General features: G+C 33.0%; 71 protein-coding genes, 1 riboswitch and 1 other annotated feature (1 of these 73 only partly in view). Of the genes, 53 read left to right on the top strand and 18 right to left on the bottom strand.

Annotated features, from left to right (window positions below):
- The 3 genes from COI44_RS19050 to COI44_RS19040 form a co-directional block, all read left to right on the top strand.
- Positions 1–82, top strand: partial view of an RrF2 family transcriptional regulator gene (locus COI44_RS19050; RefSeq protein WP_084006839.1) — the final stretch only. It extends 341 nt beyond the left edge of the window; 82 of the gene's 423 nt are visible here — the last part of the coding sequence; its start codon lies beyond the left edge, outside the window; the stop codon is at positions 80–82.
- A 199-nt stretch (positions 83–281) separates the two neighbouring features.
- On the top strand, positions 282–989 hold the full coding sequence (locus COI44_RS19045) for a nitroreductase family protein (protein WP_098429338.1): 708 nt from the start codon (positions 282–284) through the stop codon (positions 987–989).
- 299 nt (positions 990–1,288) lie between these two features.
- Positions 1,289–1,882 (top strand): YdeI/OmpD-associated family protein, encoded by a 594-nt coding sequence (locus tag COI44_RS19040; RefSeq protein WP_098429337.1) that lies wholly within the window; start codon positions 1,289–1,291, stop codon positions 1,880–1,882.
- Between the two features lie 82 nt (positions 1,883–1,964).
- Here COI44_RS19040 and COI44_RS19035 read toward each other — a convergent pair whose 3' ends face one another.
- Positions 1,965–2,282, bottom strand: a complete 318-nt coding sequence (locus COI44_RS19035) for a hypothetical protein (RefSeq protein WP_098429336.1) — start codon at positions 2,280–2,282, stop codon at positions 1,965–1,967.
- Between the two features lie 201 nt (positions 2,283–2,483).
- On the opposite strand from COI44_RS19035, the gene COI44_RS19030 reads away from it, so the two are divergent.
- Positions 2,484–2,693, top strand: coding sequence for a hypothetical protein (locus COI44_RS19030; RefSeq protein ID WP_098429335.1), 210 nt, complete (start codon positions 2,484–2,486; stop codon positions 2,691–2,693).
- A 447-nt stretch (positions 2,694–3,140) separates the two neighbouring features.
- On the opposite strand, the gene pdxK is transcribed toward COI44_RS19030, so the two are convergent.
- The gene (pdxK, locus tag COI44_RS19025; RefSeq protein ID WP_098429334.1) at positions 3,141–3,956 is read right to left on the bottom strand and encodes a pyridoxine/pyridoxal/pyridoxamine kinase; all 816 of its coding nucleotides are present in this window, start codon (positions 3,954–3,956) and stop codon (positions 3,141–3,143) included.
- 201 nt (positions 3,957–4,157) lie between these two features.
- Positions 4,158–4,335, top strand: a riboswitch (Lysine riboswitch).
- Between the two features lie 200 nt (positions 4,336–4,535).
- Between pdxK and COI44_RS19020 the strand changes: the two genes are divergently transcribed.
- The 3 genes from COI44_RS19020 to COI44_RS19010 all read left to right on the top strand — a co-directional run bounded on the left by COI44_RS19020 (position 4,536) and on the right by COI44_RS19010 (position 7,557).
- Positions 4,536–6,005 (top strand): amino acid permease, encoded by a 1,470-nt coding sequence (locus COI44_RS19020; RefSeq protein WP_098429333.1) that lies wholly within the window; start codon positions 4,536–4,538, stop codon positions 6,003–6,005.
- A gap of 275 nt (positions 6,006–6,280) precedes the next feature.
- Positions 6,281–6,973, top strand: coding sequence for an MBL fold metallo-hydrolase (locus COI44_RS19015; protein WP_098429332.1), 693 nt, complete (start codon positions 6,281–6,283; stop codon positions 6,971–6,973).
- A 17-nt stretch (positions 6,974–6,990) separates the two neighbouring features.
- Positions 6,991–7,557 (top strand): TetR/AcrR family transcriptional regulator, encoded by a 567-nt coding sequence (locus COI44_RS19010; protein WP_098429331.1) that lies wholly within the window; start codon positions 6,991–6,993, stop codon positions 7,555–7,557.
- 73 nt (positions 7,558–7,630) lie between these two features.
- Here the strand turns inward: COI44_RS19010 and COI44_RS19005 are convergent, their stop codons facing one another.
- The gene (locus COI44_RS19005; RefSeq protein ID WP_098429330.1) at positions 7,631–7,930 is read right to left on the bottom strand and encodes a hypothetical protein; all 300 of its coding nucleotides are present in this window, start codon (positions 7,928–7,930) and stop codon (positions 7,631–7,633) included.
- A gap of 203 nt (positions 7,931–8,133) precedes the next feature.
- Between COI44_RS19005 and COI44_RS19000 the strand changes: the two genes are divergently transcribed.
- Positions 8,134–9,120 carry a zinc-dependent alcohol dehydrogenase family protein gene (locus COI44_RS19000; RefSeq protein WP_098429329.1) on the top strand — a complete coding sequence of 329 codons (987 nt, stop codon included), beginning with the start codon at positions 8,134–8,136 and terminating at the stop codon, positions 9,118–9,120.
- Positions 9,121–9,222: 102 nt separating this feature from the next.
- On the opposite strand, the gene COI44_RS18995 is transcribed toward COI44_RS19000, so the two are convergent.
- A complete protein-coding gene (locus COI44_RS18995) occupies positions 9,223–9,468 on the bottom strand; it encodes a hypothetical protein (protein WP_098429328.1) in 246 nt (81 codons plus the stop codon).
- Positions 9,469–10,011: 543 nt separating this feature from the next.
- Here COI44_RS18995 and COI44_RS18990 point away from each other — a divergent pair.
- The 5 genes from COI44_RS18990 (at position 10,012) to COI44_RS18970 (ending at position 15,173) form a co-directional block, all read left to right on the top strand.
- Positions 10,012–10,653: a response regulator transcription factor gene (locus COI44_RS18990; RefSeq protein WP_098429327.1), complete on the top strand. Its 642-nt coding sequence runs from the start codon at positions 10,012–10,014 to the stop codon at positions 10,651–10,653.
- Between the two features lie 16 nt (positions 10,654–10,669).
- Positions 10,670–11,770, top strand: coding sequence for a sensor histidine kinase (locus COI44_RS18985; protein WP_098429326.1), 1,101 nt, complete (start codon positions 10,670–10,672; stop codon positions 11,768–11,770).
- 159 nt (positions 11,771–11,929) lie between these two features.
- Positions 11,930–12,865: an ABC transporter ATP-binding protein gene (locus tag COI44_RS18980; RefSeq protein WP_098429325.1), complete on the top strand. Its 936-nt coding sequence runs from the start codon at positions 11,930–11,932 to the stop codon at positions 12,863–12,865.
- Between the two features lie 36 nt (positions 12,866–12,901).
- Positions 12,902–14,026, top strand: coding sequence for an ABC transporter permease (locus COI44_RS18975; protein WP_098429324.1), 1,125 nt, complete (start codon positions 12,902–12,904; stop codon positions 14,024–14,026).
- A 1-nt stretch (position 14,027) separates the two neighbouring features.
- A complete protein-coding gene (locus COI44_RS18970) occupies positions 14,028–15,173 on the top strand; it encodes an ABC transporter permease (protein WP_098429323.1) in 1,146 nt (381 codons plus the stop codon).
- A gap of 53 nt (positions 15,174–15,226) precedes the next feature.
- Here COI44_RS18970 and COI44_RS18965 read toward each other — a convergent pair whose 3' ends face one another.
- The 3 genes from COI44_RS18965 to COI44_RS18955 all read right to left on the bottom strand — a co-directional run bounded on the left by COI44_RS18965 (position 15,227) and on the right by COI44_RS18955 (position 16,734).
- The gene (locus COI44_RS18965; protein ID WP_098429322.1) at positions 15,227–15,607 is read right to left on the bottom strand and encodes a VOC family protein; all 381 of its coding nucleotides are present in this window, start codon (positions 15,605–15,607) and stop codon (positions 15,227–15,229) included.
- Between the two features lie 85 nt (positions 15,608–15,692).
- Positions 15,693–16,373, bottom strand: a complete 681-nt coding sequence (bshB2, locus tag COI44_RS18960; protein ID WP_098429321.1) for a bacillithiol biosynthesis deacetylase BshB2 — start codon at positions 16,371–16,373, stop codon at positions 15,693–15,695.
- Positions 16,374–16,389: 16 nt separating this feature from the next.
- Positions 16,390–16,734 carry a YojF family protein gene (locus COI44_RS18955; RefSeq protein ID WP_056475499.1) on the bottom strand — a complete coding sequence of 115 codons (345 nt, stop codon included), beginning with the start codon at positions 16,732–16,734 and terminating at the stop codon, positions 16,390–16,392.
- Between the two features lie 426 nt (positions 16,735–17,160).
- On the opposite strand from COI44_RS18955, the gene COI44_RS18950 reads away from it, so the two are divergent.
- Together COI44_RS18950 and COI44_RS18945 are read left to right on the top strand one after the other, a co-directional pair.
- Positions 17,161–17,550: an FtsB family cell division protein gene (locus COI44_RS18950; protein WP_098429320.1), complete on the top strand. Its 390-nt coding sequence runs from the start codon at positions 17,161–17,163 to the stop codon at positions 17,548–17,550.
- Positions 17,551–17,841: 291 nt separating this feature from the next.
- Positions 17,842–18,159, top strand: a complete 318-nt coding sequence (locus COI44_RS18945; RefSeq protein ID WP_056475504.1) for a hypothetical protein — start codon at positions 17,842–17,844, stop codon at positions 18,157–18,159.
- Between the two features lie 53 nt (positions 18,160–18,212).
- Here COI44_RS18945 and tatC read toward each other — a convergent pair whose 3' ends face one another.
- On the bottom strand, positions 18,213–18,941 hold the full coding sequence (gene tatC / locus COI44_RS18940; protein WP_098429319.1) for a twin-arginine translocase subunit TatC: 729 nt from the start codon (positions 18,939–18,941) through the stop codon (positions 18,213–18,215).
- A gap of 333 nt (positions 18,942–19,274) precedes the next feature.
- Between tatC and COI44_RS18935 the strand changes: the two genes are divergently transcribed.
- The 3 genes from COI44_RS18935 to COI44_RS18925 all read left to right on the top strand — a co-directional run bounded on the left by COI44_RS18935 (position 19,275) and on the right by COI44_RS18925 (position 20,705).
- Positions 19,275–19,877 (top strand): metal-dependent hydrolase, encoded by a 603-nt coding sequence (locus COI44_RS18935; protein WP_179887190.1) that lies wholly within the window; start codon positions 19,275–19,277, stop codon positions 19,875–19,877.
- 77 nt (positions 19,878–19,954) lie between these two features.
- Positions 19,955–20,383: a hypothetical protein gene (locus COI44_RS18930; protein ID WP_098429317.1), complete on the top strand. Its 429-nt coding sequence runs from the start codon at positions 19,955–19,957 to the stop codon at positions 20,381–20,383.
- A 22-nt stretch (positions 20,384–20,405) separates the two neighbouring features.
- Positions 20,406–20,705 carry a DUF2653 family protein gene (locus tag COI44_RS18925; protein WP_098429316.1) on the top strand — a complete coding sequence of 100 codons (300 nt, stop codon included), beginning with the start codon at positions 20,406–20,408 and terminating at the stop codon, positions 20,703–20,705.
- Positions 20,706–20,747: 42 nt separating this feature from the next.
- On the opposite strand, the gene COI44_RS18920 is transcribed toward COI44_RS18925, so the two are convergent.
- Positions 20,748–20,942: a YqzH family protein gene (locus COI44_RS18920; protein ID WP_098429315.1), complete on the bottom strand. Its 195-nt coding sequence runs from the start codon at positions 20,940–20,942 to the stop codon at positions 20,748–20,750.
- A 164-nt stretch (positions 20,943–21,106) separates the two neighbouring features.
- On the opposite strand from COI44_RS18920, the gene COI44_RS18915 reads away from it, so the two are divergent.
- The 9 genes from COI44_RS18915 (at position 21,107) to COI44_RS18880 (ending at position 27,330) form a co-directional block, all read left to right on the top strand.
- Positions 21,107–22,369 (top strand): Y-family DNA polymerase, encoded by a 1,263-nt coding sequence (locus tag COI44_RS18915; RefSeq protein WP_098429314.1) that lies wholly within the window; start codon positions 21,107–21,109, stop codon positions 22,367–22,369.
- Positions 22,370–22,454: 85 nt separating this feature from the next.
- Positions 22,455–22,787 carry a YolD-like family protein gene (locus tag COI44_RS18910; protein WP_056475525.1) on the top strand — a complete coding sequence of 111 codons (333 nt, stop codon included), beginning with the start codon at positions 22,455–22,457 and terminating at the stop codon, positions 22,785–22,787.
- 79 nt (positions 22,788–22,866) lie between these two features.
- Complete coding sequence (locus tag COI44_RS18905; protein ID WP_098234305.1) at positions 22,867–23,091, top strand: DUF1659 domain-containing protein; 225 nt, start codon at positions 22,867–22,869, stop codon at positions 23,089–23,091.
- A gap of 17 nt (positions 23,092–23,108) precedes the next feature.
- Positions 23,109–23,324, top strand: coding sequence for a DUF2922 domain-containing protein (locus COI44_RS18900; RefSeq protein WP_056475532.1), 216 nt, complete (start codon positions 23,109–23,111; stop codon positions 23,322–23,324).
- Between the two features lie 363 nt (positions 23,325–23,687).
- Positions 23,688–24,527, top strand: coding sequence for a Cof-type HAD-IIB family hydrolase (locus COI44_RS18895; RefSeq protein WP_098429313.1), 840 nt, complete (start codon positions 23,688–23,690; stop codon positions 24,525–24,527).
- A gap of 229 nt (positions 24,528–24,756) precedes the next feature.
- A complete protein-coding gene (locus tag COI44_RS24285) occupies positions 24,757–24,933 on the top strand; it encodes a hypothetical protein (protein WP_179887188.1) in 177 nt (58 codons plus the stop codon).
- Between the two features lie 204 nt (positions 24,934–25,137).
- Positions 25,138–25,584, top strand: a complete 447-nt coding sequence (locus COI44_RS18890) for a BclA C-terminal domain-containing protein (RefSeq protein ID WP_098429312.1) — start codon at positions 25,138–25,140, stop codon at positions 25,582–25,584.
- Between the two features lie 178 nt (positions 25,585–25,762).
- On the top strand, positions 25,763–26,257 hold the full coding sequence (locus tag COI44_RS18885; protein WP_098429311.1) for a DinB family protein: 495 nt from the start codon (positions 25,763–25,765) through the stop codon (positions 26,255–26,257).
- 173 nt (positions 26,258–26,430) lie between these two features.
- The gene (locus COI44_RS18880) at positions 26,431–27,330 is read left to right on the top strand and encodes an aminoglycoside phosphotransferase family protein (protein WP_179887187.1); all 900 of its coding nucleotides are present in this window, start codon (positions 26,431–26,433) and stop codon (positions 27,328–27,330) included.
- A 57-nt stretch (positions 27,331–27,387) separates the two neighbouring features.
- Here COI44_RS18880 and COI44_RS18875 read toward each other — a convergent pair whose 3' ends face one another.
- From COI44_RS18875 to COI44_RS18865, 3 genes are all read right to left on the bottom strand, one after another.
- A complete protein-coding gene (locus tag COI44_RS18875; RefSeq protein ID WP_098429309.1) occupies positions 27,388–28,008 on the bottom strand; it encodes a class D sortase in 621 nt (206 codons plus the stop codon).
- Positions 28,009–28,011: 3 nt separating this feature from the next.
- A complete protein-coding gene (locus tag COI44_RS18870) occupies positions 28,012–29,070 on the bottom strand; it encodes a processed acidic surface protein (RefSeq protein WP_098429308.1) in 1,059 nt (352 codons plus the stop codon).
- 142 nt (positions 29,071–29,212) lie between these two features.
- Positions 29,213–29,422, bottom strand: coding sequence for a CDGSH iron-sulfur domain-containing protein (locus COI44_RS18865; RefSeq protein WP_069033382.1), 210 nt, complete (start codon positions 29,420–29,422; stop codon positions 29,213–29,215).
- A 196-nt stretch (positions 29,423–29,618) separates the two neighbouring features.
- Here COI44_RS18865 and COI44_RS18860 point away from each other — a divergent pair, with 196 nt between their 5' ends.
- Complete coding sequence (locus COI44_RS18860; protein WP_098429307.1) at positions 29,619–30,206, top strand: GNAT family N-acetyltransferase; 588 nt, start codon at positions 29,619–29,621, stop codon at positions 30,204–30,206.
- 58 nt (positions 30,207–30,264) lie between these two features.
- Positions 30,265–31,428, top strand: a complete 1,164-nt coding sequence (locus tag COI44_RS18855) for an iron-containing alcohol dehydrogenase (RefSeq protein ID WP_098429306.1) — start codon at positions 30,265–30,267, stop codon at positions 31,426–31,428.
- 38 nt (positions 31,429–31,466) lie between these two features.
- Here COI44_RS18855 and COI44_RS18850 read toward each other — a convergent pair whose 3' ends face one another.
- Complete coding sequence (locus COI44_RS18850) at positions 31,467–32,387, bottom strand: alpha/beta hydrolase (RefSeq protein ID WP_098429305.1); 921 nt, start codon at positions 32,385–32,387, stop codon at positions 31,467–31,469.
- Positions 32,388–32,404: 17 nt separating this feature from the next.
- Positions 32,405–32,650: a zinc ribbon domain-containing protein gene (locus COI44_RS18845; protein WP_097974694.1), complete on the bottom strand. Its 246-nt coding sequence runs from the start codon at positions 32,648–32,650 to the stop codon at positions 32,405–32,407.
- A gap of 655 nt (positions 32,651–33,305) precedes the next feature.
- Here COI44_RS18845 and COI44_RS24705 point away from each other — a divergent pair.
- The 16 genes from COI44_RS24705 (at position 33,306) to COI44_RS24280 (ending at position 46,346) form a co-directional block, all read left to right on the top strand.
- A complete protein-coding gene (locus COI44_RS24705; protein ID WP_286163990.1) occupies positions 33,306–33,434 on the top strand; it encodes a hypothetical protein in 129 nt (42 codons plus the stop codon).
- Between the two features lie 25 nt (positions 33,435–33,459).
- Positions 33,460–33,606 carry a hypothetical protein gene (locus COI44_RS24700; RefSeq protein ID WP_286163989.1) on the top strand — a complete coding sequence of 49 codons (147 nt, stop codon included), beginning with the start codon at positions 33,460–33,462 and terminating at the stop codon, positions 33,604–33,606.
- A 383-nt stretch (positions 33,607–33,989) separates the two neighbouring features.
- Positions 33,990–34,228, top strand: a binding site (T-box leader).
- Between the two features lie 51 nt (positions 34,229–34,279).
- Positions 34,280–35,671: an asparagine--tRNA ligase gene (gene asnS / locus COI44_RS18835; RefSeq protein ID WP_098429304.1), complete on the top strand. Its 1,392-nt coding sequence runs from the start codon at positions 34,280–34,282 to the stop codon at positions 35,669–35,671.
- 180 nt (positions 35,672–35,851) lie between these two features.
- Positions 35,852–36,106, top strand: a complete 255-nt coding sequence (locus COI44_RS18830; RefSeq protein ID WP_098429303.1) for a YqkE family protein — start codon at positions 35,852–35,854, stop codon at positions 36,104–36,106.
- A gap of 267 nt (positions 36,107–36,373) precedes the next feature.
- The gene (locus COI44_RS18825; protein ID WP_098429302.1) at positions 36,374–37,873 is read left to right on the top strand and encodes a 4-hydroxyphenylacetate 3-hydroxylase family protein; all 1,500 of its coding nucleotides are present in this window, start codon (positions 36,374–36,376) and stop codon (positions 37,871–37,873) included.
- A gap of 59 nt (positions 37,874–37,932) precedes the next feature.
- On the top strand, positions 37,933–38,679 hold the full coding sequence (locus COI44_RS18820; RefSeq protein ID WP_098233825.1) for an IclR family transcriptional regulator: 747 nt from the start codon (positions 37,933–37,935) through the stop codon (positions 38,677–38,679).
- Between the two features lie 52 nt (positions 38,680–38,731).
- Positions 38,732–39,271, top strand: a complete 540-nt coding sequence (locus COI44_RS18815; RefSeq protein ID WP_056475668.1) for a 3-hydroxyanthranilate 3,4-dioxygenase — start codon at positions 38,732–38,734, stop codon at positions 39,269–39,271.
- Positions 39,256–40,293 (top strand): amidohydrolase family protein, encoded by a 1,038-nt coding sequence (locus COI44_RS18810; RefSeq protein WP_179887186.1) that lies wholly within the window; start codon positions 39,256–39,258, stop codon positions 40,291–40,293. Before COI44_RS18815 ends, COI44_RS18810 begins: the two co-directional genes overlap by 16 nt.
- Positions 40,262–40,723, top strand: a complete 462-nt coding sequence (locus COI44_RS18805; RefSeq protein WP_098429301.1) for a RidA family protein — start codon at positions 40,262–40,264, stop codon at positions 40,721–40,723. Before COI44_RS18810 ends, COI44_RS18805 begins: the two co-directional genes overlap by 32 nt.
- Positions 40,724–40,779: 56 nt before the next feature.
- Positions 40,780–42,252: an aldehyde dehydrogenase gene (locus tag COI44_RS18800; RefSeq protein WP_098429300.1), complete on the top strand. Its 1,473-nt coding sequence runs from the start codon at positions 40,780–40,782 to the stop codon at positions 42,250–42,252.
- 24 nt (positions 42,253–42,276) lie between these two features.
- Entirely contained in the window at positions 42,277–43,059 is a 783-nt protein-coding gene (locus tag COI44_RS18795; RefSeq protein ID WP_098429299.1) for a 2-keto-4-pentenoate hydratase, read from the top strand.
- Positions 43,060–43,073: 14 nt separating this feature from the next.
- Positions 43,074–43,955, top strand: a complete 882-nt coding sequence (locus COI44_RS18790; protein ID WP_098429298.1) for an acetaldehyde dehydrogenase (acetylating) — start codon at positions 43,074–43,076, stop codon at positions 43,953–43,955.
- Between the two features lie 30 nt (positions 43,956–43,985).
- Positions 43,986–45,005: a 4-hydroxy-2-oxovalerate aldolase gene (gene dmpG / locus COI44_RS18785; protein WP_098429297.1), complete on the top strand. Its 1,020-nt coding sequence runs from the start codon at positions 43,986–43,988 to the stop codon at positions 45,003–45,005.
- Between the two features lie 15 nt (positions 45,006–45,020).
- On the top strand, positions 45,021–45,791 hold the full coding sequence (locus COI44_RS18780) for a 2-keto-4-pentenoate hydratase (protein ID WP_098429296.1): 771 nt from the start codon (positions 45,021–45,023) through the stop codon (positions 45,789–45,791).
- A 6-nt stretch (positions 45,792–45,797) separates the two neighbouring features.
- Positions 45,798–45,980, top strand: coding sequence for a tautomerase family protein (locus tag COI44_RS18775; RefSeq protein ID WP_098429295.1), 183 nt, complete (start codon positions 45,798–45,800; stop codon positions 45,978–45,980).
- 189 nt (positions 45,981–46,169) lie between these two features.
- Positions 46,170–46,346, top strand: a complete 177-nt coding sequence (locus COI44_RS24280) for a hypothetical protein (protein ID WP_179887185.1) — start codon at positions 46,170–46,172, stop codon at positions 46,344–46,346.
- Positions 46,347–46,365: 19 nt separating this feature from the next.
- On the opposite strand, the gene COI44_RS18770 is transcribed toward COI44_RS24280, so the two are convergent.
- Entirely contained in the window at positions 46,366–47,883 is a 1,518-nt protein-coding gene (locus COI44_RS18770; RefSeq protein WP_098429294.1) for an MDR family MFS transporter, read from the bottom strand.
- A complete protein-coding gene (locus COI44_RS18765) occupies positions 47,883–48,359 on the bottom strand; it encodes a MarR family winged helix-turn-helix transcriptional regulator (protein WP_098429293.1) in 477 nt (158 codons plus the stop codon). Before COI44_RS18765 ends, COI44_RS18770 begins: the two co-directional genes overlap by 1 nt.
- A gap of 364 nt (positions 48,360–48,723) precedes the next feature.
- On the opposite strand from COI44_RS18765, the gene COI44_RS18760 reads away from it, so the two are divergent.
- Positions 48,724–49,221, top strand: a complete 498-nt coding sequence (locus COI44_RS18760; protein WP_098429292.1) for a GrpB family protein — start codon at positions 48,724–48,726, stop codon at positions 49,219–49,221.
- A 28-nt stretch (positions 49,222–49,249) separates the two neighbouring features.
- Here the strand turns inward: COI44_RS18760 and COI44_RS18755 are convergent, their stop codons facing one another.
- Together COI44_RS18755 and mciZ are read right to left on the bottom strand one after the other, a co-directional pair.
- A complete protein-coding gene (locus COI44_RS18755) occupies positions 49,250–50,161 on the bottom strand; it encodes an aldo/keto reductase (RefSeq protein ID WP_098429291.1) in 912 nt (303 codons plus the stop codon).
- A gap of 37 nt (positions 50,162–50,198) precedes the next feature.
- Entirely contained in the window at positions 50,199–50,348 is a 150-nt protein-coding gene (gene mciZ, locus COI44_RS23935; protein WP_129688645.1) for a Z-ring formation inhibitor MciZ, read from the bottom strand.
- 90 nt (positions 50,349–50,438) lie between these two features.
- On the opposite strand from mciZ, the gene COI44_RS18750 reads away from it, so the two are divergent.
- The 7 genes from COI44_RS18750 (at position 50,439) to xerD (ending at position 55,585) form a co-directional block, all read left to right on the top strand.
- Positions 50,439–50,984 carry an NUDIX domain-containing protein gene (locus tag COI44_RS18750; protein ID WP_098429290.1) on the top strand — a complete coding sequence of 182 codons (546 nt, stop codon included), beginning with the start codon at positions 50,439–50,441 and terminating at the stop codon, positions 50,982–50,984.
- Positions 50,985–51,062: 78 nt separating this feature from the next.
- Positions 51,063–51,752 (top strand): DUF975 family protein, encoded by a 690-nt coding sequence (locus COI44_RS18745; RefSeq protein WP_098429289.1) that lies wholly within the window; start codon positions 51,063–51,065, stop codon positions 51,750–51,752.
- A gap of 182 nt (positions 51,753–51,934) precedes the next feature.
- Entirely contained in the window at positions 51,935–52,801 is an 867-nt protein-coding gene (locus COI44_RS18740) for an alpha/beta fold hydrolase (protein ID WP_179887184.1), read from the top strand.
- 265 nt (positions 52,802–53,066) lie between these two features.
- Positions 53,067–53,714 carry a stage II sporulation protein M gene (gene spoIIM, locus COI44_RS18735; protein WP_098429287.1) on the top strand — a complete coding sequence of 216 codons (648 nt, stop codon included), beginning with the start codon at positions 53,067–53,069 and terminating at the stop codon, positions 53,712–53,714.
- A gap of 67 nt (positions 53,715–53,781) precedes the next feature.
- On the top strand, positions 53,782–54,231 hold the full coding sequence (gene fur / locus COI44_RS18730) for a ferric iron uptake transcriptional regulator (RefSeq protein ID WP_056466931.1): 450 nt from the start codon (positions 53,782–53,784) through the stop codon (positions 54,229–54,231).
- 202 nt (positions 54,232–54,433) lie between these two features.
- Positions 54,434–54,652 carry a YqzK family protein gene (locus tag COI44_RS18725; RefSeq protein WP_056466929.1) on the top strand — a complete coding sequence of 73 codons (219 nt, stop codon included), beginning with the start codon at positions 54,434–54,436 and terminating at the stop codon, positions 54,650–54,652.
- A 6-nt stretch (positions 54,653–54,658) separates the two neighbouring features.
- The gene (gene xerD, locus COI44_RS18720) at positions 54,659–55,585 is read left to right on the top strand and encodes a site-specific tyrosine recombinase XerD (protein WP_098429286.1); all 927 of its coding nucleotides are present in this window, start codon (positions 54,659–54,661) and stop codon (positions 55,583–55,585) included.
- Positions 55,586–55,722: the final 137 nt, after the last annotated feature.

Genomic DNA, 55,722 nt, shown 5'->3' with positions numbered 1-55,722 from the left:
AAAAGATGAGATGGAAAGCTGGCTTGTTGAAGGTCTTGCAAAGAAAACAATTTCAGACTTATTACCAAAGGAAAATGGGTAAAATAAAATCGAAACTAGTTTCAGACTGCCCGCCAAACGCTTGCAATCAGTCTGAAAATCAAATTATTAGTATTTTTTCTAATTTAGTCGAAACTAAAATGTTTCGATTTTATTTTTTTGTAAACTGTAGTTGACTTTTATACAGTTAAAGTCATATACTGTATTTGTAAAGAATACAGTTAATTAAGGAGAGATTAAATATGTCTAATGTTAAATCTGAAAAAGAAGAGTATTTAAATAAAGTAAATGAAATTGATTTTGGTAAAGAAGCGCCAAAAGAACTTGATAGTACGGATTTCTTCACTGTAGCAAAGGAAAGAAGATCAGTTCGTCACTACGATCCAAGCTTTCAAATGTCTGATGATGAAATTAAGGAATTACTAGAAATTGCAGTTCTAGCTCCATCTTCTTCAAATTTACAACCATGGAGATTCCTTGTTATTAAGGACCAAGATACTAAACAAAAATTATTACCAATCGCTAATAACCAACAACAAGTTGTGGATGCATCTGCAGTAATCGCTGTTTTAGGTGATACAGAAGCATATAAAAATGCCGATCGCATTTATGATGAATTAGTTGAAAAAGGTATGATGACTCAGGAAGTGAAAGACTTCTACGTAGGATCAATCGTGAAAAACTACGGTGGTTTACCAGAAGAAATTGCAACAAAAATTGCGATGGTTGATGGTGGATTAGTTTCAATGCAATTTATGCTTGCAGCAAAAGCAAAAGGTTTAGATACAGTTCCAATGGGTGGATTTGACCAAACGAAATTTGTAGAAGCTTTCAATGTACCAGCAAACTTCAAACCAGTTATGTTAATTTCAGTTGGTAAAGGAATCAAAGCAGGCTTCGAAAAAGTTCGTTTAACTTTAGATGAAGTTGTTGCTTGGGAACAGTACTAATTACTTAGAAGAGTATGTAGAGCAGGGATAAGGGAAACCTTGGACCTGTTCTTTTTTTGTATGAAGGAAATTTGCATCCGTTTAAAGAATAACGTTTTGGAGGGGACTAAATGTCCATCTAACTAGCTAAGAATAAGTGGATGAGCCAATCCGAGTGGTATTATAAAAACATGTATAGTAAAATTTAAAACGAAGATTTTTGAACTAATTATATTATTGAGATGAAAATTCTGAAGATAATTTATTTTTATTAAGGCTAATAAGGCTAAAAAAGTGGAATTAATAAGAGGTGTTTATCGATGACAAATAATAATATGCATCCTAAAGTTGAAGCATTTTTATTGAGAGCGAAAAAGTGGCAAGAAGAATTTTATAAGTTAAGAGAAATCGTCATTGACTGTGAACTGACTGAAGATTTTAAATGGATGCATCCTTGCTACACACTTGATAATAAAAATATCGTTTTAATTCATGGTTTTAAAGAATATTGTGCACTTCTGTTTCACAAAGGTGCGTTGTTAAAAGATCCCAAAGGCATTCTGATTCAACAAACAGAAAATGTACAATCAGCACGTCAGATACGGTTCACCAATATTCAGGAAATAATTGAAATGGAAAGCGTTTTGAAAGACTATATTAAAGAAGCAATTGAAGTGGAAAAAGCAGGTTTGCAAGTAGAATTAAAAAAGACTTCAGATTATGAAGTTCCTGAAGAATTACAACTTAAATTAGATGAAAACCCGGCCTTAAAAACGGCTTTTGAAGCATTAACGCCAGGGCGTCAAAGAGCTTATATTTATTATTTTTCTCAACCAAAACAATCGAAAACTCGTACATCTAGGGTTGAAAAATATATTGATCAAATTCTCGATGGTAAAGGATTAAATGATTAGTTTTATTAAAACCAATAATAAATTAAAGAGCGATTAATGATTAATATCGCTCTTTAACTTTTGGATTATATTGTTCAAAAAATTAATCCTCACCAATCATTCCGACTTTTTTGTTTGTCTCAGTATCTATATAGATAACAATCTTCCCTTCAGGATTATCTCCATTAAAAGTAACAGAATATAGTTTATCTTTATGATAGTTTTTATTTAGTATAGTCGCATGATTAGGTATGGAATCCACTTTTTTAACGACCCCATGTTTATCACTTAATGCAGCCTGTTCAGTTCTTGTTAAGCTAGCATATGCAATCCCTTGGATATTTTCGTTTTTATTTTTTTCGCAACCAATCACTGAAAGAAGCATAAATGTTATCATTAATATGGAAAAGTTTTTTCGCATAAATTCCACTTCCTTTCTATATATAATAACATGCAATACATAAAAAAATGTTAAATAATGGTAATTTGATGATCAAAATTATTGAAAGTGTAATAGTATTTAGGAAATAAAGTAGAAATTAATCGAAAAATCAATCGTGTATGCTTCAAACTATTTATAAATTATTTAAGATGCTATTAACTAAAGGAGGAGGGTGATCATATGGGACAAAACAAACATGCATTACATCTTCACACGCGCCTAAACACTTTGCATACAAAACATAATGAACGAGTTGCTGATTTTCATAAACAGCATGCGCTTCAGATTGAAAATGGTGAAAATGGAAATGGTTTATTAGCTAAATGGGAAAGATTCATTTATTTCAAAGGAAAAAATGCATTTAAGGCAATTAAGGGAATCGTTAAGTGAAAAGTGGGAACATGGGGGATAGGGAAACCTTTGCCCTTTTTTTATACTCTAAAATAAAAAATATACGTGGACTGCAAATAAAATCTGAAAATCGCAATTTAATTTGGTGAAACTGCAATTAAAATTAGGGAATCGCAAATAAATTTAGCGAAACTGCAATTAAATTCCAAGGAATCGCAAATAAAATTAAAAATTACCTATGCCAGTTAAGGTATTATGACCTCCAAATTAAAAAATAGTAGATACTTTCAAATCAAAAACTAGTAAATCTGTTCCAAATCGAATAAAAACTTGATAAAAATCTGCTAATTATCTGTAAAAAAGATCAATCATATCAGCTTTAAGCTAAAGCATTGTTGAGAAATCCTACCACCATTTTTTACAATTAAAAAAAGGCGCCTCATACGTCAGTTAATCTGACTTATGAGACAGCCCCATTATTTGATATTAGCCTTCTCCATGTAATCGATATGCCATGTGGTTTGTTGGGCCAACGTATTGATTAAGTGGGAATGAGTGACGAATTGCTTCCGTAATGAATTTCTTTGCAGTGTAGATTGCTTCTCTTGGTTCAGCACCTTTAGCAAGCTCTGCACAAATAGCTGCAGAATAAGTACAACCCGCACCGTGAGTATATGTAGTTTCGATTCTGTCAGATTCTAGATGCTCGATTTTTTCACCATCAAATAATACATCTATTGCATTTTCATGCTGAATTTTGCTTCCACCTTTAACTAGAACATATTTAGCCCCTAATTCATGGATTTTACGTGCTGCTTCTTCCATTTGTTCAACAGTGCAGATTGGAGGCATTTTAGCTAATTGAGCTGCCTCAAATAAATTTGGTGTTACAACAGTTGAAAGTGGTACTAAAATTTCTCTTAATGCATCATTTGTTTCTGGGTGAAGAGCCTCGTCATTTCCTTTACAAATCATAACTGGATCGACAACAACTCGATCAATATTATGTTTTTTTATTGTTTTTGCGGCTAACTCAATTATTTCAGTTGAACCAAGCATCCCTGTTTTCATTGCTTGAATTCCAACGCCAACAACGATTGTTTCTAATTGTGCTGCAATTGTATCTATATCAATTGGAAATACTTGATGATGCCAATGATTATGCGGATCCATCGCTACTAAAGTTGTAATTGCACTCATGCCATAAACATTACGTTCCTGAAATGTTTTAATATCAGCTTGTAATCCAGCTCCACCACTACTATCAGATCCCGCAAGTGTCAATGCTTTATAAATTGTCATGTGAAAAATTCCTCCTTTGAAGTACATAGAATTATTATACAAAAACATAAGTGCTAGGTACAAGATATGAGCATCATGAAGCGAAAATCAAGTCATTCATCTATTAGGTTGAGTCTACTTTTGTCGAAAAATTTATTGACAAACTAGATTAATAGATTGTATATTGAGTTTATAAAAATTAATTTAATATAATCTTTATCTCGTATGGATAGAGGCGCAGTTTTGATTAGTCGTTACTTTGAGGTTTATGGTACCTGTGAAAAGTAATAAAAGGTGAAACTGCCGAAGTAATAAATTTACCATTTAAATTTATTACTGGGCCTATTGCTGAATAAGCATAGGACTGTCACAAGATTTCTTGTGGAGGGCTATTGAAGAGATGTTGATGCTGTTTGACACATATAATTGAGTCTTAAACACGTGAACATTGCTTCACGTGTTTTTTTGTATTTTACCAGATTTTCCATTCTTTACATATTGACGAAAATACTGAGTAAAATACACATCATACAACACTTTTATACCGTCCCATATTCTCGCGTAAAGATAAGATTGCAAGAATCAAGAGGAGGCAATAAGATGGGACTAACAAACCCTAAAAATGATACAGTAGGATCGAATACTCACGATGGTTCTTTAAAAAGGGGCCTTAAAGCAAGACATTTAACGATGATTTCAATTGGTGGTTCAATTGGGACAGGTTTGTTTTTAGCTAGTGGAACTTCAATTAGTCAAGCTGGTCCTGGTGGAGCTGTTTTAGCTTACGGACTAATTGGTATTATGGTTTATTTCTTAATGACTAGTTTAGGTGAAATGGCGACTTATTTGCCAGTTTCTGGTTCATTTAGTACTTATGGATCTCGCTACGTTGATCCAGCATTTGGTTTTGCTATGGGTTGGAATTATTGGTATAACTGGGCAATCACTTTAGCTTTTGAATTATTAGCTTCGGCAATGCTGATGAAATATTGGTTCCCTCATTCTCCAGCAGTATTATGGAGCGGAATCTTTTTAGTGATTATATTAGGTTTAAATTTACTCTCAGTTAAAGGCTATGGTGAATCAGAGTTTTGGTTTTCGTTAATTAAAGTTGTAACTGTAGTTGTCTTTTTAGTAGTTGGTATTGCAATGATTTTTGGCATTATCAGTGGACATCATGCAGGTTTCAAAAACTTTACTGTTGGTGATGCTCCGTTTCATAATGGATTTTTAGGTGTTTTATCAATCTTTATTGTTGCAGGTTTCTCATTCCAAGGTACAGAGCTAATCGGTGTTGCAGCAGGGGAGACAGAACATCCAGAAAAAAATGTTCCAAAAGCTATCCGTCAAATTTTCTGGCGTATCCTTTTATTTTATGTTTTAGCTATTATCATAATTGGTCTATTAATTCCATATACAGATCCTGATTTAATGAGAGGCGACGTGGCAGTTAGTCCATTTACTTTAGTGTTTGAAAAATTAGGTGTTGCATTTGCGGCTTCTGTAATGAATGCAGTTATTTTAACATCTGTTTTATCGGCAGGTAATAGTGGAACATACGCATCTACTCGTATGTTATACACTCTAGCAGTCGAAGGAAAAGCTCCTAAATTCTTAACAAAAGTAAATAAAAATGGAGTTCCTACAAATGCTTTATATGTAACACTTGCAGTTGGTTCACTTGCATGTTTATCTTCATTTTTCGGTGAAGGTCAAGTGTATACTTGGTTATTAAATTTATCAGGACTATCAGGTTTCCTTGCTTGGTTAGGTATTGCGATTTCTCATTACCGTTTCCGTAAGGCTTATGTTGCTCAAGGTAAAGATTTGAATGACCTACCTTACCGCGCAAAATGGTTCCCACTTGGACCAATTTTAGCATTCTTAGCTTGTTTATTTATTGTACTAGCTCAAAACTGGCAAGCATTCACTGGTAAGGCAATTGATTGGCAAGGTGTACTTGTTTCATACATTGGAATTCCTGTGTTTTTAATTGTTTGGTTAGGTTATAAATTTAAACATAAAACGAAAGTTGTTTCTTATAAAGAGATGGACTTATCCAGAAAATAATTTCAACGTGTAGAAAAAGTACTAAAAATTTGATTTTCAGACTGATTGCGAGCGCTTGTCTTTCGAGGCGCNNACGGTAATGAGCACCGCAGACAGGCGAAGCAACGAAGAAAGCGAGCGTTTGGCGGGCAGTCTGAAACCCTTTCATCTTGGATGGAAGGGTTTTTTATTTATTTAACCATTTTTATTAAATTTGGAATTTTTGTTCACATAAACTAATACCTTTAGTATTATAAAACTAAAGGTATTAGTTTTTATTATTAGGAGGGTATAAAATGAAGATTACGAAAAATAATTATCTTTATGAGTTGAGCTTTTTACCCAATTTCTTTCCTGTAAATTGTTTTTTAGTTGAAGAAGAAAACGAACTTACGCTAATTGATACAGCGCTTTCCTTTAGTGCGACTAGAATTATTGAAGCAGCTAATCAAATAGGCAAAAAAATTACAAATATCGTTTTAACGCATGCGCATGGCGACCATGTTGGAGCGCTTGATCAATTAAAATCACTACTTCCTGATGCAGTCGTCTCCATTTCAAAAAGGGATGCAAAATTATTAAAAGGAGACACTAGTTTAGAAGCTAGTGAGCCAAATACTCCGATAAAAGGCGGCGTTCCTAAAAATATCCAAACCATACCGGATCGGTTACTACAGGAAGGAGACACTATTGGGTCTTTAATAGCAATTGAGGTTCCCGGTCATACACCAGGTTCAATGGCATTTTTAGATCAACGTACAAATGCCATTATCGCTGGTGATGCTTTTTCATTAAGAGGTGGTTTTGCGATCTCTGGTCAATTAAGAATTTTATTTCCTTTTCCATCAATGGCAACATGGAATAAAGCTGCTGCTTTAAATAGTGCTAAGAAAATTAGTGAATTAAAACCTACATTATTAGCAGTCGGTCATGGTACGATGTTAAGTCATCCACAAGAAGCAATTGACCGTGCTCTTAAAAAGCAGTAAGTGAAGGGGAATTCGTCATGTCACCAAGAATTGGATTGAATTTTAATCAATTACTGAATACTTCAATTAAAATTGTCGATACAGAAGGGTGGGAGGCTTTAACGATTAGTTATCTTGCAAAGAAGCTAACGATTCAACCACCATCGATTTATAACCATATTAAGAATTTGGATGAACTAAAAAATAGTGTTGCATTACATGGAATTACACAACTTTATGAAAAACTTCGTGAATCAGTTGAAGGTAAAAATAATGAGAAAGCAATTTTTGCATTAGCTTTTGCTTATCTTGATTATGCTAGAACCCATCCTGGTTTATATAAAGCTACCTTATCTTTGTCTAAAACGTCAGGTGATGAGTATCGGTTAACTGGGAATAAAATATTGAACTTAATCTATGCATTATTGAAACCGTATAATCTAACGGACATTGAACTTATTCATGCGGTAAGAGGTTTAAGAAGTTTGTTACATGGTTTTGTTTCGCTCGAAAAAAGTGATGGATTTGGTATAAATATTCCAATTGATGAAAGTGTACTTTTTGTATTGAAGCATTATGTAAGAAATTTGGATCGACAACAATAATTAAAAGGATAGGAAGGTTTAAATACCCTCCTATCCTTATTTATAGAGAAAATACGTTCGTTAATATTTAAAATTATGCGTTTACGCCGTCTTTAAAGTTTTTATTCCAGTTTTTATCTCCCATATGTTCAAGATCTTCAGTAGTACGTTCTAATACGTCAATTAGTAACGACTTCATATGGTGAATATTGTTATAAAATAATTTCTCTTCTTCTAAATCTGGTTTTGCATGATGAGCTGCCTTGATTGCTGTTTCTTCACGAAATCTTCTAACTTTTAAGTCTAACTCATCAAAGACGTGTTTTACATACTTTACAATATTTCTATGGTTTAACGTATTTCTCTCATTTAATTCCTCTAATTTGTTTACCATAGTCATTTTCCTCCATGAATTAAGATTAAAAGATTTATATTGATTATACTGAAACAATGTGAAAAAACAATATAAATTATAAATTTTTAACCATTATAATCAAAACCATATGATTCGATTTGAAGTTGAAATTGTATTTTTTTCGATTTGATGTATGCTAAAATGACTTAATAATATTTTCTATTTTGCATAGGAGGCCTATTATGAAAGCAATTGTCATTCATCAATATGGAGATAGCTCTGAGTTTAAAAATGTTGAACTTTCAATACCGAAGCCATCTGGTCATCAAGTTTTAGTTAAGGTTTCTGCGACTAGTATCAATCCGATTGATACAAAGATTAGAAAAGGGATTGTACCAAATGCGTTCCATCCTAATTTTCCAATGATTTTACATAGTGATTTTTCAGGTGAAGTTGTTGAAGTTGGTGAAAATGTTTCACGTTTTTCAGTTGGTGACTTTGTTTTCGGTTTGAATGTCTTTACTGGTACTCTTTCCGATTATTTTTTAATAGAAGAATCAGTAATTGCTAAAGCTCCAAAAAATTTACCAGTTCAAGAAGCGGCAAGTTTACCATTAACAGCTATTACTGCATGGGAGGCACTTTTTGAAAGAGGTAATTTAAAACAAGGTGATCATATTTTAATTCATGGCGGGACAGGTGGTGTTGGTCATCTAGCTATCCAGTTGGCGAAAGCTTTTGGAGCTACTGTTACGACAACTGTTTCATCGAAAGAAAAGGCTGATTTAGTTAAAAATCTAGGTGCAGACCATGTCATTCATTACAAGGAAGAGACCGTCCAAGAATATGTTAACCGCCTAACGGATGGGCAGGGCTTTGATCTTGTTTTTGATACTGTCGGTAAAGAAAACCTAGATAAATCATTTATTGCAGTTAAGCAAATAGGTACTGTTTTAGCAATCGCAGCACGATCGACGCATGATTTAACACTTCTACATAACAAATCTTTATCTTTACATGTAATTTTTATTCTGCTTACTCAAAAAACTGAGAAAGGGCGTAAAGAACATAGTGCTATTTTAAATAAAATTGCTACTTTAGTTGAAGAAGGAAAGCTAAAACCGTTGATCAATCCAAAAACTTTTACATTTGATCAAGTGAAGGACGCTCATGATTACTTTGAAAATAATGAAGTACAATATGGTAAAGTATTAATTGAAAATAAGTAATGTTACCTAAATCCCTTTTGCATATGCTTGGGGATTTTTTTAATATAATTTTTGAAGGATAGCAGGTCCTAGTAAAGCGACTAAGTAGTTAAGTTATTTTGTTCAATTCTCATATAGTTTTGCTATTTGAGTTCCTACTAGTTGAGTTTTATACTCATACAATGGAGTTCTTCCTTTACTTTTTTGTTGTTCCAATTGTTGTTGTTCTTCTCTATCAATTTCTTCTTGATGTACAGGTATTACAAAAGCTTCTTGATTTGTCTCATCAGTTGGAATTTCTTGTGCATTTATTGAGGTTACTGAAATTAAGATACTAAAAAAGACTAGTATACTTACTATTTTTTTCATAATCAAACTCCCTACTTTCATAATTTGTTTGTATATATGGCTTTGCATCAATCTGTTTAAAGTAATAAGTTTTTTCATTTATCATAATCTTGAATCCACTATTTTTATAAGTGATTTTTAACTAACTTAATAAGGGAAGAAGTTAACTTTTCATTTTGCCGGCGTTAATTAAGGTGTTAACCTATTTGTAACTTTTTTGAAGACATTAGAAGTATAAACAAAGAAGTTAAATGGTAAATATTTTTTAAAATTTAACAGAGCGCTCAATTAAATTTTACTAAATTTTTTGAGATATTTTACTTTAACTATTGAATAATTTGTGAAAATAATCACAAAATGATAGTTCGTTTGTATTGTTTACCTTTTTATTGAATACGTCAAGGCTTCGTAAAACAAAAAAATTATGTAATTAAGTGATTTGTTTGTGAAATCAATAAATCTTTTTCTTCTCATGGTATTTAATCAGTAGTGGTATATAATGGAAATATAATTCGTGGAATAAAGGATGTGAAAACGAGGTAGAAATTTTCTCCCTCTATTCAAATGAAAATAAAATTAATTATTGCTGATGATAATTCATTTATTAGAGAAGGGCTTAAAATCATATTGAGTTCTTATGAAGAGTTTGAAGTATTAGAAACCGTAAATGATGGGAATGAAGCGTTAGAATATTGTCAAAATAATGAAGTAGATGTTGCACTTTTAGATGTTCGAATGCCAAATATGAATGGTGTAGAAGCTACGAAGCATATTTCCGAGCAAACTAACACAAAGCCACTTATTTTAACGACTTTTGATGATGACGAGTATATTATTGATGCTGTTAAAAATGGCGCAAAGGGCTATTTATTAAAAAATAATGATCCAGAACGAATTCGAGAAGCAATCAAAAGTGTTTATCATGGAAATACAATCATGCAAGATTTAGTACTGGATAAAATTAGAACGAATTTAGCAAGCAATGCGAAGACGGCAGATACGAAAATAGATACGAGTTTGTTTACTCAAAGAGAGTTAGATGTAATGGCTTTAATCGCAAAAGGGTTTTCGAATAAGGAAATTTCTAAGCAAATTTATATTTCTGAAGGAACAGTTGCTAATTATATTACTTCAATTCTCGGAAAAACTGGGCTAGAACATCGTACACAAATTGCTATTTTCTATATTACTGGGAAAGTAGACTAACGCGAAGGAGTTACATATGGAGCGTTGGATTATTTTAAATAAGCTTTCTGTTATCTTGTATATAGCTCTAATTTATATTCAAAAAGAAATTCCTAATTTCTCTTGGGTACTTTTTGGATTACTTGTTTATTTTTGTTTAAATATTAGTCTGTATTTAATAAAAAATAGGTCGTTGATAAAATTTTTACTAATCTTATCAATTTGTTTAATTGTCTATTCCAATTTAAAGATTCAGCCATTATTTCTTTTACTACTGCCAATGTCAATCTTAGAGCTTGTTTCTTTTTTTACTTCGAAAAAATGGATTGGTTGTTTTCTTGCACTACTTCCAATTTTCTACTTATCTAATTCTTTACAGCCTATTTATGGATTAATTTCATTATTTAGTTTTATTGTTTTTTCGCTTGTTAATTTGTATAACACCAGATTACGGTTTAAAGAAGATCAAATTGACAAAATGAGGAGAACGATTCAAAAGCTGTCAAAAAAGATAAATAACCATAATGAGTTTATTGAGCAATCGGAATATACCTTTAAATTGCAGGAACGAAATCGTATTTCTCAAGAAATACATGATAAAATAGGGCATTCAATGACAGGTGCACTATATCAAATGGAAGCAGCTAAACATTTAATGAGTACTAATCACGATAAAGCATTAGAATTGCTTCAAAATGCGATTAATATTTCAAAGGACGGAATTGAAAACATAAGACTTACTTTAAAAAATATGAAGCCTCCAACTGAACAAATGGGAATTCATCATATGAAATTATTCATAGATGAATTTTTTGCTAAGCATGATTTAAAAACATTGTTTGTCTATAAAGGAAATCTCGACCTTATTACGCCAATTCAATGGAAAGTAATTCAAGAAAATGTAGTTGAGGCTTTAACAAATACGATGAAATATGCAAATGCTACAGAGGTTTCGATTGAAATACATGTCATGAATAAAATGATAAAAATAAATGTAAAAGACAATGGTAAAGGGAAAGTGAAAATTAAAAAAGGTTTAGGCATCATTGGGATGGAAGAGAGAACAGCGGCTATAAACGGGAAAATAATAGTGGATGGTCATGATGGTTTTTCAGTTACAACTTTGCTTCCAATCTAATAATTTCATCATGTGATATGAATTTCTATTAAGTCCATCATGATTTTGCCTAAATAAAAACATGAATATTCTCATGTGAAAAGGGTGAACTAATACACTGATATTAGTTCACCCTTTTGCTTATAATAGCATCATACACAAAGCTTAAGAGGTGAGAGGATGAAAGTTTTAGAGATAAAAAATTTAACTAAAAAGTTCGGGGATTTTTTAGCAGTAGATAATATGTCTTTATCAATTGAAGAAGGAGAAATTTTCGGATTTCTTGGAGCAAATGGAGCGGGAAAAAGTACGACAATTAATATTATTTCAGGGCTACTTCGAAGTAATCAAGGTACTGTAGAAATCCTAGGTAAAAACAATAAGAAGAATAGTAAGTTCGCAAAAATGAATATTGGAATGGTACCTCAGGACTTAGCTATTTATGAAGATTTAACTGCCTATGAAAATGTTAGATTTTTCGCTGGACTATATGGTTTAAGAGGTTCGGAATTAAATGAAAGAGTAGAAGAAGCCTTACAATTTGTAGGGTTAGAAGATAAATTTAAGGAATATCCAAAAAATTTCTCCGGTGGAATGAAGAGAAGGTTAAATATTGCGTGTGCAATTGCACACCGACCTAAATTGATTATTATGGATGAACCAACTGTTGGGATTGATCCACATTCACGAAACTATATTCTTAATAGTGTACGTAAGCTTAATGAAATGGGCTGTACAATCATTTATACGAGCCATTACATGGAAGAAGTTGAAGAAATATGCTCACGTATTTCGATTATTGACCATGGAAAAATCATCGCTGAAGGAACAAAGGAACAGCTTAAATCGATTATTACGAATACAAAGGATATTCGAATTGAAGTTAAAACGGCTGAAAATATTGATGTTACGGAGCTTAAAGCGATTAATGGCGTTGAGAATGTTCATATTTTAGATAATGTTATTACGATTACTTCAGATAATGGTGTGAATAATTTAAATAAAATCATTCAACATTTTATTAATAATGAAATCGAAATCAGTTCATTACAGGAAAATGCGCCTAACTTGGAAACTGTTTTCCTTACATTAACAGGTCGAAATTTACGTGATTAACTTTATGGAAAATTATTTTATAAGGAGGCAATTAGCTTGAATATTTTTAATATTGCTTTCATGGAAATTAAGCGTGACTTTCGAGATGTAAGGAACTTATTTTTTATGTTAGCATTTCCAATCATTTTAATGCTTGTCTTAGGTACTTCACTTTCAAATGCTTTTTCAACATCAGTCCCGGTTAAAGATGTGCATGTTTTATATAAAGATCAATCAACAACTGGTGAGTTTTCGCAGTATTTTAACGAATTAATTAAAAGTACGAAAAAGTCTGGAATTCATTTTAAAAAAGCTGCGAGTAATACAAATGGCGAGAATGAAGTTAAACGAAATCATTATGATGGCTATATTTCTATTCAAGATAACGGAATTAAGCTTTATATCAATGAAGGAAACAGTGTTGAGGGTAGTGTTATTCAAGGAATGTTAACTTCTTTTGTAGATAAATATAATGTTGGCGTGGAAGTTGCAAAAGTCGATCCAACTAAAGTTAAAGAAGTCTTTTTAGGTAATTCTCATGATGATTATATTAAGGACACGTCGATTGCATCAAATAAACAGCCAGGCTCGATGGATTATTACGCGATTGCAATGACGACTATGATTGTTCTTTATGCAGCTATGTCTGCAAGTAAATTGATTACAGGAGAAAGAGTTAGAAAAACTGCTGATCGATTAATTGTTTCTCCTATTTCCAAGTTTGAGATTTTTATAGGAAAAATACTTGGAAGTTTAGTTGCTAACTTTCTGTGCATTATTGTAGTTGTCTATTTCAGTAAATTCTTTTTTAAAGCCAACTGGGGTAGTCACCTATTATTAGTCTTTATTGTTTTACTAACGGAAGTTCTTCTATCAATTAGTTTAGGGTTAGTTGTAAGTTATATAACGAAATCAAATGCATCATCTAGAGCAATCATCATGATTGTTGTGCAGCTTTCTTCATTCTTTGGTGGAGCTTACTTTAAATTGGGCGATACTAGTGGGATTTTAAAATTCATTACTCAGCTTTCACCACTTACATGGGTTAATACTGCAATTACAAAAATTATTTATGCAAACGACTTGTCAGCTGCGATCCCGGCGCTTGTCTTTAATATAGGTTTTTCTTTATTATTCCTATTTCTTGCATCTATTTCTCTACAAAGAAGGGAGGGGCTGTAGGATGCAGACAGTTTTTTGGCTAATTTCGAATACTTTAAGAGCTACTTTTAAAAATAAGAAAAATATTATTATGTATATTTTAGTGCCTCTAATTGGTATTTTTATTTCCTTTCTAGCTTATGGTGGTTCCAATAAAACAATCGTTCATGTTGGGATTGTCAATGAGGATCATCAATATATTGCAAATGATACGATTAAGTTTTTAGAACACTTAGATAACGTTCGTATTGAAATAATAAACAATTCTGATGCCAATGATAAGATCGCTTCAGGATCACTTGATTGTGTTATTTCGTTTCATGATGGTTTTACAGATAGTGTACGTTCTGGTAATCCAAATCATATTCAAATATCTTCTATAAAAGGTGCCCAAATTACGAGCTTTGTAAAGTCTTATTTATACAATTATATCGACAATGTTTCAGCTATTAGTAGTGTGGCAAAAACAGACCAAACTAAATTTAATCAAATGTATTCCAACTACCAAAATGCAAGCTTCAAGGTAGCAACAAAAACATTATCAGATTCATCTCAATCTGAAAATATGACGACATATAGTTTAGGCTTTTTGATTATGATTATGTTAATGTCTGCAGGGAATCTTTCTGAAATTATTTTAAAGGAAAAAGAAAATCGAATTTACTACAGACTTTTGTCAGCACCTATTAATGCTAGAAAATATATTTTCTCAAATGTTGTAGTAAATATGATTGTAATGACGATCCAAGTAATTATTACGCTCCTCTTTATGACTAAAGTGTTTCATATCGATATTCATATTCCATTTTGGGAAGCGGCAATTGTTATGATGCTTTTTGCTTTGGTCTCAGTCGGGATCTCATTAATGATTGTGGCGTTCTCTAATAGTTCAAAATCATCTGGAGCATTGCAGAACTTAATCGTTGTTCCAACTGTTATGATCTCCGGTTGTTTCTGGCCAATCGAGATTATGCCATCATCAGTACAAAGAATTGCGGATTTTCTTCCACAAAGATGGACGTTAGAGACATTGACGAAGTTGCAACAAGGAAGTAGTTTAGGAAGCTTATATTTAAATATTTTAATCCTTCTAGTTTTTGCGGCTGCATTTTTCTTAATTGCTATCTATAAGTTTAGTCGTAACAGTTCTACTAGAAATTTTGTGTAGATATAAAAAAAATCCATCTCTTTATTTCAGAGATGGATTTTTTAGTTATTTTATTAGTCCATTGAACTACAAATTTCAATAAAATGACCGTCTGGATCTGCTACATATGCTACTGTTTGACCCCATGGTTTTGTAATTGGTTCTTTGATGATATTTACACCTTTTGTTCGTAACTCTTCTATTGTAGAATGCACATCGTCAGTTACAAATCCGATTTCAAAAGTTTGGGAGGATGCCTCAGTATTTTTATAATTTAATCCAGTAAGCTCTTGAACATTGCTACGTTCAATCATTGCAAGTACGGTATTGCCAGTATCTAATTCTACATACGTACCATGATTTCCACGAATAGGAAGGCCTAAAGACTCGGTATAGAAAGTAAGAGATTTTTCTAGATTTGAAACATATAAAATTAAATACCTCATTTTCAACATTTCATTAACCTCCAGAATAGTTTAATCTCTTTTTCTTTCTACATATATAAGGTTTTTACCTTCTTACTTTGGTTTTGGCAAGTGCTTATTCAAACTGATAGGTATAGAATGATTCCTTCGCAAAAAATGATTTTAATCGATCATCAGGTATATCTTCAAATTTTTCGATTTTTACAACGTCTTTTAGCATCGCTTCTGTTTGAGAACGGTGTGCTTTCATTGTTCTTAGTTTCTGGGTTGCAACATCCATTACATCATTCACGATATCTGGTTTCCCTAAAACTTCAAAGCGTTCTTTTGTAATCGCGATACACCATACTGTTGGACGATCTTCCTTATCCATTCGTCGAACTGCTTCAACAGCAGCTCTTGCAGTTGCATCATGGTCTGGGTGGACACCATGTTCTGGATAAAAAGTAATTAATAATGTTGGCTGAATCTCGTCGATGATTTCCTTTATTGGATGAATTACATCCTCAGGGTCTTCGAATTCAATTGTTTTATCATGGAATCCTAGCATTCTTAAATCTTGGATTCCCATTTCTCTACAAGCGTCGATTAATTCGTTTTTACGTATTGTAGGAAGTGATTCTCTTGTTGCGAAAAATGGATTTCCCATATTTCGTCCCATTTCTCCTAATGTTAAACAAGCGTATGTAACGGGAATCCCTTTATTTGTAAACTTCGAAATCGTTCCAGCAGCCCCAAAAGCTTCATCATCAGGGTGAGGGAACACAAGTAATACTTTTTCTTGTTTTTGACTCATTTTTAGTGCTCCTCTCTTAAAATGGCGTATAGCTTAAATGTATAGCGATTGCAAGCTTTCCATCCTCATTATGACCTGCTAGTAGGAGGCGACCTTGGTCATCAACTTCAAAATCAGTTAATCCTTCTGCAACAACCCAGCCTTCTTCAAGCTTTAATCCGACACGGTATGGGTATTTGCCTGTGATCGTAGCACGGCTAATGATTACTTTCGTATTTCTAATAAAGGCATTTACTGTCATTACTTTTTCATTAAAGTGATTAGCATATGCACCATTTGTAGTTTCTAAATGTAAATAGACTGTTTGATTTATATAATTTTGAAGTGCATCTTGGGCAGCACCAATTTCTAATTTTTGCATTTTCTCGTACCTCCTTTAAAAAGTATTATAATCCAACTCTCCCTAAATTGGTAATTTGTTGGCTTGTGATTTTGAACATAAAAAGATCCCTATCTAATTGGGTGATAGGGATTGGGGGGATGTGTATAACATGATTACTAAAATTTAACTGTTTAAATATTCAGTTAATTTATATTTAATATACATGATGGGAAAATATTCGTCAACCACTTTTGTTAAAAAAATTTAAAATATTCAAAAAATAAGAAAATGAGGTAATTAATGGTATCTTTTATTGATAATATATGTGACTAGAACTCGACAAAAAAGACGAGTTTTTGTGTAAAATAGTCAAATTTTTACTTGTTTTACCTTTTTTTTCTTTTCTAAAAAGCTATTAATTGTTAAACTAGAGTAGAATAATATTTTTAAAGGGAGGTTTTTAACGTGAAGGCAGAAGCGCGAAAACTATATAATCCACAAAGAGAAGAATTAAACAAGCCTTCTCGTAATCAATTTCCGCAGACTAAAAAAAGAAAAACAATACGAATCCATCGAATCATTTTGACAACATTATTTTTGTCTTTAATTGTCGCGTCTGGAATATATATGTATAGTCAAAACAAGATCGCTTCGGCAAAGCAACATGAACTTTCAACATTACATGTCGAACAAAAAAAAGTGGCTAAAACTGAAAAAGATTTACAAAGACAGATTAGATTATTAAATGATCCGGATTTCATAGCAAACTATGCTCGTGATCAATACATGTTCTCTAAAAAAGGAGAAACAATCATCATCGTGCCGAAATCGAAAGATGATATCAGCTCAAACTAACAATTAATTTAACTAAAAGATTCTCATATATGTGGGAATCTTTTTTCTATATTTATTATAGAACTAATGTTCGTTTTATGCAAGTTTAAAGTAGAACGTACGAACTTAAATAGGAAGAAGGGAATAGAATTTTTTCATATCTTTCAAATTTTTCTCTTATAAACAGACTCTTTCTCTTATCACTTTGTTGTCTTTTTAGTTCTAATTACCCATGAATTCTACAAAATTTTTACTATTCTGAAAAATACATCTTTGTTATAATTTAAATAAGCTTAAATAAGGAGGATTAACATGAAAAAGTTCATTTACGTTTTTGCTATTTTAATTGTACAAGTAATTTTGACGTTCCTTGTTAGTGTTCTCTCGGATTCATCGGCTAGTAATATTGCTATTATGGTAGGATTCGTTACGACGGTCTTCCTTTACTGGAAAACAGCTAAAAAAGTAAGTTATACTCCTCTGCAGCGGTATCAATGGTTGCGTGCTGCTGGATTAGAATTTAATGACTTACATAAAGATTTTCAAAGAAAAATTGCTATTAAAGCATCGTTAATTTATAGTTTTTCAGGTTTAGTTGTTACTTTGTATACATCACATATTTTGTTATAAGGAATAGTCAAAAAAATGGACAAGCATACTAATTGCTGTCCATTTTTTTATTTTTATTCCGATTCATGTTGTAGGCGTTTAATACGTCTTCTATATGCAATTGATGAAACAAGAATACTTAATTCGTATATAACTAACAATGGTAAGCTTGTCATCATATCAGATACAAAATCAGGCGGTGAAATTGCTGTTCCGATAATAATAAGGATAAAATATGCAAATCGTCGAGATTTTCTTAAAAATGCTGGTGATACGATTCCGATACTTGTTAAAAATAGTATAATGACTGGTAAATCAAAGAAAAACGCAAAAGGAACAACTAAATTAAATAAGAAGCTAAAATAGCGTTCAGCTGTGAATGTAACTGTTACTAAATCTTCTCCGATGTCCTGTAAAAATTTTAAAACGTTTGGAAAGATGAAATAATAGCCAAATGCTAATCCACAAACGAACAATAAGAATAAAGCTGGTATGTAAAGCATTGTGCTTTTTTGTTCTTTTACATGCAAGGCCGGCTTTACAAACGCCCATATTTGGTAAGCTATGACAGGGATACTACACGCGATCGCGAATACTCCACCAATCATTAGATAAATCCAAAGGACATCACTTGGACCAAGCGCTAGAAGCTTTCCATGCAAATCTTGAACAAGGAAATTGAATATAGCTTTCGTATAATATAATCCAATCCCTAAAAAAATAACGAATGCAACAATAACTTTTATTATTCGATTTCGAAGCTCATCTAAATGGTCAATGACACTCATTTCTTTTTCTTGCATAATTTCCCCCAAAGCAAACTGTGAAAGTATTTTATTACACTTTAAAAAGCATTAATTAGCTAGCGATGTCGATTACTCGATATAGTAGCCAATTCTAGGAATAAAGTGTAGGTGTAACTCGTCTTTAGTCTTCGCCTAAAAGGCTCGCCAATCGACTAGTTTCTATAATACCTAAGCTTCCTATATTTTGTCAGAAAAAAGAACAATCGTCAATGAATATAGAGACATTAATTATTCTTAAATTACCATCATTTGTTAATTTATTCATATGAAAACTAACCTTATCCGACTATAATAAAAGTATGAGTATGTAAGATAAGGATGGTATATGTTTTGGATGGAAAAAGTCATGTAATTGTAGGATTATTTGCAACTGGTGTCACAATGTATGCAACAAAAAATGATTCTATGACCGTTCCACTTATAGTTGGTGCAATCAGTAGTTTGGCTCCTGATTTAGATCATCATAATGGTTCATTAACAAAAAAAGTTTCAATGCCGCTAAAAGTTCTTTTCAGCTTATTATTTTTAGCAGTTACATTATTTATTGTTGTGAAGACAGGGAAGTTAATTTATTCTGGATCATGGATTTATGCAGTAGGTATTCTCATATTATTTATTGTTTGTGTTAGCTGGTTACGGAATTTAAAAACAATATTAATGTTAACAGGCATATTAATTGCAGTTATTGGTTGGTTTTTCTTTTATGGTTATTGGTCAATCTTTGCGCTTGGATTATTTATTGCTGTTTCTTCAAGATTAAAGCATCGTGGACCAACTCATTCTCTTTACTTTTTAGCTGTTTGGAGTGGAATTTGTTATTTGCTGCAAAAAGACTTAATGATAAATGGATTATGGTTAGCTGGTACAGTCGGTTATTTTTCTCACCTATTAGCGGATCAGTTGTTTACAAAACAAAGAATTAAGTGGTTATAGACCTCTTTAATTGTCACATTTTTTTATTAAAAAAGATCCATACTAAGAAAGATGTGATGATGAAAGAAGGGTCGATATTGAAAAAAATAAATTCTCTAATATCCATGTGGATTTTGTTTTTTATGCTTGCTTTGTCACTCCCGGTTGATGCAAGTAGTAATACGTATAACCATCAACGTATTAAAGTGAATACTAATTCCTTTGTTGCTAGCAAACAACTATCAACGCATCTTGCAATTAGGAGATCGTATCGTTCTAATAGAAGTTATCGACCAACAGCACCTAGGTCGAGCTATCGATCGTATAGAAGTCCAGGAAGGAATTTTTTAGGGTATGCAGGTGCATTTGGGTTAGGCTCTCTTTTTGGATCGATGCTAAACCCATTTGGTGGCTACTATGGTGGTCAGCAGTTTGGTTTTTCATTTTTTGGATTACTATTAGATTTTTTAGTAATAATAGTGATTATTTGGTTTATTAAGAAAATCTTTCGTAAAAATCGATATTAACTTTCCCCTTTTGAGGTGACTTGTGAAGATCTATTTTGATGAACAAGATGTTGCCAATGCAATTTGTGTATATGTGGCTGATTTAGAAGGAATTCGCCCAGAAAGTGTGCAAATTGAGTTTCAATTTGATGAGAATGACGGGGTAAGCTGCCAAGTCTCGGCCAATTATCGGAACGTATTGTATTATGAGCAACAAATATCTGACGCAATTGGTTTTTACTTGGAAGAGATTCATCGTTTTTCATCCTATGCAATGGAAATCATTATTGGTTTTGATGAAGAAGATGGAATTACGAGTGAAATATCATTTATCTATTCATAAAACCCGAGAGAGAACAGGACGTTTCTCGGGTTTTTTCGATTGTTAGACATAGTTCGTTATGTATTCGTAAACAATATCTTGTACTAATTCATGTAATTCACGGTCATCATTTAATTGTTCGGTAACGATTTGTTCGTATAGTTTATCTAGCATATCAGCTGTAATCCACTGTTCGTGTTCTCCTCTATATTGCATTAACGCTCGTTTAATCATCTGCTTTACAAACTGTCCATCCACTTTTAGTCTTTCCTCCCTTAAGCTAATTTAAGTATAGCTAAAATTTTGTATTGTTCCTAGCGAAAAAAATTCATTGAAATCGAACGTATATTCGTTTAATATATACTTATAATAAAAATAAGAACATTAGTTCTGCTATTTTTTGGAAAATCGGAGTGATATGTATGAGCATTTGTTATGAAGAGTTACCACATCATCGGATATTATGCATCGATATGAAGAGCTTTTATGCAAGTTGTTCTGCGGTCATGCTCGAATTAGATCCATTAGAATGTTATCTAGCAGTTGTTGGAGATGTGGAGAGGGAAGGAAGTATCGTACTTGCAGCTTCCCCGCGATTAAAAAAGGAATTTGGGATTAAAACAGGATCAAGGGTTTTTGAAATACCAAAAGATCCGCGAATCAAAATTGTAAATCCTTCAATGTCAAAATATCTAGAAATCTCAACGAACATAGTAAAGTTATTAAATGAATTTGCCCCTTTAGAGGATCTACATGTATATAGTGTTGATGAATGTTTTTTAAAGGTGGATGGAGTGAAGAGATTATGGGGAGATGCATGGGAGATTGCCGAAAAAATTCGTACTGAGATTATGGCAAGATTTCAATTACCTTGTTCGATTGGGATTGGACCGAACATGCTTTTGTCGAAGCTCTGCTTAGATTTAGAAGGAAAAAAAGATGGGATAGCGGAGTGGACTTATGAAGATGTAGAAAAAAAACTATGGCAGGTGAGTCCTCTTAGTGAAATGTGGGGAATCGGTAAAAGAACCGAACGAACTTTAAATACAATGGGGATTTTTACCGTAGGACAGTTAGCGAAATATCCTCTTCATTTGCTGGAGAAGAAATTCGGAGTGATGGGAAATCAACTATATCATCATGCGTGGGGAGTAGATCTATCTGAGCTAGGTGCGCCAATAATGAACGGACAAATTAGTTTTGGTAAAAGCCAAATATTAATGAGAGATTATACGAAAGTCGAAGAAATTAAATTTGTTATTCGTGAAATGTGTGAAGAGGTTGCACGCCGAACTCGTAATGCTAGAAAGGCAGGACGTACGATTACATTAGGAATTGGATATAGTCGGGAAGAATTCGGTGGAGGATTTTCACATGCGTTTACAATGGATGAACCTACAAATATTACTTCAGATTTGTATGAGATCTGTACAAAACTATTTGATCGATATTATGAAGGGAAGACAGTTCGGCAAATTCTCATTTCTCTTTCGAATATTGTAAGTGATGAAATCATGCAGTTAAATTTGTTTGATCAGAAAAAACCTCAAAAGCGCAATTTAGGATATGTGATGGACGCAGTGCGAAAAAAATACGGATCATCTTCGCTCCTCTGGGCTGTTTCTTATGCGGAAGGAGGAACAGCACTTGCTCGAAGCAAGCTAGTAGGTGGACATAAAGGTTGAAAATTTCCTTTTGTCCTTTTCCTCTGCAAGTGAAAACCACTAGTTCTACCTAAGGTAAAAAGAGAAGAAAAGGAGAAGGATGCCGATGATTCGTGACCGTGGCACAATTAAATGGACGTCAATGATGTTACCAGAACATGTAAAAATGCTTCGTGATTGGAAAGTATCACAAAATTATGAACAACAAAAAGATGTAGATGAACAACTATTAGAGGAAATGAACCGTCATCTTCAACAGGCAATTCACGAAGATGAAAGTGTACAAATTACTTATTATAAAGACCACTATCACCATAATGTAAAAGGAAAAATAGGGAAAATTAATTTACACCAAAATAGGTTATCTATTTATGAAGAACAAGCTGGATATATGGAGCTGTTATTAAGTGATATTGTGGATGTGAAGATTGGATCTTGAACAGTCCAAAAAAATAATTAACCTTTAACGAAAATCCCCCCTTTTTTAAGTACATATACATCGAAAGGGGGAGTTGAAAATGGCACAAATTGCTACTCAACAACTAACATTGTATGTAAATTTACATGCAGGAAAAGATGCACAAGGAAAAATCATTATCAAGAGGAAGGCATATAAAAATGTCCGAGTTGATGTTGATTTAGTGAAGCTAAGTGAAATCGGTAATGCCTTAGCATCATTGCAAGATCTACCGTTAGTAGAGCTAGAAGTATTAAGCAATGGACTACTTTTAAACAGTCTATAAAAAAGGAGGAAAGCGTTATGATTCAAACATTAGAACTCAAATTTTTAAATGAAAACGAAAAGGTTGTTACGCTAACAGTAGACAATCCAACAATTCCAGTTAATCCAACACTAATCAATCAAGTAATGGATAAAATTGTAGCAAACAACGTATTCACCTCTACAAGTGGAATTGTCGTAGCCAAACAAGGCGCACGCTTGGTTGGTAAGGAGATTATTGAGATAGAGTTATAAAGTATTATTAGGAAAAGAGTTTTGTAGGTAGTTTAAGACCTTCTGAAATGCAGAAGGTCTCAGTGGTTTGACAAAGTACAAAAAACTTGAGTTTCAGACTGATTGCAAGCGCTTGTCTTTCGAGGCGCGGAGTTACCTTTGACGGTAATGAGCACCGCAGACAGGCGAAGCAACGAAGAAAGCGAGCGTTTGGCGGGCAGTCTGAGACCTTCTGAAATGCAGAAGGTCTTTTTTTGCGTTATAATAATAAAGAATGAAATCATAAAATAGAAAATAGTTAAATTGTAATAAGAATGCTTTAGTAGAATTGGGGAATAGTTAGCATTCAAATTATAAGAGAATAGTAGAAAAGGAGAGAACGACATGGCATTAATTGCAATTGATATGGATGGTACACTGGTAAATGGTAAGAATGGAATACCAATGGAAAACATTGAAAGCATCCGGGCGGCACAAAAGGAAGGAATCCATGTTGTCATTTCTACAGGTAGAATGTATGAAAGTGCGAAGGAAGTATTAGATGAAGCTGGTCTAACCTGTCCCATTGTCTGTTTAAATGGCTCTCAAATATATGACTATGAAGCGAAAATTTTGCACAACGATTCAATGGATAAAGAAATTTTTGCGAAAGCCCTAAGCATATGTGAAGCGGAAAATAAAACATTTATTATTAGTACTAGTGAAGGATCATTTACAAAGTGTCGAGATACACTATATGATGAATTTTTCACTGATAAGCAAACTGGCAAGACACATAAAGTGACAGCTACTTTAAGAAAGGTTCGAACTTATTCTTCTATTGAAGATTTTAATGATCTTGATGTATATAAAATATTATTTCTTTCCAATAAAGAAGAGGTTATTAGTCGCATTCGTCTAAAACTAATGCAAGAAGAAGGTCTACTAATTACTTCGTCAGGCTCAAATAACGTTGAAATTAATTCAGCAAATGTAAGTAAAGGAGCGGCATTATTAAAGCTTGCACCAATCCTTGGAGTAGATTTAAATGAGAGCATGGCAATTGGAGATAGTTTTAATGATGTCTCTATGTTCAATCGAGTAGGTTTTCCAGTAGCTATGGGAAATGCGAAAGAAGAGCTAAAAGGCCACTGTTCATTTGTTACAAAAACAAATGAAGAAGCAGGCGTAGCCCATGCAATTTATCATTTTTTAGATCAAAAACAAAAATTGAAGCAAAGTTAATTAAATTCAGTTTGTCGACCGGCAAGAGAGAGCTAAAAAGTCAAAGTACTTTTGGAACTCTCTTTTTTTATGGGAAATATTGCTGATTTTCTAATATTTGATATAGTTCCTTTTTGCATTCTTTCCATACCTAGCAGAGACTTCTTATTCCTTTGACCTATTTTAGAGACATAAAGATTGGATAGGCTAACATAATCTAAATATAAACTATAAAGGATGTGGAGTTAAAATGGATGCAGCCTTAGGTATATTTCCAATCATTATTATGCTTTTTTACATTGCAATTCCTGTAGGTCTTATAGTAGTAATCTCTTACTTCTATAAACTATTTAAAATCCGAAACGAGGAATTAAAGAAGCAAAATGAACTATTAAATCGGATTGTAAATGTACTAGAGAGGTCATAGACTTTCGCAATACATATGATTTAAAAGAACTTAGTCCGATGATGACTAAGTTTTTTTAAATCTACTAAAATTGAAAAAAAAAAAAAACTAGTGGACATGCTGTAACGAAAAGAAAAAACTTACATATTAATAAAATATATAGACAAGCCTTTAATATGTTACTCCTAAGAGGAATTATGTCTAATAATAAGAAAAGGTGATAGTATGAGATATCCAAGACCGCCAAGACATCATTTTCCACCAATACCTCCTGGCGAAAGTTTTGCATTTGTTACGAATAGTGGTGGAACAGTTTCCGTTATAAAAGAAGGTACAATTGTAACTTTTCCATCATTTCAGTATTTAGGTGAAGGAATTACAATTGATCAAGCAAATGATCGATTAACAGTTGAGGTACCAGGTAATTACTTTATTACTTACACAGTGAATTTAAATGCACTATTAGACGTATCTACAAGACTATTAGTAAATGGTAGACCTATAAATGCATCAGCAATCGTAAATGAAGTGAATAGATCCATTTACGGTAGCCAAATGATCTTACCATTAGACGCTGGAGATACAATTTCACTTCAATTGTTTGACTTTGTTGGAGATGTTAAGTTGTTACAAGGCGCTGGGGCAACAATTAATCTATTCAGAGTTCATTAGTACAAGATTTAATCATTACTCCTTTAAAAAATTCCCTATTCTGTTACAAAAATGCACTGCTTTTTAAAAAGTAGTGCATTTTTTAATAAGTTAAAATCATAAAGTAATAAAGGTGAATCTAGTAATAACCACGAAAGTACATATCGTAAAGTATAAAATTAACAAGGGAGAATGATCTATGAGTAAAAAAGAGTTTCTATTAGATCAATTAGAAGTCTGCCGAAATGTTGAAAGTTGGATTCAACCTTTAAGTGTTGCATTGGAGAATTTAAGTTTAGAGGATATAAGTTGGAGACAAAATGATTTTACTCATACGATTGGTGAAATCGTATACCATTTGTATTTCTATAATGAACGATGGTTGAGAAGATTTAAAGGAGAAATACCAACTGAAGTAATTGAAAGTAATGCTTCAACTTTTCGGAAGATGGAAAAATTAACAAAAGAAGATTGGCAGGTGCTTGTTAAACAGTTAGATGGGAATTTAGCGAATTGGCAGCAAGCTATAAAAGAAGCAGATGAATCCAGGCTATATGAACAAATTCCAAATTTTCCAGTAGATGCAATTTGGTGGGGAGCATTATCTAATTTATGTACTCATAATGCTTATCATATCGGGCAAATCCTTTACATACGGAAAGCACAAGGTTCATGGGTATCAAAAGAAGAGTAGGAAGCTAATATGGGTAATAAACAGACAAATCATTAAATAAATAATATTGCCGTATAAGAAATAGTAGGCTATTTTGGAAGAAGTAGGAATTGATGGAAATAGAATTGAAAAAAAGATAAATAAGGGAAAATGGGGAAGAAAAGATGATCACACAAAATGTTAGGGGTTACATTTTGAATAAGTACAATATAAGCGAAGCGAATTTTTTAGGAAAGGGACAAGAAGCAGAAGTTTACTCTTATGATCAAAAAAGAGTTTTAAAATTATATAAACCAACTGCCTATTCAAAGCTAGAAATATTAAAGCAATTTTATGAATCAATGAATTCAAGTGATGCAAATTTTGAATTACCAAAAATTCACGAGATTATAAAAGAGAAGGACGTTGTTTTAACAATTGAAAAACGAATTGAAGGTAGAAATATTCAAAAGGATTTATCAAATTATGATGAGCAAGAATTAGATTCATTCTTTGAAAACTATCTATCTACAATATTAAGTATTCAAAGGATTGAATTAGAAAAGCAATTCAAAGGTATCAAATTATTAAGTGATTATGATGAAATTTCTTCAAAGGAATGGAACGATTTTTTAAAACAATCGTTACTAAGAAAGAATACAGAAGTAGATCAATATTTGAAAAGAGATGTATTAGTTTACGAAGTGAAATTAAAACGATTAATGGATGCATTTTCAGTTGGATATGAAGGGGAATATGCATTAGTACATGGTGATTATTATCCATCAAATCTATTAGTAAATGCAGATGGACAAATTAATGGTGTAATTGATTTCGGATTAATGACGTTATATGGAGACCCATTATTTGATGTTGCATTAAGCTGGATTTTATTTGATTTATATGATGAATTGGGTGAAACAAAGCTAGAAAAATATTTAAATGAAGTAGTTAGTCGATTAGGCGAAGAGGTTAGAAGTACAATCCATTTGTACGTTCTTTTTTATAGTATCTATTCGGCAAATTTCTTTTCGGAAACTTGCAGTGATGGACACTACCAATGGAGTGTTCGCAATTTAAATAACGAAAAGTTTTGGGCTGCACTAGAAAATTAATAAAATATGAAACTACTAATAAAAAAAATGCTCACTATTAAATAGTAAGCATTTTTTTTATTTATTTACTTCTGATTTAACTAAACCAGCTACAAGTATATAACGCTGCGGTGCATGTCCAATAAAATTAAACGGATAACAAGTGCTTACCGTTAAAGTTGGTCTTGGTTTTGGGATAATAACAGTGCGATCATCTTTATCAACGATGCGAATCTTATGAACTTTGTAAGTAAATGTACCAGCCGAAGTTTTAACAATTAACGGATCGCCAACTTTTACTTTGCCAAGCTCACGGAATACAGTATCTCGATGTCCAGCAAGAACACTATTATCTCGTTCACCTGGCATCACAGATTTAGCATAATGACCTATTCCTTTTGCAAGCTCATCCTCATCTGTCCCGTGGAAGATTGGTAAAGTTGCAGAAATTCGAGGAATCGTTAATGAACCCATTTCATCGCCAAATTTAGGATAAGTCTTGTAAAGCGGTTCGTCTCTTTTAATTTGCTTCAATTTAGTTGCTGTTTCTGTTTTGATTTCTTTTTTGAAATCATCCTTAGACTGTTTGTAAAGCACATAGGTTTTGATTAAAGAATAAGCATTTGTTGTAGCAAAAAATAATCCGACAATAAAAAGGAGTGCTGAAAAAATAAGTAGAACTTTTCGTTTACGACTCATAGCTTATCGTTTAACAATTACCTTTTTACGTAAAACAACAGCAGCTAACATCATTAACATACCTAACATTGTCCATTCAGTTGTATGAGTTGCAGTAGTTGGAAGTTTACCGCCATTTTCCGTTCTTACTGTACCAGTTGGTTTTGGATTTTTAATTGCTTTTTGAGTATCTTTAACGATATCTACTATCTGGTCATCACCTAAAAGTTCATCTGGTGAAAATACAGCGTCTAATAATAGATTACTAGCGTTGTCATAAATCTCTAAATATACTTTTACATTTTCCATGGAATCCATAGAATCATCCATTGTAAGTAATTTAGCAAAAGTTAGAGGAGTTTTAACGCCATTTTGTTCAATTGCAACTTTAATATCAATTATTAAAGTAGATTGAAGCTCTTTTACGATATTCATTAATTCTACTTTTAATTCAGCTGGTAATTCTTTTGGAGCAGCCTCAGAATCCATTGAGAAAATTTCAGGATAATTTTCTTCTAAAGCAGATGCACGTTCTCCTAATGCTTCTAATTTTGCTTCAACAGCAGGATCATCATTCACAACTTTTTCTAGGTATGCAGATAGATTATTAATTTCTGTTTGAGTAATTCCAAACTCGGAAAGAGCACTAGAAAGATCGTCCATAGAAGGGAATTGATCTTCTACACTACCTGACCCTGACTCATCTTCATCTAAATAAATTAAGTTTTCGATATCAGAAGTAAAATAATACGTATCTAGTAATGATGCATTTTTGTCCATATCATCATATTGGACTGCTAGATCGATAATTTCATCTTCACTGTAACCGTACTCAACTAGAAGAGCGTCTAAAGTTTTTTGTGTAAGTCTTTCACCTAAAGTATCCTTTAACTCATCAACTGAATCGAAATCAGAGATCGACTCACCGTAGTAAGAATTTAAATAATCCTCTAATTGCTTTTGAGTTAGGTCGATACTAACTAAATAAGTTTTTAATTCATTTGCATTTGGCGCTGCATAAGCAGTTACGCCTGGTACTACTAGTGCTGCAGATAAAACGACTGAAGCTAGTGCCTTTTTCATATTGTTTCCCCCTAATAGTTCATTCCCTAAATGTAAATGTGATTAGATCAGTTTTATGAATGATTCAAAGGTAAAAAGGTATGAGGGCATAAGAAAGCCGATTATTTAGAGTTGCCCAATAATCGGCGCCAGAAAAATAAAATTATTCTGATTCTTTAGGAGCTCGAACGACAGATTCGAATTTTCCTTTATGAGTACCATCACAATATGGTAATTTACTTGACATGCCACATCGACATAATGAGAAAGCTGCTTTTTGCGGATATGTATTCCCTTCAGCATCAACTAACTCAACCGTGCCAGTGACACGTAAAGGACCATTATCTAAAACCTTAATTTGAACATCAGACATATTAATTTTCCTCCTACACATCTTAGAATTATTATATATTACATTTATGTTAAAATAAATGATTGATTTTAACAAAGTAATAATTTTTAACATGAAATTAACATGAAATTATTGTAAAATGAAAAGGTTATTCTTTTTTATATTAAAAAAATGTTAAAGATTAAAAAGAAAAATCTAATTTAAGGAGTGACAATTCATGATTCGAATAGCAAAAAAAGAAGATGCCAAACAAATTGTCCCTCTAATTGTACAAGCGATTGAAGATATTGTATTTATGTTAACAGGGACAAAATCATACGAACAAGCAACCCCAATTTTAGAATATTACGTTCAATCTGAACAAAATCGGCTAAGTTACCATAATTGCTTAGTTAAAGAAATTGAAGGAAAAGTAGTAGGAGTGATTGTAGCCTACCATTCCATGGAACTATCAGTACTTGATCGTGAAATGCTTGACATAATAAGTCGTAATTTAAATATTCAAAATGTTAAAGTAGATAAGGAAGCAGATGATGAAGATTTTTATATTGATACATTGTCAGTGCATCCAGATTATCAAGGCAAAGGAATTGGAACTGAATTATTAGAAGGATTACTTTCTTTTGCCAAAAACAAAGGGATTTCACGAGTTTCATTAAATGTAGATCAAGAAAAACCTTCTGCTCGCCGATTATATGAAAAAGTGGGATTTAAATATGAGAAAGTTAGATTTATTATGAATCATTCATACGATTATTTAGTGTTCCCAATAAATGAAAAAATATTCGAAACAAAAGTCGTTTAAGATGCATCCTTTCGATTGTTTAAGTTAAAATTAAGTGTGAACAATAGGAGGGATACATATGAATTTTTTTACATTTGCAAATCCAACAGAATTAATATTTGGTAAAGATAGTGTACAAAAGTTAAAAGAAAAGGCTGCTAGCTTTGGAAAGAATGTTTTACTTGTATACGGTGGTGGAAGTATTAAGAGAAATGGCCTATACGATCAAATAGTAGGCATTCTTAAAGAAGCTGATAAAACAGTTTATGAACTAAGCGGAGTTGAACCAAATCCGAAATTATCAACAGTTCATAAAGGTATACAAATTTGTAAAGACGAAAATATTGACTTTGTTTTAGCTGTTGGTGGTGGTTCAGTAATCGACTGTACAAAAGCTATTGCAGTTGGTGCGAAATTTGATGGTGAGATTTGGGATGTTATTACACGTAAAGCATTCCCAACAGATGCATTAAAATTTGGAACAGTATTAACGCTTGCAGCAACGGGTTCAGAAATGAACGCTGGGTCAGTTATTACAAATTGGGAAACAAATGAAAAATTAGGTTGGGGAAGTAAATTTAGTTACCCAACGTTTTCAATTCTAGATCCTCAAAATACGTTTACAGTTCCTCGTGATCAAACAGTTTATGGATCAGTGGATATAATGTCACATGTTATTGAGTCATATTTCCACCATGGAACGAATACAAAAATTCAAGATCGTTTCTGTGAGGGGATTTTAAAAACAGTTATTGAAACTGCTCCAATCGCAGTAGAGAAATTGGATGATTATGAAGCGCGTGAAACGCTATTATATAGTGGTACGATGGCATTAAATGGAATCTTAAGTATGGGTGTCCAAGGTGATTGGGCTACACATAATATTGAGCATGCAGTTTCTGCAGTAACAGATATTCCACACGGCGGAGGATTAGCCATTATTTTCCCTCATTGGATGGAATATGTAATGAGCGAAAATGTTGATCGTTTCTGCCAATTTGCAGATAGAGTATTTGATATCAGGCAAGAATCAATGTCAAAAGAAGAATGGGCATTAGCTGGTATTAAAGCTTTACGTACATTCTGGAACCAGATAGGTGCGCCAAGTCGTTTAAGTGAGTACGGTATTACAAAAGAGCAACTACCTGAAATGGCTGCTAAAACGGTTAAATACGGTCCATTCGGTTACTTCAAAAAATTAGATCAAGAAGATGCATTGAAAATTTTAGAGGCAGCTCTTTAAGAATAAAAACTGGACAGAGAAATAGCTCTGTTCAGTTTTTATATTGAATGATGGTTAACGCCAATATTATTTAAAAAAGATGAAACAATTGAATAGTAATCATCTTTGTTTTCATTTAAACTCATAGCGTGAGCACCATTTTCAGCTATGAATAGTTCTCTCTTATTTTGATTTTTCGCTTCAAATAATTTAAGTGTATGTGTAAATGGAATATAAGGATCTGGTTTACTATGAACAAATAAAACGGGATTTTTAATATTATGTGTTGCCAGTAAAGGAGAAATATCTTTAATGAAAAATCCATTCCGAAGCTTTAACCAAATGCTAGAAACTGGAAGTATTGCCCATTTAGGAAGTTTATAATCCATTTTCAAACGATATGTAAGCTGTTCCTCAAATGTAGAGAACGCGCAGTCTGAAATATAGAAGGCTGCAGAATCCTCAACAAAACCAGCATATTGTAACATTGTGCAAGCTCCCATTGACTCCCCATGAATGCCAAGAACAATCTCACCTTTTAAATCCTTTAAATATTGAACCACAGTTTGTAAGTCATATTTCTCATAATATCCGTAGCTAGTTGTTTGTCCACCTGACTCCCCATGTCGCCTATGATCATAAGTAAGTACATTAAAACCAAGCTTTAAAAATAGCTCAGCATATTTAATAGAGTTATTCTTATTAACCGTTACACCATGTGTAATAATAACCCAATTATTTGTATCAAAGGCCTCAAACAAGTATCCCTTTAATTCATACCCATAGCGAGATTGAATAGAAAAGGGCTGTTTTTGAACAGTACGATACAATCCTTCATCAAATCGGAAATTTTCCAACTCGCGCTGATAAATAAACTCAAGTGAATTTGTTTTCATAAACAAAACTTGCTGCGTAAAATAATAGCCAACACCAATAAAATAAATGAGAAAAAGAACAGCTACAACAAGCCAAATCATCATAATAGAACCATCACTCTCTATCCAAAAAGAATATCAAGAATTGTAGTTAACTCACCACGGGTTTTACCTTCTAAAATTGAAGGATTATAAACCTCAACAAAACCACAATTTAAACAGGAAACAAATAAAAAATGATTATAATCAATATCAAGTAGCTTACTTAAACCTGAACCAGACATTGATACTTCTTTCGTTTTAGCGTGTGTATGTTTACATTTCGAACAAACAAATTTATCCTTTAACAATTCTTCTGCTCTAGCCATAAATAAAACCCTCCTTTTTAGTAAAGTGTATCATAGGAAAAAGAAAATTTAATAAAGGGATTTTGACAATTAAATCAAGAATGACAAGTTTGAAAATTGAACATTGTCGCTTAATGTTCATAAATAATCCTACTATGATATAAAAAGATTCATGAGTAATGGAGTTTGATTACCCATAAGGTGTTCATGAGGAAGTAAAAGGGGAAGAAGATGGAGTTTGGTTCCTCATGAGGCGTTCATGAGGAAGTAAAAAGGGAAAAGATGGAGTATTGGTTCCTCATGAGGTGTTCATGAGGAAGTAAAAAGGGAAAAGATAGAGTTTTGGTTCCTCATAAGGTGTTCATGAGGAAGTAAAAAGGGAAAAGATGGAGTATTGGTTCCTCATGAGATGTTCATGAGGAAGTAAAAAGGGAAAAGAAAGTAACAAACAAAAAAAACTAAACATAGAATAGTAATATACTTTGGACAATCATTCTTTTTACTAACTGTGTTTCTTTGAAAGATATAAAAATCAGCAAATTTTGTTTTTGTAATAGATATCAAATTATTACAAGGGGAATTGATATGAGCGTTGAATTTTTTTCACTATCGCCAACAGCTTTTCAAGTGTTGAAAGCAGGAGAATCGCATCCTAAAAAAGTAAAGCGAATTGTGTATGGACAAGCTACATGATACAAATGGTGTAGCAACACTTTATTTTACAGACAATGGGTTAGCCACTGGTAATCCATTGTTAACAGCGATCGACTATGCAGTGGCAAGGTGTCTATTCTACAAACGTTAATATAATTGCAAGAGCGAGAGTGCAAATGCGAGAGAAGAATGTTGTTGGAAAATATGTATCTGCTAATGTAACGAATATTAGTGGTGGAACCGTTCTAGGAATTAGTGTATTAGGTTCAGAAAATCCCGTTAGTGGGGTTCTTGTAGATTTTATGATTTTAGGTAGTTTATAGTCTCAGACTGCCCCAAAAACGCCCGCTTTCTTAGTTGCTTGACCTGCTGAGCGGTGCTCATTACCGTTTAGGGTAACTCCGCTCCTAATCAGGCTTCGCGCCTCAAAATACAAGCGCTTGCAATCAGTCTGATAACCAGTTTTTAAGGACTTTGTTTACACAGTAAAATGATGGACTAATTGGTCGATCATTTTTTAATTTGCACTTTTTAAGAATGGGTTTGTAAAGGCTCTAAGTGGAAAATGTTGTGTATTAAATAGATTCAATTAGGTTAAAGTGTTTAAAAGCAGAGATTCCAATGAATATATTTTTGGGGACAACTAGACAAGAGATTATGATTTATGATAAATTATACAAGAAAAATTCCTTTAAAAACTACATATTTTAAATCGATGAAAAGGAAAGTAGTTTTTGCTATATTCGATAGCGAGCTAGGGACGGTGGAAGCCTAGTGATGAAGCATGAATGAAGAACACCTTTGAGTTCTAACCGAACGGGATCTCTTAAGTAGGCTTAGACGTTACCAGCACGTTATTAACTGGGATAAGCAGTGTTAGCTTTAAAGTTGGTCATATTATGACAATTTGGGTGGTACCGCGGAAGTTAGTCTTTCGTCCCTTTTATAGGGATAGAAGGCTTTTTTTATTGGAAAATTAACATAAGGAGGCTAATTATGATAAAGACTGTAGTAAAAGATTTATACAGAAATCAAGAAAATTTTAAAGACAAAACCGTTCAAATTTCAGGATGGATTCGTACTCTGCGTGATTCTAAAACAATTGGTTTTATGGAGTTAAACGACGGTACATTCTTTAAGAGTGTGCAAATAGTATTTGAGGACAATCTTGATAATTTCAAAGAAATTACGAAGTTACCGATTAGCTCTACTGTATTAATAGAAGGTGAATTTATTCCAACTCCGGAAATGAAACAACCTTTTGAAATTAAAGCGACAAAAATTGTGATTGAAGGATTATCTGATACAGATTATCCATTACAAAAAAAGAGACATTCTCTTGAATATTTAAGAACAATTGCACATTTACGTCCAAGAACGAATGCATATTCAGCGGTTTTCAGAGTAAGATCACTTGCATCATATGCCATTCATAAATTCTTCCAAGAAAAAGGATATGTATATGTACATACACCGATTATTACTGGAAGTGATACAGAAGGCGCAGGAGAGATGTTCCGTGTGACTACAATGGATCTGAACCAAGTTCCAAAAGCTGAAGGCGGAAAAGTGGATGACGGCGCGGATTTCTTCGGTAAAGAAACTAACTTAACTGTAAGTGGCCAATTAAATGGTGAAGCTTATGCCCTTGCTTTCCGTAATGTGTATACATTCGGTCCGACTTTTAGAGCGGAAAATTCAAATACTGCACGACATGCCGCAGAATTTTGGATGATTGAGCCGGAAGTTGCTTTTGCAGAACTACCAGATATTATGGATCTTGGTGAAGACATGGTTAAGTTTGTAATTAATTATGTATTTGAACAGGCACCTGAAGAAATGGAATTCTTTAATAGTTTTATTGATAAAACACTCATTGAAAGATTAAAGAATGCATTAGAATCTGACTTTGGTAGAGTTACTTATACTGAAGCTGTTGAATTATTACAGAACTCTGGTAAAAAGTTTGACTACCCAGTTGAATGGGGAACAGATTTACAAACTGAACATGAACGTTACTTAAGTGAGGAAATTTACAAGCGTCCTGTATACGTAACTGACTATCCGAAAGAAATTAAAGCATTTTATATGAGAGCGAATGAGGATGGCAAGACAGTAGCTGCGACAGACTTATTAGTTCCTGGTATTGGCGAATTAATCGGAGGAAGTCAACGTGAAGAAAGAGAAGACGTCCTTGTAGAGCGAATCAAAGAACTTGGTATGAATGAAGAAGACTACTGGTGGTATTTGGAGCTTAGAAAATACGGCGGTACAAAACATTCTGGTTATGGAATTGGATTTGAACGACTTGTTATGTATTTAACAGGAATGAAAAACATCCGTGACGTAATACCATTCCCACGTACACCAGGAAATGCAGATTTTTAAATAGAAATATGAACAATAGGATGCTGCGGCATCCTATTGTTTTTATGAAGAACCAAAAGAATATGAGTTTTAGCATTTGAAAAAAGAGAAATAGTAGTTTTATAATATAAGCAAAGATGAAATACTTCTCTTTCTACTATAAATTAATGATAAAATAATGGAAATGGAAGGTGATATAAAATGAAAAAAAGAAAACCACAGCAGCCTGTAAAACCGGCGTACGAACAGAAAGAAAAAATATCATTAGGATCATTAATGAATGAAGAAATTCTTCAAAAATTAAAAAATACAAAAAAACAATTGCAAGAAAATGAAACGAAGATAAAAGAAGAAGAAGAAGCACGTATTCGTGAAGAAAAGAGATTACGTGAGAAAAATAAATCATTCGAAGAGTTATTAAACGAGAGTAATATCTCTTGGAAGGACTTTAAATAAGACGCTAATGGCGTCTTATTTTTTTGCACGTGTAAAAAATTAATTTAATCATTTTTTTATAAGGAATTTCACATTGTGAAATTTTTTGATTGTTCAAAATTTTATAATTTTTTATAGTGGAATTAAGTTAAACAAAAAAGTAGTAGGTGGTGTAAATAATTTAAGATCGTGAAATTATTCTTTTTGAAAGCGCTTTAAAAATTTTCCGAATTCGATTTAAAAAACTAATGTTAAAAAAATTACATATCGGAGTGGAGGAATTATTAAATGGGTATTCGTACAGGAGCGCAATATATTGATGGACTAAGATCTAGGAAGCCAGAAGTATGGCTAGGTGGAGAAAAAGTAGAAGATATCGTAAACCATCCAGTTTTCAAACAACCGATTCTAGAGATTGCAAAATTATATGATATGCAGTTCGATCCAGCTTATCAAGACAAAATCACACATATTTGTGATGAAACTGGTGAGCGAATTTCTAATGCATTTTTAGTGCCTAAGTCATCTGAAGATATTAAAAAGCGTGGAGATTTGTTCGAAGCATATGCAAAATCAACATTTGGTTTAATGGGAAGAACACCAGATTTCTTGAACATTGTTTTAACTTCAATGGCAAGTAATTCATGGTTTTTAGATAAATATAATCCAGAGTGGTCAAAAAATGTCCAAAATTATTTCAAATTTGTTCGTGATAACGACATCTTCTTAACGCACGCAATTATTAACCCACAAAATGATCGTAGCAAGCCATCTTATGAACAAAAAGATTTATTTACTCATTTAGGTGCTGTTGAAGAAACGGTTGATGGATTAGTCGTTAGAGGGGCTAAAATGCTTGCAACATTAGCACCAATTACAGATGAAGTCATTATTTATTCATTCCCTGGATTCCACGAAGGTGATGAGCGATATGCTTTAGCATTTGCACTTCCGATTGACACGCCGGGATTAAAGATTTTATGTAGAGAGCAAATGCAAGATGGTAAAAGATCATTTTTTGATCATCCATTAGCATCTAGATTCGAAGAGATGGATGCTGTCCTTGTATTTGAGGATGTAGTAATTCCTTGGAATCGTGTGTTTATTCATAATAATGTTGAAGCTGCAAATAATCTATATCCAAAAACAGGTATTGCACAACAGCCTGCTCACCAGTCTGGCGTAAGAGGCTACGTAAAATTAGCTTTTGCAGTAGAGGTAGCATGCAGGTTAGCTGATTCAATTGGAGTAGATGTTTATTTAAATGTCCAAAATGACTTAGGTGAATTACTACAATCAGTTGAAACAATTCGTGCTTTACTTCGAGTTTCCGAAATAGAGTATGAGACATTACCTTCAGGCGAAGTAAGACCGGCATGGGAACCACTTGAGACGATTCGTGGCTTGCTTCCAACTATGTACCCAAGAGCAATTGAAGTGATTCAAACAATTGGTGCAGGTGGCTTATTAATGTCACCAACAGAAGCAGACTTTGAACATCCTGAGCTAAGAGATGCTATGGATAAATACTATGTTGGACGTGAAGGTGTATCCTCTTTAGACCGAGTTCAATTATTCAAACTTGCATGGGATTTATGTGGAGAAGCTTTTGGACAAAGAGCACTTCAATATGAAAGATATTATACGGGTGACCCAATTCGAAAAAGAGCCATTTACTATAACCAAATGAAACGTAAGAAAACGTTTAGTATGGTGGACGATGCATTAAACGGAGCAAAAAACTTAAAAGGAGTATCGACTAATCTAGCGAATTCTAAAGTTAACTGATTAATTTTAGAAAGCAGGGATTTTATGAGATTTTTTAGCATCAAAGAGGAGGGGATCTAATGATCTCTTCAGTTCAAAAGATTTCTAGAATATTAGATTGCTTTACAGAAGAAGAACCAGTCCTAGGAAATTTAGAAATAGCTGAAAAGTTAAATATGAATGCAAGCTCGGTCCATCATTTAGTTCGAACTCTTTGTGCTGAAGGGATTTTAATTCAGGATAGTAAGAAAAAGTATCGACTTGGTTGGAAGCTGCTTGAATGGAGTAATCACGTTATGTATCAACAAGACATATATAGTGAAGCCATTCCATTATTAGAAAATCTACTGAAAAATTATGATAGTACCGTTCATATCGGAATGTTTGATAAAGGGGACGTAAGATTTGTCTTAAAAGTTTCCTCTAAACATTCGATACCTGTCCCAACATTTATAGGAGCTAAACGGCCTGCATATTGTACGAGTACTGGTAAAATTCTACTATCATATAATCCAGCATACCTAAAAACAACGATTGAAAAAGGCTTTAAAGCTTATACAACAAATACAATTACGACTATTGATGCATTAAAAAAAGAAATGACTGCGATTAAAGAGAATGGCTATAGCATTAGCAACAATGAAAATGATCTAGGATTATTCGGAATTGCAGCGCCAATTCAAACATATACTGGTCAAACTTTTGCAGCATTAAATATGGTTGGACCTGTTTCGTATATGATGAGCCAAGACATTGGTCGAATGATTCAGGATGTTGTGAAAACTGCTAAAACAGTCTCAAATCAGCTTGGTTATATTAATGCATAATGATAGCGCTTACTTAAGTTCAAATAAAAATAAATTAATTGGAGGATTAGAGATGAATCTTAAAAGTCGAGTTTTTAATATTTTCAAATTGATTGAGGATAATAAAGAGCTATTAAAACCACCAGTTAATAATAAAGTTATTTGGGAAGATTCAGAGTATGCCGCAATGATTATTGGAGGACCAAATAAACGTAGAGACTTCCATATTGATCCTGCAGATGAATTTTTCTATCAAATTAAAGGCAATTGCTATGTTGAATGTATTACACCGGATGGTAAGCGTGAAGTTGTAACAGTTGGAGAAGGTGAAATTTTTATGCTTCCTTCTTTTGTTCCACATTCACCTCATAGAGTAAAAGATTCATATGGAATTGTGCTTGAACGAAAAAGAGCAGAAGGTGAATTAGAAAGCTTTGTTTGGTTCTGTGATGAGTGTAATGAAGAGATGCATAAAACGACAGTTCAATTAACGGATATTGGTACGCAAGTAAAAGAAGCGATTGAACAATTTAATGCTAGCCTTGAATTAAGAACATGTAAAAACTGTGGTCATGTCATGAAAGAGGAAGCGGATGAATGGGTATGCGTATAGACTTTCATACACACATAATTCCTGAGGATTTACCGAATTTTTTTGAAAAATACGGTCATGAAAGATGGCCAATTTTACAACCAACATGTTCATGCGGTGCCAATATTATGGTTGCTGGAAAAGTATTTAGGGAAGTAACTGATCAAGTTTGGAGTCCTGAAAAAAGAATTGAGGATATGAATAATGAAGATGTAACAATGCAAGTGCTATCTCCAATTCCAGTTACCTTTTCGTATTGGGCACCAGCTCCAGCTGCATTGGAAATGGCTCAAATTCAAAATGATTTCATTGCAAATACAGTTAAAAAGAATCCTTCAAAGTTTATTGGATTAGGGACAGTACCAATGCAGAACGCTGAAATAGCTATTAGGGAAATGGATCGCTGTATTCATACACTTGGATTAAGTGGACTGGAAATTGGTACAAATGTAAATGGAACAAATTTAGACAGTGACGAGTTTAGTCCATTTTTTGAAATGGCTGAAAAATGGAATGTCCCATTGTTTATTCATCCGTGGGAAACATTAGCGAAGGATCGTACACCCGATCATAACTTTATGTACACGGTTGGAATGCCGAGTGAAACAGCTTTAGCTGCTGCTAGCTTAACATTTGGTGGAGTGATTGAAAAATATCCAAAATTAAAGATTTGTTTTGCACATGGCGGAGGTTCATTCCCATTTATTCTACCTAGATTAGATCAAGGATGGAAGGTTTGGCCTCATTTGCGCAAAACTGCCTATCCACCAAGTCATTATGTAAGTAATTTCTATTTTGATTCTCTTCACTATGATCCTATTAATATTCAATTTTTAATTAACCGATTTGGTTATGACAAAATTGTAATGGGCTCGGATTATCCTTTCTTATTAAGAGAAACGCCACCTGGAAGAGTGATTAATCAAATGGATATTAATAAAGAAATGAAAGAAGCGATTTTAGGAAAAAATGCCCTGAAATTTTTAAATATTAAGGAGGCAGATTTAGTTCATGGAAAACAAAGTATTGACTCCAGAAGATAGATTAATCAGTTTAGGTTATGCACTTAAACCAATAAGACCGGCTTCAGGTAATTATGTAAAGTCTGTTCGTACAGGTAATTTACTATTTACATCTGGTCAAGGTGTAGATGAATACCATGGCAAAGTTGGACGAGAGTTGACGCTAGAGGAGGGATATGCTGCTTCCAAAGAGTCAATGTTAAATTTAATTAGTGTATTAAAGTATGAATTAGGTGAACTTTCGAAAGTAAAACGAATTGTCAAAATCTTAGGCTTTGTAAATAGTACAGAAGATTTCTATGATCATCCGAAAGTGATGAACGGAGCTTCTGACCTTTTAGTAGAAGTGTTTGGTGAAAGAGGAAAACATGCTAGATCAGCTGTTGGGATGGCACAGCTTCCACATAATACAGCGATCGAAATTGAAATGGTTGTAGAAATAGAGGATTGAAAAATTTGGTGACACTCGTGTCACCTTTTATTCTATTAGAATGGTAGGTGCCTATTATGCAAGTTACAGAGAAGAAAAATAAAACATTACCGATTGATTGTAAGCATTTTATTGATGGACAATATATTCCTTCTTTTAATCAAAAAACATTTTTAAATATTAATCCTGCGACTGAAGAAGTATTAGGTTCTGTTTCTGAAGGTGGCGAGTTAGAAATTGATTTGGCAGTAAAGGCAGCAAAACGAGCGGTAAAGGGTGAGTGGAAACAATTTACTAGCAATCAAAGAGCGGCAGTATTAAGAAAAATTGGCGACGGAATATTAGCTCGAAAAGAAGAATTAGCAGCTTTAGAGGCAATGGACACTGGAAAGCCATATGATCTTGCTTTAGAAGTTGATATTACTAGATCGGCTCACAATTTTTATTTTTTCGCTGATTATATTAAAACGTTAAGCTCTGAATCTCATATGCAAGACCAAACTGCCTTACATTATACATATCGTAGACCTGTTGGTGTCGTAGGAATGATTAACCCATGGAATCTACCTTTACTACTTTTAACATGGAAGCTTGCACCTTGTTTAGCGGCTGGCAATACAGCGGTTATGAAGCCCGCAGAATGGACACCAATGACAGCTACAGTTTTAGCTGAAATTTGTAAAGATGCAGGCGTACCTGACGGTGTTGTGAATGTAGTACACGGATTTGGAGCAAATGCGGCAGGCTCAGCTCTAACAGAACACAGCGATGTTGATGCCATCACATTTACTGGTGAAACAAAAACAGGTTCAGCAATTATGAAGGCGGCAGCTCCAACGTTAAAAAAATTATCGTTTGAGCTTGGTGGAAAAAATCCAAACATTATCTTTGCTGATTCTGATTTAGACGAAGTGATTGAAACAACTTTAAAATCATCTTTTATGAATCAAGGAGAAGTTTGTTTATGTGGATCTAGAATTTATGTTCAGAGATCAATCTTTGATGAATTTATTGATAAATTTGTCGCAAAAACAAAGGAATTAAAAATTGGCGATCCGTTTGAAGAAGGTACAAAAGTCGGTGCGGTAATTAGTAAAGAACATTACGAAAAAGTATTATCTTATATCGAAATTGCAAAAGAAGAAGGCGGAACTATTTTAACGGGTGGCAGTAGACCAGCATCAATTGAAAAAGGATGCTTTATCACACCAACAATCATTACTGGACTAAGTCGTGATTCTAGATGTGTAAGAGAAGAAATATTTGGTCCAGTCGTAACAGTTATGCCTTTCGATTCAGAAGAAGAAGTGATTGAATGGGCAAATGACACTCATTATGGTTTAGGAGCTACAATTTGGACAAATGATTTACGCAGAGCCCACCGTGTTGCTCATCAAATTGAGGCTGGAATTATTTGGGTAAACACTTGGTATTTAAGAGATTTACGTACACCATTTGGGGGTATGAAGCAAAGCGGTTTAGGTCGTGAAGGTGGAATTCATAGCTTTGAGTTTTATAGTGAATTATCGAATATCACGATTAAATTATAAGAATTAAAAAGGGGGCTAAAGAAAGTGAAGATTACTAGTGTAGACGAGCTTACGATTCTGCTACAAGAAGCAGAAGAGAGTGGAGTTAGTATAAAAGCTTTAACTGAGATTTTTCCTGGTTTAACTGAAAGGGAAGCCTATCAAATTCAATTAACGAATGTCGAAGAAAAATTGAAAAAAGGGCAAAAAATTATCGGAAAAAAAATTGGATTAACTTCGATTGCCATGCAGGAGTTATTAGGGGTAGATGAACCAGATTACGGTCACTTACTAACAGATATGAATATTCCTAATTTCGGTGAAGTTCAAGTTTCAAATTTGATTTTACCAAAAGTAGAAGCTGAAATTGCTTTTGTCTTAAAAAAGGATTTAATCGGTCCAAATATTACATTTGAGGATGTAGTTAATGCAACAGATTATATTGTACCTGCATTAGAGGTTGTTGATAGTAGAATCGAAAATTGGAAAATTCGATTAGTGGATACAGTAGCCGATAACGCATCATCATGCTTATTTGTTCTTGGCAATGAGCGCTTCGATGTAAAAGAAATTGACTTACCGAATGTTACGATGGAATTATATCGTAACGAAGAATTGATGAATTCAGGCAAGGGAGAAGCAGTGTTAGGAAACCCAATTCATTGTGTAGCATGGTTAGCAAATAAATTAAGTGAATTTGGAATCTCGCTAAATGCAGGAGAAATTATTTTATCAGGAGCTTTATCAGCTGCAATTAATGCAAATGCTGGGGACCTATTTACTGCGAAGTTTCCATTATTAGGTGACGTCTCGATTTCATTTAAATAAATGAGGTGGTAATTATGAATAAATTAAAAGTCGGAATCATTGGTTCGGGGAATATTGGAACAGATTTAATGATGAAATTACAGAATAATCCATTTCTAGAATTAACAACGATGGTCGGAATTGATCCAGAATCTGATGGATTAAACCGTGCTAAGGAATTAGGGATTGAAGTAATCGATAATGGTATTCAAGGATTCATTGAACGAAAAGAACTGGCTGATTTATTGTTTGATGCAACTTCTGCAAAGGCTCATTTTCATCATGCAAAAGTACTTGGTGAATTAAAGAAGCGCGTGATTGATTTAACGCCAGCGGCAATTGGACCATTTGTCGTACCACCTGTAAATTTAGGTTCACATATAATCGAAAGCAATGTCAATTTAATAACATGTGGTGGGCAAGCAACGATCCCAATCGTTCATGCGGTAGGTCAAATTGCAGAAGTTGAGTACGCAGAAATCGTTGCTACAATTAGCTCTAAAAGTGCAGGTCCTGGTACACGTGCTAATATCGATGAGTTTACTGTTACAACGGCTCGAGGACTTGAGGAAATTGGTGGAGCTAAAAAAGGAAAAGCGATCATTATTTTAAATCCGGCAGAACCGCCAATTATGATGAGAGATACAGTTTATTGTAAAGTTACGAATGAAGATTTTAACCATCAAAGCATGATTCATTCCGTTAAACAAATGGTGAAAAAGGTTCAAGCTTATGTGCCAGGATATCGTTTAAGAATGGATCCAATTATAGATGGTTCAACTATAACTGTTTATTTAGAAGTTCAAGGATCAGGTGACTACTTACCTAGCTATGCAGGAAACTTAGATATTATGACTGCATCAGCAGTAAAAGTAGCAGAAGAGATAGCACAATATGAAGTTGTAAAAACTGTTTAAAAAAGTGCCTAAAGAAAGTGAGGGAGTGCAATGTTTGGAAAAGAAGTCATTGTAACTGAAGTAGCACTTCGAGATGGAAGTCATGCAATTGCACATTCATATACAGTAGATCAAGTTGTTCGAATTGCGAAGGCTCTTGATGATGCAAAAATGCCTTTTATTGAAGTATCTCATGGAGATGGTTTAGGTGGTTCTTCATTACAATATGGTTTATCAACAACAAATGAATTTGAATTGATTGAAGCAGCGGTTAATTCATGTAATCACTCAAAGATTGCTGTCTTACTATTACCTGGTATTGGAACAGTAAAAGAATTAAAAACGGCAGCAAAAATCGGAGCAAAAATGGCTCGTATAGCTACCCATGTTACTGAAGCTGATGTTTCAAAACAACATATTTCTATGTCGAAAGAGCTTGGATTAGAAACTGTCGGATTTTTAATGATGTCCCATATGGCACCTGTTGAAAAATTAGTAGAACAAGCCAAATTGATGGAAAGTTATGGTGCGGATGTCGTCTATATGGTTGACTCTGCAGGAGCGTTTCTTCCACATGAAGTAAAAAAACGTATTGCTGCTTTAAGAGGCTCTCTTAATATTGAAGTTGGTTTCCATGCACATAATAATCTTTCTCTAGCGATGGCCAATACACTAGTAGCGATTGAAGAAGGAGCTACTAGAATTGATGGAAGTGTACGTTGCTTAGGTGCAGGTGCGGGAAATACACAAACAGAAGTGTTAATTGGTGTATTAGAGCGATTAGGAATCAAGACAGGAATTGATTTCTATAAGATGATGGACTTAGCAGAGGAAATCGTTGCACCAATTCTTCAAACACCACAAGAGATTACAAAAGGTAGTCTAATTTTAGGCTATGCAGGAGTATATTCTAGTTTTCTATTACATGCCAATCGAGCAGCTAAAAAATGGAATGTTGATGCAAGAGATATTTTAATTGAATTAGGAAAACAAAAAGTAGTCGGTGGGCAAGAGGATATGATTCAAGAAGTAGCTTGTATGTTAGCAAATAAAAAATTGTCTGTTTTTTGAGAGGAGAAGAGTTTTATGATAACTGAAATCGCGAATAAAATATATATGCACCAAAAAAACGGTCTAGAAATGGATAAAATTACGATTGAACATCCAGAATTAAATGTTAATAATGCTTACGAAATTCAAAAATTAAGTATTGATAATGCGATTAAAAATGGTGATTCATTAATTGGTTGGAAAATGGGATTAACAAGTATTGCTAAACAAAAATCAGTTAATGTTGATGAGCCGATTTATGGACGCTTAACAAAATCGATGGAATTAGAAGAAAATGAATTAACGATGGAAGGTTCAATTCATCCTAGGGTTGAGCCAGAAATCGCATTTATGATTAACAAGCCATTATTTGGACATGATGTAACAGCAAAAGATGTATGGGAAGCAACTGAGTATATTGTACCTGCATTAGAAGTAATCGATAGTCGATATAAAAATTTCTCATTTACACTGACAGATGTAGTAGCAGATAATGCATCTTCATCTAAATTTATAATCGGTAAACAACAATATTCACCTACATATACTTCTTGGGATGAAATTAATGTTGAATTATATAAAAATGGCGTTAAAGTACAAAGTGGAGTAAGTTCTGATGTACTAGATCATCCTGTAGAATCTGTCGTAAAGTTAGTGCAGATGCTAAGTAAAAACGGTGAACAAATTGAGCCAGGGATGATTATCTTAACGGGTGGTATTACAGAAGCGATCCACGTTGAAGAAGGCGATATTGTAGAAGCACGTTTTGATGGAATCGAGACAATGTCACTACAAGTAACGAGGTAGTACATTATGCCAATCATCCAAATTCAACTGATTGAAGGTAGAAGTCCAGAATTAAAAAAACAATTAATGAGAGAAATAAATGAAGTTGTTTGTCGTACATTGGATGTTCAGCCAACACAGGTAAGAATTTTAATAAATGAATTCGAAAAAGAAAATTGGTCCGTTGGTGGAGTTGCAAAGGATGAGTAAAAAAAGTCCCTTTTTTCTGACTTAGAAACGTTAAGTCCAGACTATTATATAAAATTTAATAATCTACATTTAGCGTGTATTTTTTTAAGTTTTAAAAATGGTGAACTTTCTTGGAATACATTATTATTAGCATCTGGCCACTACTCAGACGCTTCTCAATGTGAAATTGACTGTACGTTTTTTTATGAAATGCTAAACAAATATGAAAATAGCTTGCAGTCATTTGAATTAAAAAGTGAACAAGTTAATGAAATAGAAGGAATGTTAAGTGATGAAATTGATAAAATAATAGAGATTTATAAAGTATTCCAAATGTATTATTCAAAGTATTTAATGGAAGAAAAAAATAAGCCAAATCCAACTTAAATCGGATTTGGCTTTATTTTTATTGAGCTTTTTTCGCTCTATTTTCTTTTACTTCAAAAGTTAACTTTTCTTTACCCATTAAGATAATTGCAATAAAACCTAAAGTAATTGGAATTAGTGTCCATTTAAATGTAGTCGCAACAGAATGGGCCATCGCTTCTGAGATTTTATGAAGTACTTCTGGTGGAATTTTAGCTCTAGCATCAGCGGATAATAATGCACGTGAGTCAACTTTTCCTCCAAATCCACCTAAATTACCAAGTAAATCACTTAATTTATTTTTAAATACGTGGTTTTGAATTGTACCAAAAATAGTAACACCAATTGTCATACCTAATGTTCTAAAGAAAGTATTTGTTGATGTAGCGATGCCTCGTTTTTGAGGTTCGATTTTGTGTTGAGTTGCCATACTTAATAGTGAGAATGAACAACCCATTCCAAGTCCAGCGATAATCATGTAAAACGTTACTGTTGATCGAGCTGTATTAGTATCTAATGTGCTTAATAAATACATTCCAATAAAGAATAAAACAACTGAAACTAACATAATGCTTCTATAACTAAATTTACGTACCGATTGTCCTGCTACCTGGCTACCTACAACTGAACCAAGCATCATCGGAATAAGAATGATACCAGAATTTGTAGCTGTACCACCATAAACTGATTGAACAAAAAGTGGAATTAATACGGTCGTAATAATAAAAGCAGAACCGTAGAAAAATGCAACACCTTGAGTTGCCGCAAATAGCTGCTTTTTAAATAAGCTAAATGAGATAATTGGCTCTTCAACTTTTCTTTCAATTAGAATAAATGCGATAAACAATACTGTAAAGATGGCAAATAAGGAAATAATTGGACCGGAATTCCAATCATATTCATTTCCACCCAGTTCAAGTGCAAACATTAAACTGACAACTGAACCAACAAGTGTAATTGCACCAAACCAGTCGATTTTAAGTTTTCTAAGGTGCAGATTTTCTTTATAAAACTGAGAAATTAAATATAAAGAAATAATACCTAAAGGTAAGTTGATATAGAAAATCCAACGCCAATCAATTTGATCTGTAATATATGCTCCTAAAAGTGGTCCAAATACACTAGAAAGACCAAAAACTGCGCCAAATAAACCAGTCATTTTTCCTCGTTTTTCAGGAGGGAAAATATCGAAAATAATTGTAAAGGCTATTGGCATTAGTGAACCTCCGCCAATTCCTTGTATCGCACGATAAACACTTAATTGAACAATGCTATTTGCTGTTCCACATAATGCAGAACCAATTAAGAAAATTAAAAGTCCTAATAAATAAAATCGTTTACGCCCATACATATCAGATAACTTTCCAAAAATCGGCATACTTGCCATAGTAGCAACCAAATATGCAGAGGTTACCCAAATAAATTGGTCTAAACCACCTAGTTCTCCAACAATTGTCGGCATCGAAGCTGAAACAATTGTGTTATCCATAGCCGCCATGAGCATTCCTAATAATAGACCTGCTACGACAAAGCCAACCTTACTGTCTTTTGAAACCATTAAGTTTCCCCCTTATTTAATTTCTGTGTCTCTTTTGGAATCAATTCATTAATATCATTCCAAAATTTAAATAATAGTGTTAACTCTTTGTCATCATACTGGTTAAAAATATTAGAAAGAGAGTCAGATAATGGTTTAAAAAGCTCTGCTAATTCATCATCACGTTCATATACAGGTTGAATAATTACTCGTCTACGATCATTAGGATCTTGAATACGTTCAACAAAGTTGACTTTTTCAAGTCGGTCAATAACCCCTGTTATAGCACCAGTAGATAGATGTGTTAATTGAGATAACTTTCCAGCTGTAATCGGACCAGTGTGGCAAAGTAATTCTCGACATCGTAAATCAGTCGCATTTAAATGAAGGTTTGAGGCAAGCCCTTCGTTAAAAAGAACGATTGAAGTGTTAAATTTTCTAAATTCCATAATCAGAGATGGAATAAATTCACTTCGAATGATTGGGTTTTCTGACATTTCATTATCTCCTTAAAATAGGAAGTACTATAAAAAGTTAACGTAACTAAATATCTTAGTAACTAAAATAATTATAATTCAAAGAAACCAATTAAAGTAGAAATTGTGAGTATTTTAACCAAAATTTAATTTAGTATTAAAATATGATTTTTGGACATTTTTTAAGTATGTTTTAGGTTAAAGGGTTTAGGTTATTTAAATAGAAATAGGTTATTTCTAGGGATTGGGAGATAGGTAAAAAGTCACGATGATATCAGATCTATTTTTATGAACTTACTTCACCAATTAATTTTTTCAATAATTAAGTGTCCTTTAACGAATGCTATAAAAGGAAGTTAATGAAAAAAAGTGTAGGTGTTCAAAAGTGAAAAAGAATATTGAATTTGTACCTTATCGTACTTCCTGGGAAGAAGATTTTCAGTCGGAAAAAAAGGCAATTGATCTATTATTACCGGAGAAAGCAGCAATTTATCATATAGGGAGTACTTCAATTCCGAATATGTTTGCGATGCCAATCATTGACTTAATGATTGTAGTAAAATGCTTAAAAAAGTTTGATGAGTATAATGATGTTCTAAATACCTTAGGTTACGAACAATTGGGGGATCAATCCAAGCAAGACAGAAGATTTTTTATCAAATGTGATGATAATTGTAGCTTCCATATTCAAGTATACGAAAAAGGAAATGCTGCGGTTGAACGAAATATTGCATTTAGGGAATATATGATCGCGCATACGGATCAAGCAATGGAATATATAAAATTAAAAAAGGAACTTGCTAAAAACAAATCAGAATATAAAAGGGGACGAAAAGTATTTTTAGATGAAATCGATCGAAAGGCAAGTAAATGGAAGAAATAACACTCCTTCCATAGAAGGAAGGAGTGGCTTAACGATGTTCCTCATATTTCGTAAGAAGTGAAATTTCTTTTATTTGGGCGATTTGTTGTGAATTAAATGGTTTTGCAAAGTAAGCGTTAATATTATCTAGTAATTGTTCTTTATTTCGAGCTCCAACAGCTAACGATGAAACTGCTTTATGAGAAAGAACATATTGTAAAGCTAAGCTATGTAATGATTGTTCCTCATCTAGAAGTTGGAGAAGTTTTTGGATTATTTTATTACATTCTTGTTCTGAGTAAGACATATAGCCCTTGTTAGATAGTTTCTTTTCCCATTTACTTGTTAATAGCCCTTTTGCTACGGAACCGCGTGCAATGACAGAAATATTATGTTTTTCGAAAAGCGGAAAGAATTCTTCAGGCCTACGCTCTAGTACATTATATTGCATCATAACACCTTGAATAGATGAATGATTTACAAATCGATTAATAACATTCGGACGAATTGAAGAGATTCCATAATGGCGAATTAAGCCTTCTTTTACTAGTTCATCAAAAGTAAAAATAGTTTCTTCATATTGATCCTCGATTGTCCCACCGTGAAGTTGATAATAATCGATATAATCTGTATTTAGCCTTCTTAAACTATCTTTTACAGCTTCTTTAATATATGCTCTCGACGGATCCCAATACCATTTATTATCATTTGTATTATTCCAACGGTTTCCGACTTTCGTTGCAATAACCACTTGATCTCTACGACCTTTTAAAGCTTTTCCAACGATTTCTTCATTTTTACCAAAATCATATAAATCAGCTGTATCAAAGTAATTGATTCCAGCATCGATTGCGGCATGAATAGTTGAAATCGCCTCATTTTCTTCTGTCCCAAGAGACATACAACCTAAACCAATTTCAGATATTTCTAATAAAGTAGAACCAAGCTTACGTTTTTTCATATAAATCCCTCCAAATTTAATTGTAGGGAAAAGAGAATTATTTTACAACATAGAGAAGCTTACCATTGGAGTTTTGAATCCATTCTTGAACGGTTTTATATTGCATACCAATAACTTCGAGGGTTTTTAAAATTTCTGTTTTGGAGCCCACAAGGACAACAGAATTTTCCGTCATACACATTTTCATCAGACTACCTCATTTCAGAAAGTATTTTAATGAAATAAATGATAAAATGTATGTGACAACCATATAAATTAGAACAAGGTGATGAAAAAAATGAAAAAATTTGAAGAAAAAACACTAGCAGAAGAAAAAGTATTCACAGGAAGAGTTATATCTCTCTATCATCAAAAGGTAGAATTACCGAATGGAAATACAAGTACGCGTGAAATCGTAAAGCATCCCGGCGCAGTGGCTGTTATTCCAATTACAAATGAAGGAAAAATTGTTTTTGTTGAGCAGTACCGAAAAGCGCTAGAAAGAAGTCTTCTAGAAATTCCAGCGGGAAAATTAGAAAAAGGCGAAGAGCCACTTGTAACCGCTAAACGAGAGCTAGAAGAAGAGACTGGGTATGAAGCAGCTGAGTGGGAGCATATACAATCTTTTTATACTTCACCAGGGTTTGCAGACGAGTACATACATATATTTGTAGCAAAAGGTTTAAAGAAATTAGAAAATAGTGCTGCTTTAGACGAAGATGAATTTGTTGAAATTTTTGAGTTAACATTGGACGAGTGTCTAGATGAGTTAAAAAAAGGTTCAATTCATGATGCAAAAACATGTTTTGCAGTCCAATATTTACAATTATTACAAAAAAATTAAAATAAAATTAAAAATAATTCTCAAAATATGGTAATAAACATGGTAAAATAAAGTGACTTTTTTTGAGAGGATGAGTAGATGAGAATTTCGTCAATTAAAAAAACAGCTAAGAATCGTCTATCAGGTAATTGGGGAAAAGCGATTTTAACGCTTGTAGTTTTTTGGGTAGTACAAGGACTTATTCATATGGTTCTTAATGGACCAGTCAATTACCATTACAGTGGGAATTTATTTTTGGATCCAATGGATGATAAAGTGATAATTCCTGCAGGAGTGCAAACAGTCATTGATATTATCACTTGGATTGTAAACACATTACTAGGTTTTGGACTAATTGTTTACTTTTTAAACCTTATTCGTGATGAGGAAAAAAATTTATCGGACTTATTTTTCTATTTTAAAACTGGACATCAATTTATAAGAGGAATTATTGTTGGATTTTTGGTAGCCTTATTTACAATCCTATGGCTTATTTTATTAATAGTACCTGGTATAATTAAATCAATCGCTTATTCACAAGTTGGATATATTTTAAAAGATCATCCAGAAATTGGTGCATTAGATGCCATTACACTAAGTAGAAGAATGATGGATGGGTATAAATGGAAATTATTTTTATTATGGCTTTCATTCATCGGTTGGGGTCTATTAGTAATCATTACTATTGGGCTAGCTTTGTTTTATGTAGCACCATATTTTTCTGCAACTCAAGCACAATTTTATGAAGAAGTAAAAGAAGCTTACGAAGGAAAAAAAGAAACAATTTAAATAATATGATCTATTGAGACTAAAGACGTTAATTTTTTTAACGTCTTTTTTTAACGTTTTTAATGCTTATATTGAAAAAAAGCATTTTTATTAAGCCAAAATTAAAGAATTAAAGATAAAATAGAAAACAGGAAAAATGAATACAATAAGACAACTAATCAAATACGATGAAGGTGAGAATATTGTTTGTTAATGGTGAGCTTGGCACATATCACGTTCGAGTAAAAGGGGATGGCAAAGTCACAGTTCTTTTAGAATGTGGAATGATGCATACTCTTCATCAATGGAAGTATTTACAAGAAGAGTTGAGTAAATATGCCAAAGTTATAACATACGATCGCTTAGGTTATGGAAAAAGTGGAATATGGACAACAGAACGATCAACAGAGCAACAAGCTTTTGAATGCTATGATATTTTATTAGCATTAAATATTAAAAGTCCATTAATAGCTGTAGGGCATTCTCTGGGGGCATATATTGTATTCCAATTATCTCGGCTTTTTCCAAATGCTATCCAATCAATGATTTTACTCGACCCAACACATCCGACTCTAGAAGAACATGAGCAGAAATTATATGATAAGTTACTATATCAATTTGCGTTAATGATGAAGAGTGCGAATCAATTTAGGCTTACTAAGGCAATTCCTAATAAACTAATTAATAAAATAATGAAAAATGCCCCAGATAATCAGTTCGAAATGATTAGCGCAATTAAAAGCTATAAGCATTGGAAGACTGTTGTCAGTGAATGGAAGAACCTAAATTATAGTAATTTACGTATAAAGGATGCATTGAAAATAAAAATGAATATTCCTTTACTAGTATTAACAGCCTCCAATCAAAGTGGCTTACAGCTTAACCTGAAGAAAAAAAAGGAATTACTACATAAAGTTGAAAAATATCATAATGAATATTGTGAAACAACGAATCAAGGAAACCGTCAAACATTAGAAGGTTACACACATTCATCTATTTATGGAAATAATGAAGAAAATGCAAAATCGATCGGTCAAATCATAAAAAAACAAATTGAATTATTAAATTAAAACAAAGCTGTTTTAGTCGTTGCTTGACTTAAACAGCTTTTTTATGTTTTTTCAAAAATTTTGTTGAAATAATTAAATTTCGCAATCAGATGTTCGCCCCACGAAAAAGCGAGCATCCTGGAACGGAAATGATCACTCCTCTCCATAAAATAGGAAAAAGAGCTACTTTTTCTTTATTATTAATTTTCAACTTTTATAAATTAATAGAATAAATTACTTGTCCATTCATAAAATGAAGAGAGAATATAGTGCAGGAGATGATATCATGACAAGAAGCTCAGTCAAATCAACGATGAAAAAACATGTTAAAGATTATTTGTCACTCTATATTTTTGTTAGTGTGATCTTACTTTTTGGTGTAGTATTTGGAGCAGTCATCGTAAATAGTATGAATGTGAGTCAAAAGCAGGATATACTATCCTTTATTACACATTTTTTTGGACAAGTTAATAATGGAGATTATATTAGCGGAAATGAAGTGTTCCTTTCTAGCTATTCTTCTCATTTGAAGTTTTTAGCATTGATTTGGGTTTTAGGGATCTCAATTATCGGATTACCAATCATTCTTATTTTATTATTTATGAAAGGATTGGTAGTTGGATTTACAGTTGGATTTTTAGTCAATCAATTAGGTTGGCATGGTATTTTATTAGCATTTTCTTCTGTTTTTCCACAAAATGTTATCGTTTTACCATTATATATACTATTAACAGTTTTAGCAGTTCAGCTATCTATTCGAATGATTCGAAAACAATTTAAAAATGATAATGAACCAATTATGAAACAGTTAGTCTCGTATTCTATTGTCTTTGGTGTTGTTGCGGTTTGCTTAAGTATTGCAAGTATTATTGAGGCATATGGTTCAACTTATTTTTTAAAAGCCATCTCAGAAATAATTGTTTCAAAAAATTAACAAATAATTTTTGACACTTTCTCTTTCTTTGTTATAATTATTATCAAGTGGCGAGGGAGTGAAAAGAATGGAAGAACGAGTTGAACGAATAAAGAAACAACTACATTTAGCAGGATACAAATTAACACCACAACGGGAATCCACTGTTCGTGTTTTATTAGAAAACGAAGAAGATCACCTAAGTGCAGAAGATGTTTACCTCCTAGTGAAAGAAAAATCGCCAGAAATTGGACTTGCTACTGTTTATCGTACGTTAGAATTACTAACTGAGTTAACAATTGTTGATAAAATAAATTTTGGTGATGGCGTTTCAAGATACGACTTAAGACATGAAGGTGCACAACATTTTCACCATCATTTAATTTGCACGGTTTGCGGAGCAGTAGATGAAATTCATGAAAATCTATTAAGTGAAGTTGAAAAGACAGTTGAAGAACGTTGGAATTTTAAAATTAAAGATCATCGATTATCATTTCATGGTGTATGTCATCGTTGCCATGATCAAAACGAAGAGTAGTAAAATGATTTTAATCTAATTAAAATCATTTTATTTTTTGATTCTTAAAAGACGGAGCAGTTCAATAAAAAGAGTCTGCTCTTTTTCATGTTCTAAAAATGACACTGAATGATTAATGTTGATTTTTTAAAGTATGATTTGTCCAATTTTTGCATAGTATGTAGTAATGATGTCTTTACTTCTAGCAAAAGGTGGTGGTCATATGAAAAAAAGAGCAAGTATTGTTTTTAATGTAATAAAAGTTACAATTTTATTCATTACATGTACAATTTTATTTTATTTTGCTATTCAATGGATTCATTCTGAATATGAAAATATGCATCGATATGACCGACCAGAAGGCTCAATGTTAAAGGTGGACATTCATAAAAAGGATGGTGCTTTTAACCAATTGGTACGGTTTTATCAAAACGGGGAGTAATGAAATGTGACAACGACTGATAAAACACCTTTTAAAAAAGAATTTGATTTTGCAACGGAGGATTTTATCCATTTTATCCAAGTTGAAAAAGGTTTATCTAAAAATACAATTCTATCATATGGTAAGGATTTAGAAAGCTACGGAAAATATTTGGACGTTGTTGAAAATATAAATGGTCTCTCAAATATAACTAGGTTACATATTATTAGTTATTTAAAATATTTGAAAGAAAGAGATTTAACGGCTCGAACAATGGCTCGTCAACTAGCAACAATTCGCTCATTTCATCAATTTTTAATTCGTGAGGTTGATGGGATGAAAGACGATCCTTCACTATTAATAGAAATTCCAAAAGCGCCAAAAGTACTTCCAAAGGTTTTATCACTACAGGAAGTAGAGGCTTTATTAGAAGTACCTGAACACACTACATTTGGCTTAAGAGATAAAGCAATGTTAGAATTGTTGTATGCTACTGGCATGCGGGTGTCAGAGTTATTATCATTAAATCTATCTGACATTAATTTAACAATGGGATTTGTGCGATGTATAGGTAAAGGAAGTAAAGAACGAATTATTCCTTTAGGTAAGCTTGCGATTGAATCAATTGAAAATTATTTAAAATTGTCAAGAAATGAATTAAAGGGTAAAAAAAATAATGATGCATTTTTCTTAAATCATCATGGAAATAGAATGTCTAGACAAGGATTTTGGAAAAACTTAAAAAAACAAGCTGAAAAAGCAAATATTCAACATGAATTAACACCGCATACTTTACGTCATTCATTTGCAACACATTTATTAGAAAATGGCGCTGATTTAAGATCAGTTCAAGAAATGCTTGGACATGCAGATATATCTACAACTCAAATTTATACACATGTAACGAAAAATAGACTTAAGGATGTTTATAAAGAGTTTCATCCAAGAGCTTGATTTCAGACTGTTGACAAACGCTCGCTTTCTTCGTTGCTTCGCCTGTCTGCGGTGCTCATTACCGTCTAGGGTAACTCCGCTCCTCATCAGGCTTCGCGCCTCGAAAGACAACGCTTGCAATCAGTCTGAAAATCAAT

This window comes from Bacillus sp. AFS088145, assembly GCF_002564465.1.
Classification (GTDB): Bacteria; Bacillota; Bacilli; order Bacillales; family Bacillaceae_G; genus Gottfriedia.
Note: the sequence above shows the minus strand (reverse complement) of the source record. Positions and strands in the feature narration are given on the sequence as shown.

What these genes read in the sequence shown, in the direction of transcription:
- COI44_RS19045 (WP_098429338.1), top strand. Translation starts at nt 282, where the DNA reads ATGTCTAATGTTAAATCTGAAAAAGAAGAGTATTTAAATAAAGTAAAT.
- COI44_RS19040 (WP_098429337.1), top strand. Translation starts at nt 1,289, where the DNA reads ATGACAAATAATAATATGCATCCTAAAGTTGAAGCATTTTTATTGAGA.
- COI44_RS19035 (WP_098429336.1), bottom strand. Translation starts at nt 2,282, where the DNA reads ATGCGAAAAAACTTTTCCATATTAATGATAACATTTATGCTTCTTTCA.
- COI44_RS19030 (WP_098429335.1), top strand. Translation starts at nt 2,484, where the DNA reads ATGGGACAAAACAAACATGCATTACATCTTCACACGCGCCTAAACACT.
- pdxK (WP_098429334.1), bottom strand. Translation starts at nt 3,956, where the DNA reads ATGACAATTTATAAAGCATTGACACTTGCGGGATCTGATAGTAGTGGT.
- COI44_RS19020 (WP_098429333.1), top strand. Translation starts at nt 4,536, where the DNA reads ATGGGACTAACAAACCCTAAAAATGATACAGTAGGATCGAATACTCAC.
- COI44_RS19015 (WP_098429332.1), top strand. Translation starts at nt 6,281, where the DNA reads ATGAAGATTACGAAAAATAATTATCTTTATGAGTTGAGCTTTTTACCC.
- COI44_RS19010 (WP_098429331.1), top strand. Translation starts at nt 6,991, where the DNA reads ATGTCACCAAGAATTGGATTGAATTTTAATCAATTACTGAATACTTCA.
- COI44_RS19005 (WP_098429330.1), bottom strand. Translation starts at nt 7,930, where the DNA reads ATGGTAAACAAATTAGAGGAATTAAATGAGAGAAATACGTTAAACCAT.
- COI44_RS19000 (WP_098429329.1), top strand. Translation starts at nt 8,134, where the DNA reads ATGAAAGCAATTGTCATTCATCAATATGGAGATAGCTCTGAGTTTAAA.
- COI44_RS18995 (WP_098429328.1), bottom strand. Translation starts at nt 9,468, where the DNA reads ATGAAAAAAATAGTAAGTATACTAGTCTTTTTTAGTATCTTAATTTCA.
- COI44_RS18990 (WP_098429327.1), top strand. Translation starts at nt 10,012, where the DNA reads ATGAAAATAAAATTAATTATTGCTGATGATAATTCATTTATTAGAGAA.
- COI44_RS18985 (WP_098429326.1), top strand. Translation starts at nt 10,670, where the DNA reads ATGGAGCGTTGGATTATTTTAAATAAGCTTTCTGTTATCTTGTATATA.
- COI44_RS18980 (WP_098429325.1), top strand. Translation starts at nt 11,930, where the DNA reads ATGAAAGTTTTAGAGATAAAAAATTTAACTAAAAAGTTCGGGGATTTT.
- COI44_RS18970 (WP_098429323.1), top strand. Translation starts at nt 14,028, where the DNA reads ATGCAGACAGTTTTTTGGCTAATTTCGAATACTTTAAGAGCTACTTTT.
- COI44_RS18965 (WP_098429322.1), bottom strand. Translation starts at nt 15,607, where the DNA reads ATGTTGAAAATGAGGTATTTAATTTTATATGTTTCAAATCTAGAAAAA.
- bshB2 (WP_098429321.1), bottom strand. Translation starts at nt 16,373, where the DNA reads ATGAGTCAAAAACAAGAAAAAGTATTACTTGTGTTCCCTCACCCTGAT.
- COI44_RS18955 (WP_056475499.1), bottom strand. Translation starts at nt 16,734, where the DNA reads ATGCAAAAATTAGAAATTGGTGCTGCCCAAGATGCACTTCAAAATTAT.
- COI44_RS18945 (WP_056475504.1), top strand. Translation starts at nt 17,842, where the DNA reads ATGAAAAAGTTCATTTACGTTTTTGCTATTTTAATTGTACAAGTAATT.
- tatC (WP_098429319.1), bottom strand. Translation starts at nt 18,941, where the DNA reads ATGCAAGAAAAAGAAATGAGTGTCATTGACCATTTAGATGAGCTTCGA.
- COI44_RS18915 (WP_098429314.1), top strand. Translation starts at nt 21,107, where the DNA reads ATGAGCATTTGTTATGAAGAGTTACCACATCATCGGATATTATGCATC.
- COI44_RS18910 (WP_056475525.1), top strand. Translation starts at nt 22,455, where the DNA reads ATGATTCGTGACCGTGGCACAATTAAATGGACGTCAATGATGTTACCA.
- COI44_RS18905 (WP_098234305.1), top strand. Translation starts at nt 22,867, where the DNA reads ATGGCACAAATTGCTACTCAACAACTAACATTGTATGTAAATTTACAT.
- COI44_RS18900 (WP_056475532.1), top strand. Translation starts at nt 23,109, where the DNA reads ATGATTCAAACATTAGAACTCAAATTTTTAAATGAAAACGAAAAGGTT.
- COI44_RS18895 (WP_098429313.1), top strand. Translation starts at nt 23,688, where the DNA reads ATGGCATTAATTGCAATTGATATGGATGGTACACTGGTAAATGGTAAG.
- COI44_RS24285 (WP_179887188.1), top strand. Translation starts at nt 24,757, where the DNA reads ATGGATGCAGCCTTAGGTATATTTCCAATCATTATTATGCTTTTTTAC.
- COI44_RS18890 (WP_098429312.1), top strand. Translation starts at nt 25,138, where the DNA reads ATGAGATATCCAAGACCGCCAAGACATCATTTTCCACCAATACCTCCT.
- COI44_RS18885 (WP_098429311.1), top strand. Translation starts at nt 25,763, where the DNA reads ATGAGTAAAAAAGAGTTTCTATTAGATCAATTAGAAGTCTGCCGAAAT.
- COI44_RS18875 (WP_098429309.1), bottom strand. Translation starts at nt 28,008, where the DNA reads ATGAGTCGTAAACGAAAAGTTCTACTTATTTTTTCAGCACTCCTTTTT.
- COI44_RS18870 (WP_098429308.1), bottom strand. Translation starts at nt 29,070, where the DNA reads ATGAAAAAGGCACTAGCTTCAGTCGTTTTATCTGCAGCACTAGTAGTA.
- COI44_RS18865 (WP_069033382.1), bottom strand. Translation starts at nt 29,422, where the DNA reads ATGTCTGATGTTCAAATTAAGGTTTTAGATAATGGTCCTTTACGTGTC.
- COI44_RS18860 (WP_098429307.1), top strand. Translation starts at nt 29,619, where the DNA reads ATGATTCGAATAGCAAAAAAAGAAGATGCCAAACAAATTGTCCCTCTA.
- COI44_RS18855 (WP_098429306.1), top strand. Translation starts at nt 30,265, where the DNA reads ATGAATTTTTTTACATTTGCAAATCCAACAGAATTAATATTTGGTAAA.
- COI44_RS18850 (WP_098429305.1), bottom strand. Translation starts at nt 32,387, where the DNA reads ATGATGATTTGGCTTGTTGTAGCTGTTCTTTTTCTCATTTATTTTATT.
- COI44_RS18845 (WP_097974694.1), bottom strand. Translation starts at nt 32,650, where the DNA reads ATGGCTAGAGCAGAAGAATTGTTAAAGGATAAATTTGTTTGTTCGAAA.
- COI44_RS24705 (WP_286163990.1), top strand. Translation starts at nt 33,306, where the DNA reads ATGGACAAGCTACATGATACAAATGGTGTAGCAACACTTTATTTTACA.
- COI44_RS24700 (WP_286163989.1), top strand. Translation starts at nt 33,460, where the DNA reads ATGCGAGAGAAGAATGTTGTTGGAAAATATGTATCTGCTAATGTAACG.
- asnS (WP_098429304.1), top strand. Translation starts at nt 34,280, where the DNA reads ATGATAAAGACTGTAGTAAAAGATTTATACAGAAATCAAGAAAATTTT.
- COI44_RS18830 (WP_098429303.1), top strand. Translation starts at nt 35,852, where the DNA reads ATGAAAAAAAGAAAACCACAGCAGCCTGTAAAACCGGCGTACGAACAG.
- COI44_RS18825 (WP_098429302.1), top strand. Translation starts at nt 36,374, where the DNA reads ATGGGTATTCGTACAGGAGCGCAATATATTGATGGACTAAGATCTAGG.
- COI44_RS18820 (WP_098233825.1), top strand. Translation starts at nt 37,933, where the DNA reads ATGATCTCTTCAGTTCAAAAGATTTCTAGAATATTAGATTGCTTTACA.
- COI44_RS18815 (WP_056475668.1), top strand. Translation starts at nt 38,732, where the DNA reads ATGAATCTTAAAAGTCGAGTTTTTAATATTTTCAAATTGATTGAGGAT.
- COI44_RS18810 (WP_179887186.1), top strand. Translation starts at nt 39,256, where the DNA reads ATGGGTATGCGTATAGACTTTCATACACACATAATTCCTGAGGATTTA.
- COI44_RS18805 (WP_098429301.1), top strand. Translation starts at nt 40,262, where the DNA reads ATGGAAAACAAAGTATTGACTCCAGAAGATAGATTAATCAGTTTAGGT.
- COI44_RS18800 (WP_098429300.1), top strand. Translation starts at nt 40,780, where the DNA reads ATGCAAGTTACAGAGAAGAAAAATAAAACATTACCGATTGATTGTAAG.
- COI44_RS18790 (WP_098429298.1), top strand. Translation starts at nt 43,074, where the DNA reads ATGAATAAATTAAAAGTCGGAATCATTGGTTCGGGGAATATTGGAACA.
- dmpG (WP_098429297.1), top strand. Translation starts at nt 43,986, where the DNA reads ATGTTTGGAAAAGAAGTCATTGTAACTGAAGTAGCACTTCGAGATGGA.
- COI44_RS18780 (WP_098429296.1), top strand. Translation starts at nt 45,021, where the DNA reads ATGATAACTGAAATCGCGAATAAAATATATATGCACCAAAAAAACGGT.
- COI44_RS18775 (WP_098429295.1), top strand. Translation starts at nt 45,798, where the DNA reads ATGCCAATCATCCAAATTCAACTGATTGAAGGTAGAAGTCCAGAATTA.
- COI44_RS24280 (WP_179887185.1), top strand. Translation starts at nt 46,170, where the DNA reads ATGCTAAACAAATATGAAAATAGCTTGCAGTCATTTGAATTAAAAAGT.
- COI44_RS18770 (WP_098429294.1), bottom strand. Translation starts at nt 47,883, where the DNA reads ATGGTTTCAAAAGACAGTAAGGTTGGCTTTGTCGTAGCAGGTCTATTA.
- COI44_RS18765 (WP_098429293.1), bottom strand. Translation starts at nt 48,359, where the DNA reads ATGTCAGAAAACCCAATCATTCGAAGTGAATTTATTCCATCTCTGATT.
- COI44_RS18755 (WP_098429291.1), bottom strand. Translation starts at nt 50,161, where the DNA reads ATGAAAAAACGTAAGCTTGGTTCTACTTTATTAGAAATATCTGAAATT.
- mciZ (WP_129688645.1), bottom strand. Translation starts at nt 50,348, where the DNA reads ATGAAAATGTGTATGACGGAAAATTCTGTTGTCCTTGTGGGCTCCAAA.
- COI44_RS18750 (WP_098429290.1), top strand. Translation starts at nt 50,439, where the DNA reads ATGAAAAAATTTGAAGAAAAAACACTAGCAGAAGAAAAAGTATTCACA.
- COI44_RS18745 (WP_098429289.1), top strand. Translation starts at nt 51,063, where the DNA reads ATGAGAATTTCGTCAATTAAAAAAACAGCTAAGAATCGTCTATCAGGT.
- spoIIM (WP_098429287.1), top strand. Translation starts at nt 53,067, where the DNA reads ATGACAAGAAGCTCAGTCAAATCAACGATGAAAAAACATGTTAAAGAT.
- fur (WP_056466931.1), top strand. Translation starts at nt 53,782, where the DNA reads ATGGAAGAACGAGTTGAACGAATAAAGAAACAACTACATTTAGCAGGA.
- COI44_RS18725 (WP_056466929.1), top strand. Translation starts at nt 54,434, where the DNA reads ATGAAAAAAAGAGCAAGTATTGTTTTTAATGTAATAAAAGTTACAATT.